Annotated in this window: 55 protein-coding genes, 3 tRNA genes and 1 pseudogene (1 of these 59 running past the window's edge); 40 read left to right on the forward strand and 19 right to left on the reverse strand. The window is 64.8% G+C overall.

Annotated features, from left to right (window positions below):
* The first annotated feature begins 202 nt into the window (after positions 1–202).
* Positions 203–288: transfer RNA gene (locus tag J6500_RS16805), tRNA-Tyr, on the forward strand.
* 152 nt (positions 289–440) lie between these two features.
* On the opposite strand, the pseudogene J6500_RS16810 reads toward J6500_RS16805, so the two are convergent.
* From J6500_RS16810 to J6500_RS16835, 6 genes and pseudogenes are all read right to left on the reverse strand, one after another.
* Positions 441–733 (reverse strand): annotated as a pseudogene (locus J6500_RS16810) (ATP-binding protein); the annotation flags it as partial.
* A gap of 82 nt (positions 734–815) precedes the next feature.
* Complete coding sequence (locus J6500_RS16815) at positions 816–1,796, reverse strand: hypothetical protein (RefSeq protein ID WP_225713816.1); 981 nt, start codon at positions 1,794–1,796, stop codon at positions 816–818.
* Entirely contained in the window at positions 1,793–2,662 is an 870-nt protein-coding gene (locus J6500_RS16820; protein ID WP_225713817.1) for a hypothetical protein, read from the reverse strand. Before J6500_RS16820 ends, J6500_RS16815 begins: the two co-directional genes overlap by 4 nt.
* A gap of 89 nt (positions 2,663–2,751) precedes the next feature.
* The gene (locus J6500_RS16825; protein ID WP_225713818.1) at positions 2,752–3,810 is read right to left on the reverse strand and encodes an acyltransferase family protein; all 1,059 of its coding nucleotides are present in this window, start codon (positions 3,808–3,810) and stop codon (positions 2,752–2,754) included.
* Positions 3,811–3,994: 184 nt separating this feature from the next.
* On the reverse strand, positions 3,995–5,494 hold the full coding sequence (locus J6500_RS16830; RefSeq protein ID WP_225713819.1) for a helicase HerA domain-containing protein: 1,500 nt from the start codon (positions 5,492–5,494) through the stop codon (positions 3,995–3,997).
* 116 nt (positions 5,495–5,610) lie between these two features.
* Positions 5,611–5,958 carry a hypothetical protein gene (locus J6500_RS16835; RefSeq protein ID WP_225713820.1) on the reverse strand — a complete coding sequence of 116 codons (348 nt, stop codon included), beginning with the start codon at positions 5,956–5,958 and terminating at the stop codon, positions 5,611–5,613.
* A gap of 209 nt (positions 5,959–6,167) precedes the next feature.
* On the opposite strand from J6500_RS16835, the gene J6500_RS16840 reads away from it, so the two are divergent.
* Together J6500_RS16840 and J6500_RS16845 are read left to right on the forward strand one after the other, a co-directional pair.
* Entirely contained in the window at positions 6,168–6,605 is a 438-nt protein-coding gene (locus tag J6500_RS16840; RefSeq protein ID WP_225713821.1) for a hypothetical protein, read from the forward strand.
* 73 nt (positions 6,606–6,678) lie between these two features.
* Positions 6,679–7,719, forward strand: coding sequence for a type I restriction enzyme HsdR N-terminal domain-containing protein (locus J6500_RS16845; RefSeq protein ID WP_225713822.1), 1,041 nt, complete (start codon positions 6,679–6,681; stop codon positions 7,717–7,719).
* Positions 7,720–7,736: 17 nt separating this feature from the next.
* Here the strand turns inward: J6500_RS16845 and J6500_RS16850 are convergent, their stop codons facing one another.
* Positions 7,737–8,654, reverse strand: a complete 918-nt coding sequence (locus tag J6500_RS16850) for a LysR family transcriptional regulator (RefSeq protein ID WP_225713823.1) — start codon at positions 8,652–8,654, stop codon at positions 7,737–7,739.
* A gap of 121 nt (positions 8,655–8,775) precedes the next feature.
* On the opposite strand from J6500_RS16850, the gene J6500_RS16855 reads away from it, so the two are divergent.
* Both J6500_RS16855 and J6500_RS16860 read left to right on the forward strand, forming a co-directional pair.
* On the forward strand, positions 8,776–10,134 hold the full coding sequence (locus tag J6500_RS16855) for an MFS transporter (protein WP_225713824.1): 1,359 nt from the start codon (positions 8,776–8,778) through the stop codon (positions 10,132–10,134).
* A gap of 13 nt (positions 10,135–10,147) precedes the next feature.
* Positions 10,148–11,392, forward strand: a complete 1,245-nt coding sequence (locus tag J6500_RS16860) for a metal-dependent hydrolase family protein (RefSeq protein ID WP_225713825.1) — start codon at positions 10,148–10,150, stop codon at positions 11,390–11,392.
* 162 nt (positions 11,393–11,554) lie between these two features.
* Here J6500_RS16860 and J6500_RS16865 read toward each other — a convergent pair whose 3' ends face one another.
* On the reverse strand, positions 11,555–11,821 hold the full coding sequence (locus tag J6500_RS16865; protein WP_225713826.1) for a hypothetical protein: 267 nt from the start codon (positions 11,819–11,821) through the stop codon (positions 11,555–11,557).
* 247 nt (positions 11,822–12,068) lie between these two features.
* Between J6500_RS16865 and J6500_RS16870 the strand changes: the two genes are divergently transcribed.
* Complete coding sequence (locus J6500_RS16870; RefSeq protein WP_225713827.1) at positions 12,069–13,268, forward strand: adenylate/guanylate cyclase domain-containing protein; 1,200 nt, start codon at positions 12,069–12,071, stop codon at positions 13,266–13,268.
* Between the two features lie 121 nt (positions 13,269–13,389).
* On the opposite strand, the gene J6500_RS16875 is transcribed toward J6500_RS16870, so the two are convergent.
* On the reverse strand, positions 13,390–13,599 hold the full coding sequence (locus J6500_RS16875) for a hypothetical protein (RefSeq protein WP_225713828.1): 210 nt from the start codon (positions 13,597–13,599) through the stop codon (positions 13,390–13,392).
* Between the two features lie 362 nt (positions 13,600–13,961).
* Positions 13,962–14,339: an NUDIX hydrolase gene (locus J6500_RS16880; protein ID WP_225713829.1), complete on the reverse strand. Its 378-nt coding sequence runs from the start codon at positions 14,337–14,339 to the stop codon at positions 13,962–13,964.
* A gap of 285 nt (positions 14,340–14,624) precedes the next feature.
* On the opposite strand from J6500_RS16880, the gene J6500_RS16885 reads away from it, so the two are divergent.
* The 3 genes from J6500_RS16885 to J6500_RS16895 all read left to right on the forward strand — a co-directional run bounded on the left by J6500_RS16885 (position 14,625) and on the right by J6500_RS16895 (position 16,493).
* Complete coding sequence (locus J6500_RS16885) at positions 14,625–14,921, forward strand: hypothetical protein (protein ID WP_225713830.1); 297 nt, start codon at positions 14,625–14,627, stop codon at positions 14,919–14,921.
* A 276-nt stretch (positions 14,922–15,197) separates the two neighbouring features.
* The gene (locus J6500_RS16890; RefSeq protein ID WP_376707820.1) at positions 15,198–15,947 is read left to right on the forward strand and encodes a lytic murein transglycosylase; all 750 of its coding nucleotides are present in this window, start codon (positions 15,198–15,200) and stop codon (positions 15,945–15,947) included.
* Positions 15,948–16,085: 138 nt separating this feature from the next.
* On the forward strand, positions 16,086–16,493 hold the full coding sequence (locus J6500_RS16895; protein ID WP_225713832.1) for a hypothetical protein: 408 nt from the start codon (positions 16,086–16,088) through the stop codon (positions 16,491–16,493).
* Positions 16,494–16,499: 6 nt separating this feature from the next.
* Here the strand turns inward: J6500_RS16895 and J6500_RS16900 are convergent, their stop codons facing one another.
* Positions 16,500–16,886, reverse strand: a complete 387-nt coding sequence (locus tag J6500_RS16900; RefSeq protein WP_225713833.1) for a YciI family protein — start codon at positions 16,884–16,886, stop codon at positions 16,500–16,502.
* Positions 16,887–17,353: 467 nt separating this feature from the next.
* Here J6500_RS16900 and J6500_RS16905 point away from each other — a divergent pair.
* The 9 genes from J6500_RS16905 to J6500_RS16945 all read left to right on the forward strand — a co-directional run bounded on the left by J6500_RS16905 (position 17,354) and on the right by J6500_RS16945 (position 23,166).
* A tRNA-Gly gene (locus tag J6500_RS16905) sits at positions 17,354–17,427 on the forward strand.
* Positions 17,428–17,498: 71 nt separating this feature from the next.
* Entirely contained in the window at positions 17,499–17,963 is a 465-nt protein-coding gene (locus tag J6500_RS16910) for a DUF6314 family protein (RefSeq protein WP_225713834.1), read from the forward strand.
* Positions 17,960–18,481, forward strand: a complete 522-nt coding sequence (locus tag J6500_RS16915; protein ID WP_225713835.1) for a GNAT family N-acetyltransferase — start codon at positions 17,960–17,962, stop codon at positions 18,479–18,481. The genes J6500_RS16910 and J6500_RS16915 overlap by 4 nt, the downstream gene beginning before the upstream one ends.
* Positions 18,463–18,918, forward strand: coding sequence for a cupin domain-containing protein (locus J6500_RS16920; protein ID WP_225713836.1), 456 nt, complete (start codon positions 18,463–18,465; stop codon positions 18,916–18,918). Before J6500_RS16915 ends, J6500_RS16920 begins: the two co-directional genes overlap by 19 nt.
* An 88-nt stretch (positions 18,919–19,006) precedes the next feature.
* Positions 19,007–19,189 (forward strand): hypothetical protein, encoded by a 183-nt coding sequence (locus J6500_RS16925; protein WP_225713837.1) that lies wholly within the window; start codon positions 19,007–19,009, stop codon positions 19,187–19,189.
* Between the two features lie 167 nt (positions 19,190–19,356).
* Positions 19,357–20,040, forward strand: coding sequence for a copper chaperone PCu(A)C (locus J6500_RS16930; protein WP_225713838.1), 684 nt, complete (start codon positions 19,357–19,359; stop codon positions 20,038–20,040).
* A 114-nt stretch (positions 20,041–20,154) separates the two neighbouring features.
* Entirely contained in the window at positions 20,155–21,927 is a 1,773-nt protein-coding gene (locus J6500_RS16935) for a PQQ-dependent dehydrogenase, methanol/ethanol family (protein WP_376707818.1), read from the forward strand.
* A 115-nt stretch (positions 21,928–22,042) separates the two neighbouring features.
* The gene (locus tag J6500_RS16940) at positions 22,043–22,543 is read left to right on the forward strand and encodes a c-type cytochrome (protein WP_376707821.1); all 501 of its coding nucleotides are present in this window, start codon (positions 22,043–22,045) and stop codon (positions 22,541–22,543) included.
* 65 nt (positions 22,544–22,608) lie between these two features.
* Entirely contained in the window at positions 22,609–23,166 is a 558-nt protein-coding gene (locus J6500_RS16945) for a hypothetical protein (protein WP_225713840.1), read from the forward strand.
* A gap of 244 nt (positions 23,167–23,410) precedes the next feature.
* Here the strand turns inward: J6500_RS16945 and J6500_RS16950 are convergent, their stop codons facing one another.
* Positions 23,411–25,126: a bifunctional protein-serine/threonine kinase/phosphatase gene (locus J6500_RS16950; protein WP_225713841.1), complete on the reverse strand. Its 1,716-nt coding sequence runs from the start codon at positions 25,124–25,126 to the stop codon at positions 23,411–23,413.
* 59 nt (positions 25,127–25,185) lie between these two features.
* Positions 25,186–26,445 (reverse strand): MFS transporter, encoded by a 1,260-nt coding sequence (locus tag J6500_RS16955; RefSeq protein ID WP_225713842.1) that lies wholly within the window; start codon positions 26,443–26,445, stop codon positions 25,186–25,188.
* Positions 26,446–27,072: 627 nt separating this feature from the next.
* On the opposite strand from J6500_RS16955, the gene nirB reads away from it, so the two are divergent.
* The 5 genes from nirB to J6500_RS16980 all read left to right on the forward strand — a co-directional run bounded on the left by nirB (position 27,073) and on the right by J6500_RS16980 (position 34,531).
* Positions 27,073–29,532: a nitrite reductase large subunit NirB gene (gene nirB / locus J6500_RS16960; RefSeq protein ID WP_225713843.1), complete on the forward strand. Its 2,460-nt coding sequence runs from the start codon at positions 27,073–27,075 to the stop codon at positions 29,530–29,532.
* Positions 29,529–29,858, forward strand: coding sequence for a nitrite reductase small subunit NirD (nirD, locus tag J6500_RS16965; protein ID WP_225713844.1), 330 nt, complete (start codon positions 29,529–29,531; stop codon positions 29,856–29,858). Before nirB ends, nirD begins: the two co-directional genes overlap by 4 nt.
* A 10-nt stretch (positions 29,859–29,868) precedes the next feature.
* Complete coding sequence (locus tag J6500_RS16970) at positions 29,869–32,535, forward strand: nitrate reductase (protein WP_225713845.1); 2,667 nt, start codon at positions 29,869–29,871, stop codon at positions 32,533–32,535.
* Positions 32,536–32,743: 208 nt separating this feature from the next.
* A complete protein-coding gene (locus tag J6500_RS16975; RefSeq protein ID WP_225713846.1) occupies positions 32,744–33,970 on the forward strand; it encodes a CaiB/BaiF CoA transferase family protein in 1,227 nt (408 codons plus the stop codon).
* 165 nt (positions 33,971–34,135) lie between these two features.
* Positions 34,136–34,531 carry a RidA family protein gene (locus tag J6500_RS16980; RefSeq protein WP_225713847.1) on the forward strand — a complete coding sequence of 132 codons (396 nt, stop codon included), beginning with the start codon at positions 34,136–34,138 and terminating at the stop codon, positions 34,529–34,531.
* A 211-nt stretch (positions 34,532–34,742) separates the two neighbouring features.
* Here J6500_RS16980 and J6500_RS16985 read toward each other — a convergent pair whose 3' ends face one another.
* Positions 34,743–35,435 (reverse strand): TetR/AcrR family transcriptional regulator, encoded by a 693-nt coding sequence (locus J6500_RS16985; protein WP_225713848.1) that lies wholly within the window; start codon positions 35,433–35,435, stop codon positions 34,743–34,745.
* 296 nt (positions 35,436–35,731) lie between these two features.
* On the opposite strand from J6500_RS16985, the gene J6500_RS16990 reads away from it, so the two are divergent.
* The 3 genes from J6500_RS16990 (at position 35,732) to J6500_RS17000 (ending at position 39,360) form a co-directional block, all read left to right on the forward strand.
* Positions 35,732–36,964 (forward strand): acyl-CoA dehydrogenase family protein, encoded by a 1,233-nt coding sequence (locus J6500_RS16990; RefSeq protein ID WP_225713849.1) that lies wholly within the window; start codon positions 35,732–35,734, stop codon positions 36,962–36,964.
* 270 nt (positions 36,965–37,234) lie between these two features.
* Positions 37,235–38,293 (forward strand): phosphotransferase family protein, encoded by a 1,059-nt coding sequence (locus tag J6500_RS16995; protein WP_225713850.1) that lies wholly within the window; start codon positions 37,235–37,237, stop codon positions 38,291–38,293.
* Between the two features lie 152 nt (positions 38,294–38,445).
* Complete coding sequence (locus J6500_RS17000; RefSeq protein ID WP_225713851.1) at positions 38,446–39,360, forward strand: DMT family transporter; 915 nt, start codon at positions 38,446–38,448, stop codon at positions 39,358–39,360.
* Positions 39,361–39,438: 78 nt separating this feature from the next.
* Here the strand turns inward: J6500_RS17000 and argE are convergent, their stop codons facing one another.
* On the reverse strand, positions 39,439–40,617 hold the full coding sequence (gene argE, locus J6500_RS17005; protein WP_225713852.1) for an acetylornithine deacetylase: 1,179 nt from the start codon (positions 40,615–40,617) through the stop codon (positions 39,439–39,441).
* A 253-nt stretch (positions 40,618–40,870) separates the two neighbouring features.
* Entirely contained in the window at positions 40,871–41,656 is a 786-nt protein-coding gene (locus J6500_RS17010) for an SDR family NAD(P)-dependent oxidoreductase (protein WP_225713853.1), read from the reverse strand.
* Positions 41,657–41,793: 137 nt separating this feature from the next.
* Between J6500_RS17010 and J6500_RS17015 the strand changes: the two genes are divergently transcribed.
* Both J6500_RS17015 and J6500_RS17020 read left to right on the forward strand, forming a co-directional pair.
* Positions 41,794–42,501 carry a histidine phosphatase family protein gene (locus J6500_RS17015; protein ID WP_225713854.1) on the forward strand — a complete coding sequence of 236 codons (708 nt, stop codon included), beginning with the start codon at positions 41,794–41,796 and terminating at the stop codon, positions 42,499–42,501.
* Positions 42,502–42,575: 74 nt separating this feature from the next.
* Positions 42,576–43,343, forward strand: coding sequence for an SDR family NAD(P)-dependent oxidoreductase (locus J6500_RS17020; RefSeq protein ID WP_225713855.1), 768 nt, complete (start codon positions 42,576–42,578; stop codon positions 43,341–43,343).
* Positions 43,344–43,402: 59 nt separating this feature from the next.
* Here the strand turns inward: J6500_RS17020 and J6500_RS17025 are convergent, their stop codons facing one another.
* A complete protein-coding gene (locus J6500_RS17025) occupies positions 43,403–44,626 on the reverse strand; it encodes a serine hydrolase domain-containing protein (protein ID WP_225713856.1) in 1,224 nt (407 codons plus the stop codon).
* 160 nt (positions 44,627–44,786) lie between these two features.
* On the opposite strand from J6500_RS17025, the gene J6500_RS17030 reads away from it, so the two are divergent.
* Both J6500_RS17030 and J6500_RS17035 read left to right on the forward strand, forming a co-directional pair.
* Positions 44,787–45,461: a hypothetical protein gene (locus tag J6500_RS17030; protein ID WP_225713857.1), complete on the forward strand. Its 675-nt coding sequence runs from the start codon at positions 44,787–44,789 to the stop codon at positions 45,459–45,461.
* Between the two features lie 91 nt (positions 45,462–45,552).
* A tRNA-Trp gene (locus J6500_RS17035) sits at positions 45,553–45,628 on the forward strand.
* Positions 45,629–45,690: 62 nt separating this feature from the next.
* Here J6500_RS17035 and J6500_RS17040 read toward each other — a convergent pair.
* On the reverse strand, positions 45,691–46,896 hold the full coding sequence (locus J6500_RS17040) for an ABC transporter substrate-binding protein (protein ID WP_225713858.1): 1,206 nt from the start codon (positions 46,894–46,896) through the stop codon (positions 45,691–45,693).
* A gap of 181 nt (positions 46,897–47,077) precedes the next feature.
* Here J6500_RS17040 and J6500_RS17045 point away from each other — a divergent pair, with 181 nt between their 5' ends.
* Both J6500_RS17045 and J6500_RS17050 read left to right on the forward strand, forming a co-directional pair.
* A complete protein-coding gene (locus J6500_RS17045; protein ID WP_225713859.1) occupies positions 47,078–47,842 on the forward strand; it encodes a FadR/GntR family transcriptional regulator in 765 nt (254 codons plus the stop codon).
* Between the two features lie 55 nt (positions 47,843–47,897).
* Positions 47,898–49,511, forward strand: a complete 1,614-nt coding sequence (locus J6500_RS17050) for an acyl-CoA synthetase (protein ID WP_225713860.1) — start codon at positions 47,898–47,900, stop codon at positions 49,509–49,511.
* 7 nt (positions 49,512–49,518) lie between these two features.
* Here the strand turns inward: J6500_RS17050 and J6500_RS17055 are convergent, their stop codons facing one another.
* Positions 49,519–50,430, reverse strand: coding sequence for a DUF3313 domain-containing protein (locus tag J6500_RS17055; RefSeq protein WP_225713908.1), 912 nt, complete (start codon positions 50,428–50,430; stop codon positions 49,519–49,521).
* Positions 50,431–50,636: 206 nt separating this feature from the next.
* Between J6500_RS17055 and J6500_RS17060 the strand changes: the two genes are divergently transcribed.
* The 8 genes from J6500_RS17060 to J6500_RS17090 form a co-directional block, all read left to right on the forward strand.
* Positions 50,637–51,383, forward strand: coding sequence for a response regulator (locus J6500_RS17060; protein ID WP_225713861.1), 747 nt, complete (start codon positions 50,637–50,639; stop codon positions 51,381–51,383).
* A gap of 83 nt (positions 51,384–51,466) precedes the next feature.
* Complete coding sequence (locus J6500_RS17065; RefSeq protein WP_225713862.1) at positions 51,467–52,660, forward strand: ATP-binding protein; 1,194 nt, start codon at positions 51,467–51,469, stop codon at positions 52,658–52,660.
* Positions 52,603–52,725, forward strand: a complete 123-nt coding sequence (locus tag J6500_RS32230; RefSeq protein WP_376707819.1) for a hypothetical protein — start codon at positions 52,603–52,605, stop codon at positions 52,723–52,725. Before J6500_RS17065 ends, J6500_RS32230 begins: the two co-directional genes overlap by 58 nt.
* Before the next feature lie 339 nt (positions 52,726–53,064).
* On the forward strand, positions 53,065–53,256 hold the full coding sequence (gene secE, locus J6500_RS17070) for a preprotein translocase subunit SecE (protein WP_225713863.1): 192 nt from the start codon (positions 53,065–53,067) through the stop codon (positions 53,254–53,256).
* A 20-nt stretch (positions 53,257–53,276) separates the two neighbouring features.
* A complete protein-coding gene (gene nusG, locus J6500_RS17075; RefSeq protein ID WP_016840553.1) occupies positions 53,277–53,810 on the forward strand; it encodes a transcription termination/antitermination protein NusG in 534 nt (177 codons plus the stop codon).
* A gap of 130 nt (positions 53,811–53,940) precedes the next feature.
* Positions 53,941–54,369, forward strand: coding sequence for a 50S ribosomal protein L11 (rplK, locus tag J6500_RS17080; RefSeq protein ID WP_011088164.1), 429 nt, complete (start codon positions 53,941–53,943; stop codon positions 54,367–54,369).
* 6 nt (positions 54,370–54,375) lie between these two features.
* On the forward strand, positions 54,376–55,068 hold the full coding sequence (gene rplA / locus J6500_RS17085; RefSeq protein ID WP_225713864.1) for a 50S ribosomal protein L1: 693 nt from the start codon (positions 54,376–54,378) through the stop codon (positions 55,066–55,068).
* 97 nt (positions 55,069–55,165) lie between these two features.
* Positions 55,166–55,868 carry the 5' portion of a 2-hydroxyacid dehydrogenase gene (locus J6500_RS17090; RefSeq protein WP_225713865.1) on the forward strand. 251 nt of this gene lie beyond the right edge of the window, so the window shows 703 of its 954 coding nt (coding positions 1–703); its start codon is at positions 55,166–55,168; the stop codon falls past the right edge of the window.

Consider the following 55,868-nt stretch of genomic DNA (forward strand, 5'->3'; position numbering starts at 1 on the left):
GCTCATGCGAGGCTTGTGTCACTGTTGTCGCGGAATGGCAATTTAACCGGCAAATAAGGAGCCCGCTTGGTTGACTTTGGGGACCGCCTTCCCCCATAAACGCGCCCGACCGCGCCCCCGCTTCGGGACCGCCGCGGTTATCAGCGTCATTTCGATGACCCGGTCCGCCGCCACTCGCGCGGCCGGTCTGATGCTGTTGGACGGGGGAGTGTCCCGAGTGGCAAAGGGAGCTGACTGTAAATCAGCCGCCTCATGGCTTCGCAGGTTCGAGTCCTGCCTCCCCCACCAGCCTTCGCTCGCTTCGCGAGCTACGGCTCGGCAAGCCAGCAAAACTCCATCGTAGCGAAGTGAGCGAAGGCTGCCACGCCGAAGCCCGAAGGGCGTAGGCGGGCTGTGTCCGCGAGCTTGGCTTAAAGATTTACAACCGGCACGCTGCTGGATCATGACGATGGGGTGCTGCACGCCGTCGCCGCCGATGCATCGTCGGCATTCGGATCGGCGGCCGCGGTGGCCCAGGCCAGTTCGACCAGCGTCACGATGCGGCGGCCGGCGCCGTCGAGCTGGCAGACGATGAGGCCTTGCTCCTCGATATAGCTCAGCAAATGGCGTGCGCGGCGCAGCGAGTGCGTGCCGTAGGCGCGGGCGATCGCGGCATCGCTCGGGCAGGGCCAGCCCTCTTGGCGGCAGGCGCGATCATCATGAAGACGCCCTGCATGTCGTCGGGCAGGATGGTCAGCTCTGGCCAGCGTCCGCGGTCAAGCGCTCATGGACGAGATCAGCGCGGCGCTCGGCGTTAGAGGCTCGTGATCAAGTCTCTATTCGGCGGGCTGCTCGACGCCGATAGCCTGGCTGCGGCGTTGGTGCGAACGTAGTCGCGCGACGATTGCTGTGTAGGGCAGCAGCATAAGGTCGGCACCTGTATTCGTCCAATAGCCGTATCCGAGTGATAGATAGATGCTGACGTGCATCGCTGCGAAGAAGATCAGAAACGCCGGGCTCCATCGCGGCAGGAAAAGACAGAAGGGCGCGAGCAGTTCGAGAGCGAATATCAGCAGCGCCGCCATGCCGGCGAGCCACTTGATCGACAAAATGCTGTTAAACCAGAGGCTAGTTGAAAAGCTGGAGACGAAAAGCGAGTTCTCAATCGCGGCTTTCGACCACAATTCGGTGTGAGCTGCCAGCACCCATCCGATGCCGACGTCGGCAATCTTGTTGAAGCCCGAAAAGAAATAGTAGCTGTCCATAAACAGCAGCAGGATAAAGACGGGGCCGTGAAATCTGGTGCTCAACGCCATAGGCTCCGCGCTAATCCCGAGCTGGTAATATGCGCCGCGCGGGAACAGGGCGACAACGAACAGCAGGAACAGCAGGACGGTCGTCGAGGCATCCATCGTGTCGCCGCCAATCAGAAACATTCCGATCAGGTGAGCGCCAAGCATGAGGGCAACCCAGGCCGCCAGCCGTGGGAGTATGCCGAACAGGCCGCACCAGAGCGCGACGATAGTCGCTATTTGCATCGTTTGGAGAACGACGATGGTCGGGCGCGGGATAATCTCATAGATGAACTGGAGTGTGGTCCAGTAGAACCATGGCGTCGTCCAATACTGAAACAGCAGGTCCCTCGCTGGGCGGGCAAAGGCCTCCGGCGGCATTAACGCCAGTCCAGAAAAGTCCCATGACATGAATAGGTACGCAGCCAGTGCGAAAGTGCCGGCTTGGATGATATAGCAGTGCAGCCCGAGGACTGGTCGCGGGCGACCGTAGAAATCGACCGGTCCGAGTAGCGTCCTGATCATCCCTTTACCTGCGCGATCTCGGTTGCGCCGACCACATCGACCGTCTTGGCTTGATTGTCGACGTGTACCGTCAGCGTCCAGATCGATGCTCCAACAATATCGCCAGCAGGTGGATATTTAGTGTAGTCGATCGGTTGGTAATTCAGGTGCCGAGGATACGCGATCGCAGACGGCAGCAACATCGAACGGCCAGCGCGGCGGCTGGCGAAGTAGTGTTTGATCACGGCCAAGAATTCGGCCTCGTGCAGCATGTGCCCGTTGACGAGGCCGAACGTGGATTTCGGCCAGCTGACCATCGCCAACTCGTAGTTCGCCGGTCGCATCGTGCCGTCCTTAAAGTGCAGGAACATGACTTCGTTGGTGGCGTAGCCGCTGCGTTCGACGTAGGGGAGCACCCACGGTCGTAATGCCGCCTTGAACAACGCTGGGTCAATATCTGCTGGCATCTCAAGGTGCGCTGGTGCCTCCGGCAGAATGACGTCCGGAACGTCTGCATATACCCAGCCCGGCACCCCGCGATGGATAATCCCGATGTGTAACTGCCAGCAATAAGATGTGAAGATGAGCAGACAGCAACCGACAATAATCCAGCGATTTCGATCTCCGGGAGAGAGCCAAGCTGCGACTTCAGCGCAAGTCCGCCGGATCGACCGTTGAAAAATGATGAAACCAGCAGCGAGCAGGGACGCCCAGGGCAGCAGCGAGCGACCGTAATCGCTTAGCCAGGGAATTTTGCCAATGATGCCGTCGTGCTCGAGGAGGCCAAGCACCGGCAGTGCAAGCGCGATCGCGACGACAAAGGCAAGGTAGGCCACCAAAGCGGACGAGAGATACTTGGCTCGATCTGGAGCACCTGTGCCGTTCATCGGGAACCCTTATTCACCGTAGCCGAGGGTGTAACGACTGCAACCTACGACTGCAAGAGGTAAGGAATCCGCCTCCGAGCGGCTTTTGATTAGGCGGAACGAAGCCTGCTAAAAGGTCCAATCACCCAAGCTGCAAAATCGTGCGACCACTTTATGGCGGGATCGTTGACCATCTTCTTGAATGCGATCGCAGCGACGAAAGCACCAGCGATCACCAGCAGATCGATTGAGATTTTCCAGGCCAGATTGCTCGAAATGCGCATCAACGGCTCGCCAAAAATATTGTTGACTGGTCCGTGGATCAGATAGAGCGGAAAGGAAAGGCCGCCGAGCTGACGCGAAATATTGCTTTCGAGAAACTTCCGCACCGTCGGGTGCGCGATGCATCCGACGACGAACGGTACCGCGCCAATGGTCAGGGCGTTCTCCATGCTCAAGGGCAGGCACACGGAAAGGACTCCAAACGCTATAAGCGCGAAGGCCAAGCGGTCCGGCAGGCGCAGGAGCCAGCCTCGATTATTGCAGTCCGCCAGGACGGCTCCGATCATGAACATTGCGAGATAGGCGCATAGTTCAGAGGCTACCGCGAACAAGGCTACCGTAACGGCGCAGAACAACACAATGCGCAGCGGCATCGCCCTGAAGGCCACGACACAGCCGAACACCAGGTATGAACCGAGCAACTCTGGCCGCATCGTCCAGAGCGGTCCGATATAGCTTTCGGCCGGACGGTAGTCGAAGAAGACATCGAATAGCGAGAACTTCAATAAGTGTGCGGTCGTCGGATCGAACGTCAAAAACGACGCAAACTTTGACAGCCGATCGCCTGAAAACCAGCCGACTAACATCGCGCCGTGCATCACACTGCAGGCCACCAATATGGGGACAGCCAGCCGGATATATCGACCGGTGGCCATCAGTGCCAGCTTTTCATGGTTGCCGTCGAGAAGGTAACGGAATGAGAGCGCGAAGCCGGATAGGAGGAAGAAGACCTGGACGGCAAAGAAGCCGTTCAGTGGCACAAAGTAACGCAACTGCTCGAATGCGGTTGCCGGCGCGAGACCGCTGCAGAAGGCATGGTAGACAACCACGCTGACAGCGGCCCAGCCACGCAGCCCATCGAGAAAGCCTAGCCGCCCGCCGACCATCTGTCATTCATCTCCATGTCCATTAGAGGCGGAACTTAACCTTGCCGGGCCACCGCGGGCAAGCTGAGAGGCTATAGGCGGCCTTAGCTGGCGCATTGGTCTTGGCAGAACCGGCGGCCCATCGCCTATGCGCTACAACCAGTCCTTGGCGACATCCGCTGCTGGATCATGACGGCGGAATGGATCACGCCGTCGCCGCCGATGCATCGGCGGCATTCGGATCGGCGGGCGCGGTGGCCCAGGCCAGTTCGACCAGCGTCACAATGCGGCGGCCGGTGCCGTCGAGCTGGCAGACGATGAGGCCTTGCTCCTCGATATAGCTCAGCAAATGCCGTGCGCGGCGCAACGAGTGTGTGCCATAGGCGCGGGCGATCGCGGCATCGCTCGGGCAGGGCCAGCCTTCCTTGGCGGCGCGGGCGATCATCATGAAGACGCCCTGCATGTCGTCGGGCAGGATCGCGGTGCGCAGCAGCACGTCCTGCCAGGCGTCGTCCTCCGCCATCTCGGCGCCGAGCCCGGCGCGAGCCCGCGTCAGCATGCGGCGGAAATCGGCGAGTTCGGGCACGACGGCGCCGAGGCCCTCGATCCGGCAGCGGACCACGAATTCCTGATAGAGTACGCCGATGGCGCGGAAGCCCGCATCGGGCTCGGCCAGGATGGCGCGCAGGATGCGATCCAGCCGCTCGCGCCGCTCCGCCAGTTGCTCGGCGCCGAGCGGCTGCTCCGCGGCTTCGCCTTGCGCCTCCGCGGCGGGTTGCTTCGCCGCCGCCATCAGCTGGTTGAGCAGGTCCGGCGACGGCGGCCGGCGCTGCGGCCGGACCGCCTCGGGCGGCGGCGCCGCCAGGATGATGGCACGCGCGTCCTCCAGCGCCGCTTCCGGCAGCGGCATCAACCGCGGCGCCGCGTTGCGCGGCTGGGTATCGGTCGGACCGATGCGCAGGCCCAGCGGGCGGCGCGACAGAGCAGGTCCCAGCGCCATGAACTGTCCGCGTTCCAGATCGCGGAACGCTTCCGCCTGCCGCCGCTCCATGCCGAGCAGGTCGGCGGCGCGCGCCATGTCGATGTCGAGGAAGGTGCGGCCCATCAGGAAATTGGACGCCTCGGCCGCGACGTTCTTGGCGAGCTTCGCCAGCCGCTGCGTGGCGATAATGCCGGCCAGCCCACGCTTGCGGCCGCGGCACATCAAATTCGTCATCGCGCCGAGCGAGAGCTTGCGCGCCTCGTCTGACACTTCGCCCGCGATCGCCGGCGCGAACAGCTGCGCCTCGTCCACCACCACCAGCATCGGATACCAGTGGTCGCGCGCGACTTCGAACATCCCGGCGAGAAACGCCGCGGCGCGGCGCATCTGGTTCTCGGCGTCGAGCCCCTCGAGATTGAGCACGGTGGACACGCGGTGGATGCGCACGCGCTCGCCGGCTGCCTGCAGGCTGCGCTCGGTATGGTCCTCGGCATCGATCACGAGTTGGCCGAAGCGCTCGGCGAGCGTGACGAAGTCGCCTTCGGGGTCGATGATGGTCTGCTGCACCCAGCGGGCGCTCTGTTCCAGGAGCCGGCGCAGCAGATGGGATTTGCCGGAACCGGAATTGCCCTGCACCAAGAGGCGGGTGGCGAGCAGCTCCTCGAGGTCGATGGCCGCCGGGGCGCCCGCCGTCGTCTGCCCCATCTCGATCGCGACCGTCATGTCCTCGACTCAAACTGCCTTTGCGGAGAGGCGGCTTAACAAGACGATCGCGCGCCGTCGAGCGAGCCGCAGCGTCATCCCCAGGCAGGTCCGCCGCCTCGGCCGTGAGCGCCTCCTCACTCCATGCGCGCGAACAAGTCCACCAGCGTCTCGCGCAGCCAGCGTTGCGCGGGGACGGTGTCGTTGCGCTGGTGCCAGAACAGGCTGCCCCTGTTCGCGAACATCGTCAATTCGCGGAGTTTGCGAGTGATCGCTCCAAACCCGGCTCTGCAGATTGAGGCGGTCGAGCTAGGATGATCAGCAGGCTTGAAAGGCCAAGATGGCCTCGTGTAATCGTTCTTCGCCTGTTCCATTGACATGATTCGGTGCAAGGGTGCCTCCCAGTGCGCGTCATCGATCAAGACACCGGAAAATTCTACTCCCTCGACGTCGCGGATGAGTTGCAAGCTGAGCTCGCCGATCATTCGCGCTCATACTGCGTACATCGCGAAAGTGAGATTAGGAGACGAAAGAATAAAGCCGGAGCACTTCAGCTCTACCGTCAATGCACCACGTGCGGATCACCCGTGGGTTCGGCAATTAGGAAGACGCCCCAACTGATCGGTTCACCAGGTTGGTACGACGGACAACTCGATCATTATAACGCAGCTCACCGAGCCGGACGCGATGTGATGTGATCATCCAAAAATACGTTTGCAAGCAAAAGCACGGTGACGAAGGCTTCAAGCGAAAGTATGACCTTTATTTAGCTGGTCCAGTTTGGGCGGCCAAACGCGCTAAAGTTTTAGATCGAGCAGGAGGGATGTGCGAAGGATGCCGTGAACGTAGCACAACTCAAGTTCACCACATCACCTATCTGCACATATACAAGGAATTTCTGTTCCAGCTCATTGCGGTCTGCAACGAGTGTCACGAGCGCCTACACAAAGACAAGAACACTGGCGATGAAACCGGCGTGGGCAGCGGAAACGTTTCGGAGTGGAAGTGCACTATCCATCCGATGGGTGCAGATACCAATCCGAAGAAAAAGGTCGACGTTGGTGCTTCAGACTGGATCGATATGCCTCAGATGCCCTTGCTCCTGGTGGAGATTGCGGTCCGAAGCATTTGAGTTTGGAGCCTGTCAAGGTGCCGGAACTGCTAGGTGGCACGGCGAACCGTGCCTGTCGTTTTGAGTAGGTGCGATGATTGAACTACTTTTTGAGACATTCAACGTTTCAGCCATGAATGAAACCGATGTGCGGGAGGCAATAGTTCGGCCGCTACTTAAGGCCCTAGGTTATAGCCATGGAACGGCAGCAAACATCCGTACCGAGTATACGCTTCAGTACGATCGCGCTTTTCTTGGCAGGAAGGACCGGGATAAAGATCCTAAACTTCGAGGGCGTGCTGATTATATTTGTGAAGTGATCCCATATGGTCGCTGGATTGTTGAAGTTAAATCGCCGGCTCACGAGCTAACATTGGACGATGCTCAACAAGCCCGCACTTACGCAGCTCATCCCGAAATTGCGGCGAGATTTTATCTCCTAACGAACGGTCGGGAATTCAAAATCTACCAAACGAGTTCACCTGCAAGCCCATTGGTTTCGTGGCGGCTAGAACAAACGAATTGCAACTTTCAGACGGTAGTGAATCTGCTTGGACCCGAAGCCATAAAGAGATCGGGACAAATCGTTCTTGATCGAGGCCGTTCATTGGCTCCGGGCCTTGGATCATCGGCGCGCATAACAGGCGGTTCGATGACCTATTCCGACAGCTGGTCAAATAATGAAACCTTAATAGCGGCGATGGGATCGCTCAAAGGGTTGAGGAATGCAGCCCGTGGGCATGAGATTAGCCGAACTGCGGACGGCCTGATTGAGGCGCGTATCGAACTTGAGCCCGCATTTAGCGCGTTTGATGAGCTTAATCGGACACTCGGATTCATTCCAATTTCTTTTAAATGCCCAGATGAAGTGCTTTCTATTGATCGATCACGACCATCTATTTTTACAAATGTGCTCCGGTTGACTCTTCCTAGAGGCACCGTCCTGCCGACGAGCCCAGTATCCCCCGGCGGGATACTACAGATCGATTGTAGTATCGTTTACTATAACAACGCCGCTGGATGGCTTGAAGGTACAAAGCTGTCTGGGACTTTCACCTCGGAGCAAGACTTTCAGGTGCACGGATCAGTTCAGTCTGTCCGACATTGGGGGCGCTTTGAGCTTATTGTCTCATAGCGCTACCGAATAGCCTCTCACTCCATGCGCGCGAACAAGTCCACCAGCGTCTCGCGCAGCCAGCGTTGCGCGGGGACGGTGTCGTTGCGCTGGTGCCAGAACAGGCTGACGATGCGCGGCGGCGCCTCTAGCGGCACCGGCATCGCGTGCAGCAACGGCGCGTGGCGGGACTGGCCGCGGAGATCGCGCGGCAGCACGCCGATCAAATCGGACTGGCGCACGATCTCGTAGGCCGCGCCGTAGTGATTGACGATGGCGACGACATTGCGCGACAGCCCGCGCGAGGCGAGGAACTGGTCGTAGGTCGCAAGCGTCCGGCCGGCCAGGCTGACATCGACATGCCCGGCGTTGAGGAAGCTGCGGACGCTGAGCCGCTTGCGGGCCGCGAGCGGATGGCCGCGGCGCATGAAGCAGGCATAGTCGACGGTCCACAGCGAGCGCGAGCGGATCAGCGCCGGATGCTGCGCCTCGTTAACATAGACCGAGAGCACGCAATCGACGCGATTGTCCTCGAGCTGGTCGGCGATGCCGATGATGGTGTTGGGCACGGTGCGGATGCGCGCGTTGGGCGCCACCTCGGCGAACTGGTTCACCAGGCGCGGCATCACCAGCGCGGCGACGTAGTCCGACATCGACAGGCTGAACTCGGTCTGCGCGCGGCGGGAATCGAACACCTCCTCGTCGAGCGCGCCGCGCACGCGCTCCAGCGCCTCGCCGATCGGATCCCACAGCGTCACCGCGCGTTGGGTGGGGCGGATCCCGGTGCCCGATCGGACGAACAGCGGATCGCCGAGCGCATCGCGCAGCCGTGCCAGCGCGTTGCTGACCGCCGGCTGCGTCATCGTCAGCGCGCTCGCGGCCCGCGTGACGCTGCCCTCGGTCATCAGCGCCTCGAACACTTTCAGCAGGTTGAGGTCGAGCGTGCGGAACGACATCTGCGATATTCACATTGGTGATATATTAGATCATGATTATAAATTATTGGGATAATTGCGGTTTGTCTATCATCCCCGGATCACACGGCGCGCCGGGGCCGTGCGGCGAGGGGGGATTCTCATGTCAGTGATATCGGCGCGCATCGAGCGCCTGCCATATGCGCGCTTTCACACGCATCTGCTGCTGATGGGCGGTTTCGGCTACATGTTCGACGCGATGGACGCGGCCGTGCTCGCCTTCATCCTGCCGGTGGTGCGCACCGCCTGGAAGCTGTCCGCCGTCGAGACCGGCGTGCTCGGCAGCAGCACCTTCGTCGGCTTCCTGTTCGGCGCCTTGCTGGCGGGGACGCTCGGCGACCTGATCGGTCGTCGCGCGGTGATGATGTCGGCGCTCGCGCTGTACTGCGCGGCCTCGCTGGTCAGCGCCGCCGTGGATAGCTGGCCGTCGTTCTTCGCCGCCCGCGTGGTGGCGGGGATGGGCACCGGCGCCGAGAGCGCGATCATCGCGCCGTACCTCGCGGAATTCGTGGCGCGGCGTTACCGCGGCGCCTTCACCGGCGCGCTGGCCGGCTTCTTCTCGTTCGGCTTCGTCGCCGCGGCCCTGCTCGGCTATTTCATCGTCCCGGCCTATGACAACGGCTGGCGCATCGTGCTTGTCATCACCGCGGTGCCCGTCGTGATGCTGCTATGGTGGCGCCGCTCGCTGCCGGAATCGCCGCGCTGGCTGGAAAGCCGCGGCAGGACGGCGGAAGCCGAGGCGGTGCTCGACAGGATCGAGGCGGGTTTCGCGCGCGCTGGCGTCGCGCTGCCGGCGCCGGTCGCCGAGCCGACCGCGCCGCCGGCTGCTGCCGGCACGCTGCTGGGCAATCTCGCGGCGCTGCTGGCCGGACGGCAGGCCCGCATCACCACCATGACGTGGATCATGTGGCTGTCGATCACCTTCAGCTACTATTCGTTCTTCGTCTGGATTCCCGGCCTTTTGGTGCAGAACGGCATGAGCATCACCAAGAGCTTCGGCTATTCGCTGGCGATGTATTGCGCGCAGGTGCCGGGCTATTTCACCGCTGCCTTTCTCAACGAGCGGATCGGCCGGCAGGCCACCATCGCCACCTACATGTTGTGCGGCGGCATCAGCGCCCTCGGGCTGGCCTTTGCCCAAAGCGACGGGCAGATCATGACCGCGGGCCTGCTGCTGTCGTTCTTCATGAACGGCACCTATGCGGGCGTCTACGCCTACACGGCCGAGGTGTTTCCGACGCCGATCCGAACCACGGGCGCGGGGCTGGCATCGGCGATCGGACGGATCGGCGCGATCGTCTCGCCGATCCTGGTCGGCTACCTCTATCCGAAATTCGGCTTCACCGGCGTGTTCGGCGTCACCACGACCGTGCTGCTGATCGGCGCTCTGACCGTGGTGCTGATGGGCGTGCCGACCCGTGGGCGCTCGCTGGAAGAGATTGCGGCGAGCAAGGCCGCGTGACAGGAGATCATCGATGGCAACAATCCTCTTCAAGAATGCCGCGCTGCTCGATCCGCTGCGGGCCGACCTGCTGGAAGGCCACCACGTGCTGGTCGAGGATCGCCTGATCAAGGAGGTCTCCGACCGGCCGATCGCGACATCAGCGGACCGGGTGATCGACCTCAAGGGCAAGACCCTAATGCCCGGGCTGATCGACCTGCACGTGCATGCGGTCGCGGTCGAGCTCGATCTGTCGGCGCAGGCGCGGATGGCCAATGTGCTGGTGACGCTGCGCTCGACCATGCTGCTGCGCGGCATGCTGAAGCGCGGCTTCACCACGGTGCGCGATGCCGGCGGCGCCGGCTATGCGCTGAAGCAGGCGATCGACACCGGGCTGACCGACGGCCCGCGGCTGTTCGTCTCCGGGCGCGCGCTCAGCCAGACCGGCGGGCATGGCGACGGCCGCGCCCGCTCGGACTATCTGAGCGATCCGACCTGCTCCTGCTGCGTGCGGGTCGGCGCCATCGCGCGCGTCGTCGACGGCGTCGATGCCTGCCGCAAGGCGGTGCGCGAGGAGCTGCAAATGGGCGCCGACCAGATCAAGATCATGGCGTCCGGCGGCGTTGCCTCGCCGACCGATCCGATCGGCGCCTACGGCTATTCCGAGGACGAGATCCGCGCCATCGTCGCCGAGGCGCGCGCGCGCCACACCTATGTGCTGGCCCACGCCTATACGGCCGAAGCGATCGAGCGCGCGGTGCGCTGCGGGGTGCGGACCATTGAGCACGGTAATCTGGTCGATCTTCCGACGGCGCGGCTGATGGCGGAGCAGGGCGCCTATGCGGTGCCGACGCTCGTCACCTACGAGGCCCTCGCGAGCGAGGGCGCGCAATATGGCCTGCCTGCGGCGAGCGTGGCCAAGATCGCCGACGTGCGCGACGCCGGCCTGCGTTCGCTTGCGATCTATCGCGAAGCCGGCGTCAAGATGGGCTACGGCTCCGATCTGCTCGGACCGTCGCAGCGGCTGCAGAGCGACGAGTTCCGGATCCGCGCCGAGCTGTTCGGCCCGCAGGCGGTGATCCAGAGCGCGACCATCATTGGCGCCGAGGTGCTCGGCATGGACGGCAAGCTTGGCCGCATCGCGCCGGAGGCCTTCGCCGATCTCCTGGTGGTCGAGGGCAACCCGCTGCGCGATGTGGCGTGCCTGCTCGGCCAGGGCGAGCGCATCCCGCTGGTGATGAAGGCTGGCAAGGCCGAGGTCGACAGGCTGGGCGCGTGAGCCGGGCTATTGCTTGGTTCGCTTGGTGTTTCGCGGAGCGGGCGCGGGTTGCGGTGCCGGGCTTTCAGCCCTTGCCGATTCCAGTGAGTTGACCCGCGCGCTGAGCGAACCCAGCTGGTCGGACAGCAGCTTCTGGTCGCCCTGCTGCGCAGCAATCCTCTGCTAAATGTCGCTGACTTGCGTGGCCAGCTTCTGCTGGTCGGACTGGCTCCCTTGCACCGCCTGTTGCAGCGACGCCAGGCTCTGCTTGAGCTGCTCGATCGCAGGATCCGGAGCAGGCGCGACCGCCTGTTGCTGCGTGGCCGGTTTGGTTCCGTTGCCATAGCTCATCCATAGGGCACCGCCGGCAACGATGAGGGCGAGCAGCGCCACAAGCAATGAGAGCGCCGATCGCGGCCGTGCATCGGCGGGCATTGAAGGATCAGTCATGAGAATTTCCCCGTTGGCGGACGACGGGATCAACGATCAGGACGCAGGCTGGTTCCGCACGACATCCCGGCGAAGGGCTGTCGCGGCATTGCGGGATGGCAAGCTTGTGCCGTATGCCGGCGCGGTTCGGTTACGTCGTCTCGCACCGGACAACCAAAATTTGTGCTGATACGGCGGACCGACGCTGTCGAGCCGAAGCCCGACATATCCTATATCGTCGGATACACGCGCCGCCCTGGAGCAGGATATGACCACGCCGTCCAACCTCGATTCCGCCACCGCCTATGCCGCCCGCGACGTCGTGCGCTGGCTGACCAACGAGACCCGCGACGAGCGCTTCATCGACAACATCTTCGCCGAGATGTGCCGGCGCCTGCAGCAGGCCGGCATTCCGGTCAAGCGGGCGACGCTCAATCTGTTGATCCACCATCCGCAATGGCTCGGCGCCCGCATCAACTGGTCCAACGGGATGCGGGAGGCGGCGATCACGCGGGTGGACTACGATGTCCAGCAGCGCTCGGAATATCTCGGCAGCCCGGTCTACGAAATCCATCAGGGCGCGACCGAGGTTCGCGAGCGGCTCGATCGGGATCCATCACAGGGCCGCCAGCACGCCCTCTATGACGAGATGCGCGCGCTGGGCCTGACCGATTATGTGGCGTGGCCGCTGTATCACACGCTCGGCAAGCGGCATGTCGTGACTTTCGCCACCGACCGCGCCGGCGGCTTCGAGGACGCGCATGTCGCGGCGCTGTCGAGCCTGCTGCCGGTGCTGGCGCTGGTCAGCGAGATCCGGATGAAGAACCGGCTGGCGCGGACGCTGCTGGAAACCTATGTCGGTGCCCATGCCGGCGAACTGATCCTGGCCGGCGCCACGCGGCGCGGCAGCGGCACCACGGTGCGCGCCGCGATCATGATCTGCGATCTGCGCGACTTCACGAAGATCTCCGACAACTGGCCGCGCGACGACGTGATCGATCTGCTCAACGACTATTTCGACGCGATGTCGGAGCCGATCGCGCGGCATGGCGGCGAGATCCTGAAGTTCATCGGCGACGGCCTGCTCGCGATCTTCCCGCTCAGCGATCCCAACGCCTGCGCAAACCTGCTCAAGGCGGTGTCGGAAGCGCGGGACGCGATGGCGGCGCTGAGCGAGAAGAACAGCATGATGGGGCGTGCGCCGATGAATTACGGCATCGGTGTCCATGTCGGCGACGTCATGTATGGCAATATCGGCTCGCGCAGCCGGCTCGACTTCACCGTGATCGGCCCCGCCGTGAACATGGCCTCGCGCCTCGAAGCGCTGACCAAGCAGCTGAAGCGAAACGTGCTGCTGTCGCGCGCCTTTGCCGATTTCGTCGAGGGCGAGTTCAAGCTCGAGCATGTCGGCGAACATCCGGTGCGCGGCTTCAGCGAGCCGATCGAGCTGTTCGCGTTCAACGGCTGAGGGATTCTTGCCTGACGCCGTAGCCCGGATGAGCGAAGCGATATCCGGGGCCGCTCTTGCGATACGGCAAGGCCATCTCGCATGTCGCTGGCGGCCGCGTTTGCGGATATACGCGTTCGCCTCAGGCGGCTTGCAGCGGCCGGGTCATCTCGTCCATCGTCGGCACCAGCGACGGCGCGTCGCAGTCCAGCTCGGCCAGCCGGCTCATGAGCTCGCGCAGTCGTGGCGGGAAATTCGCGTAATCGTCGCGCAGCGCGAAGCGCAGCCGCTCGCCGATCTCATCGCAGATGGCGCGCGCGTGCTCGGAGGCGATCGGATGGTGCTCAATCATCGGTCTGCACCGTCGTTGATGACGGCGATCCGTCGAACTGCATCTCCGCAACAGCGGATCCGGCATACGCGCAGGCGATCAGGACGAGGATCCGAACAATGCTGAACACAGGCCGCTCTCCCAATTTTTTCTTCCGTCCTGGATAGCAGCAGGACGTTGCCAGGCGCTTAGGGAAACTGGTTCTCAGCGGCTTTAGATGCGTGGTAAATGCGAGGTGCAGGGCGCGTTCAGGAATTGGCAACGATGTTGGCCGCAGCCGTAGCCCGGATGAGCGAAGCGATATCCGGGGAGCGCGCCGTCCGCGCGGCCAGACCGTTCCCGCATGTCGCTAACGCTCATGCGGGCTACGGCCCGGGGCGGGGTTACCGCGGAAACAGGCGGTCGCGGATGTAGCGCGAGGTCGGCGTCAGGCGGAGGCCGCGCGGCTTCTGCCAGGCGGCGCGGTCGATCTCCTTCTTGTCGCCGATCGCGAGCCGGCCCTTGGCCTGCTTGGCGATGAAGATCGCGTCGCTCATCCGGCGGCCGGACCGCTTGTTCTTCGCCGTCACTTCCTTCCAGAGGCTGAGCCTGCCGAGCTTGAGCTTCGGCAGCTCCTCCTTGATCTCGCGCCGCAGACAGTCCTTACCGGACTCACGTGAGCGCCGGCGGCCGCCCGGGAACATCCACAGGCCGTCGGAGCGGCGTCGGACCAGAAGGACCTTGCCGCGTTTCGCGGCAACCAATTTGGAAGACTTGGTCATTGCTGCAGTACATCTAAACAGAATCGGATGACATTTTAAATTGTCTACTTGGGTAGACAAGTTCAATGCGGCGCTATCCACGTTGTTCCGCAGTCATGACTAACGCCAGAAGATCGCCGCCGGCTGCGCGAGAGAAACCATACGCGTTCGCCTGCGGCCGCGTGTTCGACCTCTGATTGATATTGATCGGTCGACCTGGTCGATTGACTTGATCGGTCGACTTGATCGATTGACTTTTGTTCCTGATTTGTTCTAATATCCCTCACCGTCACAAGGAGGACCGCCATGGATAACCGCATCAGCGAAATTCGCAGGCAGATCAGGGCACTGAGGGTCAGCATGCTCGAAGCCGAGCGGATCATGCGCGAGCAGATCAAGCGCGATGAGGACTGTGGCTTCGTCGCCGGGGACCTGCTGAAGATGCGGACCGTGATGAGCCGCCTCATCGCGGAGCGGGCCGTGCTGGGCGATACCGCGCCGATCGTCACAGGCGCCCCTGTCGCTCCGCGCCGCCTCGCGGCATCGGTTTTCATCCGTCCGACGCGGCGTCACCTGGTTGCCGCCGAACAGCGCGCGCGATGACGCCACTGAACACCTGCTGTTGCGCAAGCTGGAAGGTCTGATTCGGCGGCGGACCGCCACCGCTGCTGCGTCCGGCAAAATGCCTCGGGCCGTCCCGTGCCGACCGGGGTGGTCAATCCGGCCGCCTCGACATATCGTGACACCGATCGTTCATCGCCCGGTCATCTGCCTGCGGCCATCGTCACTCCGTGCCGCGAGCGGTCGGAAGCAATGCGCAGGAGGTTTCGGATGTTGAGGGGCAGGCAGCTTGTGACATCGGTGCTCGCCGCCATCGCGATGATGGCCGCGCCGGGGACGCAGGCGGACGCCGCACAATGCGGCAACGGCCCGGGCGGGTTCGAGACCTGGAAGCGGGAGTTTGCCGCGGAGGCGCAGGGCAAGGGCATCGGCGCGACCGCGCTCGGTGCGCTGATGCAGACCAACTACGCCAGCGCGACGATCGCCGCCGACCGCGGCCAGCACAGTTTCCGCCTGTCGCTCGAGGCGTTCATGGCCAAGCGCGGCGCGACCACCATCGTGGCGCGCGGCCGCTCGTTGAAGCAGTCGCAGGCCGCGCTGTTCTCCTCGATCCAGCAGCGCTACGGCGTGCCGCCAGGGCCGCTGATCGCGATCTGGGGCATGGAGACCGGCTTCGGCAGCCAGCGCGGCAATCAGAACATGCTGTCGTCGATCGCGACGCTGGCCTATGACTGCCGCCGTCCGGAGTTCTTCACCGACCAGCTCTATGCCGCGCTGAAGCTGATCGACCGCGGCTCGCTCTCGCCCAGCCAGCGCGGCTCGATGCATGGCGAGGTCGGCCAGACCCAGTTCATGCCGAAGAACATCCTCGCCTACGGCACCGGCAATCTGGACGTCGCGGCCAACGCGCTGACCTCGACGGCGGCGTTCCTGCGCGCCCATGGCTGGCGCGCCGGCGCCGGCTACCAGCCCGGGGAGCCCAACTTCGCAGCGATCGAGGCATGGAACGCGGCGCAGGTCTATCAGAAGGCGATCGCCATCATGGGACGGCAGATCGACGGCCAGTGAGCTCTTTGCTGAAGCATGATCCATTCGGAAGACCGCTTCACGCTTTTCCGGATCATGCTGTCGGGTTGCTTCACCCGGTATTAACGCAACGGTGCCCAGATCAATTGCTCGTGCAGCGGAGCGCGAGGGAGCGGGCCCATGCTCAAGAACGGCACCTATGCGGCGTGGTTCAGGACGTCGCTCGCAGACGGCACAGGCACCGTGCATGTTGCCGACGGCAGGCTATGGGGCAGCGACGCCATCATGCATTACGACGGCACCGTCGCGTATGATGGCGATCGCTTTTCCGCCGTCGTCATCGCCACGCGGCACACCGAGGGACACGGCACCGTGTTCGGCACCGATGATCTCGTGGTGCGGCTGTCCTGCATCGCGAACGGCGCGATCATCACGGCGACGGGGCGCGCCGATTCGGTGCCCGATCTCGCCTTCGAGGTGACGCTGATTCCGAGCCGGGACGTGCCGGCCGAGCCGGAGCCGCAAGGGCCGGCGCCGAAATTCGACGCGAGCAAGCTGCCGAAGCTGCCGGCCCGTTCCAGCCGCTAAGCGAATCTAGAGATCGCTCGCGCCGGTCATCTCCTCGAACGGCGCACCCGGAATATAGCGCCGGATCGCGCGGATCTCGTAGACCGCCGACGGATTGACGCTGCGCAAATCGCGCGCCGCGGCGATCGCCTCGTCCTCGTTGGCGCAGTCGATCATGTAGAGCCCGAGCAGTTGTTCCTTGGTCTCGGCGAACGGTCCGTCGATCACGGTGCCGCGGCCGGGCCCGCGCAGCGTGCGCGCCTTCTGGGTGTCGCCCAGCCGTGCGGTCGGACCGAGCCGTCCTTTCAGCCGTTCATGGACCCCGAGCAGGCCAGCCATGACGGTGGCGTCTTCCTCCGCGGTCCACGACTTGACGTCGGCTTCGACATGGTAAGCCAGAATGGCGTAAAGCATCGATTGCGCTCCTCGTTCTTGATGCGGCGGCCCGAGGACGTTCTCGCACCCCCCAAGCCGACATTTGGTGTTGCGGCAAATCGGCCGTGGGGCAGGGCGACCGCCGGTCGCAGCCCCGGGCAATGCAAGGTCCCGACAGCAAAAGGCGCGGCGGGATTGCTCCCGCCGCGCCCCGGTTTTGTTGTCTCGCTGGTCCAGGGCTGAGAGCGCCCCGATGCCAGGCTCATGGCAAGCCTAGCGGGCGATCCCAGCGAGGTGACAGCGCTTGAGACAAGACACTGGATCACCTCCTTTCGGTCGTTGATGGGACACATAACATAGGCGCCCGGCCGGACGTTGTTAAGCCCACCCGTCGCCTGGCCGGCAGGGCCGCGCCGAATCGCTTGAAAATCAAGACGGTGACGGCGAATGGAACGCCGCCGGGACAGTTGAGGCGGCCGCCCGGCCGTGTTAGGGGAACGGGCGATGCGGGTGTAGCTCAATGGTAGAGCAGCAGCCTTCCAAGCTGAATACGAGGGTTCGATTCCCTTCACCCGCTCCAGCGCTCCCGGTCATTAGGCCGAACGGCAGATGCCTTTCCTGCCTGCGAATAGGTTGTCTGGGACCGGACCTATGAACCGAAACGCCGCCGATCATTGGGGTGATGCGTCGCTGGTCGCGACGCGACTGGCCGGATCCTGGTCGTTCGACCGCGTCATCGAAGGTCAAGCCACGATGCAGGGACGCGCGACCTTCACGCCGCTGGACGATGCGAGCCTGGCCTATTGCGAGCAGGGCACGCTGAGGCTGCCGAACGGAACCGAGTTGCAAGCACAGCGCGAGTACATCTTCCGGACATGCGCTGGAGGTTTCGACGTCTTCTTCAAGGAGGCGCCGCCGCGGCTGTTCCATCGGATCGCACTGCACGGCGCAGTTGAGCTGACAGGCGACGCCAGCCATCTGTGCAATCTCGACACCTACCGGTCGACCTACAGCTTCCGGCCGGACGGACAATTCACGATCCGCCACGTGGTGTCCGGGCCGCGCAAGGATTACACGATGACGACGGTCTACTCCCGCTCTGGATCGGTCGCATGACGTCACCCCCGATCGAGATCCGGCGCCTGACGCCTGCCGACGCCGCGCTCTACCGCGAGATCCGTCTCGAGGCGCTGCGCACGAGCCCCGAGGCGTTTGCCAGCGCGTTCGAGACCGAGAGCGTCCATCCGGTCGAATGGTTCGCGCAGCGGCTCGAAGGCGGCGTGGTGATCATCGGCGCATTTCGCCAAGGCCAGCTCGTCGGGATCGTCGGATTTGTGCAGGGCCATGGCCCGAAGCAGCAGCACAAGGGCGCGCTGGTCAGCATGTATGTCCGGCCGACGGCGCGGCGCGCCGGCGTCGGCCACCGGCTGGTCGAGGCCGCGCTCGATCTCGCCGCGCAATCGGTCGAGCTGGTTCAGCTCGGCGTGACCGCGGGCAACGAGCCGGCCTATCGGCTGTATATGAGCCTGGGCTTCGTCGAATACGGCGTGGAGCGGCATGCGCTGAAGATCGACGGCCGTTATTTCGACGAGATCCTGATGGCGAAGGATTTACCATGCCCAAGATCGACCTGACAAAAGTGCCGGAGCGCAGGGGTAGCGGCTATCCGGCCGAGTTCGCCGCGCAATGTGCCGAGCGCGTCCGGCAGCGTCTCGGCGACGCCGGCGGACTGGGCGATTTCGGCGTCAATCTGATGCGGCTGCCGCCGGGCAACTGGTCGAGCCAGCGGCACTGGCATTCGCACGAGGACGAGTTCGTCTATGTGCTCGCGGGCGAAGTGGTGCTGGTCGAGGACGGCGGCGAGAGCGTGCTGCGCGCCGGCGACTGCGCGGCGTTTCCGAAAAACTCCGGCAACGGCCATCATCTGATCAACCGCTCGCAGATGACCGCGATCTATCTCGAGGTCGGCTCGCGCTCGCGCGACGACATCATCACCTGCTCCGATATCGACATGATGAGCCCGAGCTCCGACGGCCGCTTCCTGCACAAGGACGGCAGGCCGTACGAATAGAAGCCGGACGCCCCGCGGCTGAATCAGGCGTTGCGGATGGGCCGGCGAAGCACCAGATTTGCCGGATGTGTTGTCGCGGACGCGTCGCATGACCGAGTGGTATTTCGTTTGGATCGATGGCCCGCGCGGGCCCGAGCCGCAGAAGTGGTCGTCGGACGGGCTGTGGGGACAGCTCGGACGGCAGGACGTGATCGTCCGCTTTCCCCTCAACGAGGCCGAAGCCGAGCTGCCGCTCGACCAGTTGGCGCGGCTGCATCCAATTCCGCGCTAAAGCGCGATTTATCGCGCCTTAGCTGATCGTTTGTGCATGATCTCCGCGCAAACGCTTCGCGGTTGTCGCGAGGGAAACCCCTTCGCACTTTTCCGGCTGGTGCTGAACGCTGCATCGATCCGGTACAGACGCGCAGCGGTGGAGCCACCCGCGACCGGCGTAACGGCATGGATTTGTGCAACACCAAGCACGTCGCGGAGCGCGCCGTGCGCAGCTTCGCGCTGCACAAGCGGCAATGTATCGAGATCGCTCATGCACGAAAAGCCAGCATGGCGGTTGCGCGAAGCGAAATTCCGCGTCATTGCAATGAAAACGAAAGTCTGGCCGGGGCTCGCCTGGGTCGTGGTCCGGATCAGAAAATCACAAAGGGAGAAAGCCTGATGTCGTTAAAGCGGGGGTTGCATTGCGTTCTTGCATGCCGAACATGGACCGCGCTGCCATTATTCTGCCTGATCAGCGCGTTCGGAGTGATGCACGGCGCCGCCGCGAACGAGGCTTTGCAGATCACGGACGCGCGCGTGCCGCCGGCCGACAAAGAAGGTGGGGACCTTCCGTTGACGATGACGATCAGGAACGAGGCCGAGAGTGCCGATGCGCTGCTGCGTGTCCGCTGTCCGGTCGCGAACTTCTCCGAGCGTCACATCGTAGATCGCGGCGAAGGCGCACCAGCCATGCGTTCAATTCCGAACATTCCGATTCCCGCCAAGGGTACGTTCACATTGAAGCGCGACGGGTATCACGTCATGCTGCTGCAGATGCGTCAGCCGCTGGCGGCGGGCGAGACGTTCAAATGCGCGATCGTGTTTCAGAAGGCAGGCACAATCGAGACGGAGGTGCAGGTCCAGAAGTGACCATGGAATGCGGCGGATCGCGATCCGCCGGGGATTACAAGGCTCTCAATCGAACGCCCGTATGTGACGGGCAATTCGGCTCAAAGAAGATGCTCGATCCGGAGGAAACAAGACATGCCAAGGTTTCATTGGTCCAAGACCCACATGCTCGCCGCGTTGGTAGCCGCGGCCGGCACCATCGGGGGCTCATTCGCCTTCGCCGAGGACATCAGCCAGGACCGTCTGCTCAATGCAGACAAGGAAGCGGGTAACTGGCTGCACCATCACAAGAACTATTCCGCAACCCGTTTCTCCAGCCTGAAGGACATCAACAAGGACACGGTGAAGAACCTGAAGGTCGCCTGGACCATGCATCTGGGCGGCGTCGAGGGCGGCGGAATCTGGTCGCATGGCGGTCTCGAAGGCACGCCGATCGTCGAGAACGGCTTCATGTACGTCACCGACGGCTGGGGCTCGGTCTACAAGATCGATGCTCACGGCGGGAAGGGCGTGCTGGTCTGGAAGATGGATCCCAAGACCGATCACGACTGGGCCGGCGCGGTCGCCTGCTGCGGCGTCGACAATCGCGGCGTTGCGCTGTGGGGCAACCTGGTGGTCTCGCACACGCTGGATGGCCGCCTGATCGCAACCAACAAGGAGACCGGGCAGGTCGCCTGGCAGCGCCAGGTCGCCGACCCCGATAAGGGCGAGGTGATCACCGGCGCGCCGCTGATCGTCAAGGACATGGCGATCACGGGTGTTGCCGGCGCCGAATACGGCATTCGCGGCTGGATCGCGGCGACCGACCTGAAGAACCAGAAGGAAGTCTGGCGCACCCACACCATCCCGGGCAAGGACGAGCCCGGCCACGAAACCTGGAAGGACGACAAGAACGCCAAGGCCAGCGGCGGCGGCTCGACCTGGGTCACCGGCAGCTACGATCCCGCGACCAACACGATCGTCTGGGGCGTCGGCAATCCCGGTCCGGACTGGGATAATGAATACCGGCCCGGCGACAACCTCTACACTGACTCCTCGCTTGCGCTCGATGCCGACACCGGCAAGATCAAGTGGCACTACCAGCACACGCCGAACGACCCTTATGACTATGACAGCGTGGCGGAGAACGTCCTGGTCGACGTCCCCGGCCCGAACAACACGACGCTGAAGCTCGCGCTCGAGGCCGACCGCAACGGCTTTGCCTATGCGATCGACCGCACCAACGGCAAGTTCATCTGGGGCCTGCCGTTCGTGAAGAAGGTGACCTGGACCAAGGGTCTCGATCCCGAATCCGGCAAGCCGGTGGAGTATGATCCGAAGCAAAGCGTGCAGCGCTACAACGCATCGGTGACGCCGAGCCGCACCAACAAGGTGACGGACATCTGCCCGGGCAACATGGGCGGCAAGAACTGGCCGCCGACCGCGTACAATCCGGACCTCAAGCTCTGGTACATCCCCGTGATCGAGAGCTGCAACCGGATCACGCTCGAGGAATCGGATCCCGCCAAGCTCAAACCGCGTGAGTTCTGGACCGGCGGCGGACCGAGCCAGCCGTTCAAGATCACCGGCAGCGTCACCGCGATCGACGTCACCACCGGCAAGGTGGCGGGCAAGGCCGAGACCGACTTCCCGAACCTCGGCGGCATCCTGGCGACGCCCGATCTGGTGTTCTCCGGACAGCCCTCCGGCGAGGTCATCGCCTATGACGCGAAGTCACTGGCCAAGCTGTGGGAGTTCAACACCGGCGGCGGCGTCAACGCACCGCCGATGACCTTCTCGGTCGACGGCAAGCAGTATGTCGCGATCCTGGTCGGCCTCGGCGGAGCCTGGGACAAGTGGTTCATCGATGCCACGCCCGAGCTGAAGCGGATGCAGCCGGGATCGATGCTCTACGTGTTCGCCCTTTGATGTCGCAAGCGCGGGAGGCTGGCTCGTCCGGCCTCCCGCGTTGGTTTGGCCAAGAGAAACAAGACAAATGAAGCAAAGATGGCTGATTGGCGCGTGGCTCGGCTGCGCGCTGGTGATGGGATTCATGGGCGCCGCGCAGGCGCAGTCCGCGGCGGCGAGCGATCCGACCGATGCCGGCAAGGCAGTGTTCAAGCGCGGCAACTGCGTCGGCTGCCACAAATGGCACGGCAATGGCGGCGGCGGCTACGGCGGCGACGCGCTGTCGCTGCGCAAGACCGAGCTGACGCGCGAGCAGATCATCGAGACCGTGACATGCGGTCGGCCCGGCACCGGCATGCCGTTCTTCGTCCGCGGTTCCTACGACACCACGAAATGCCACGGCATGACCCGGCAGGAGGCCGGCGATCAGATGCCGCCCGAAGCCAACGTGTTCCTGCGGCCGAACGAGATCGAGGCGGTAGCGGATTACGTGCTGGCCCATGTCAAGGGCAAAGGCGAGCCGACCTACGCCGAGTGCACTGCGTTTTTCGGCGACGGCTCGCGGGTCTGCAACATCTACAAGGAGGCCGGTCACGCGGCCGCGCCGTCAGATCCAGCCGACAAGGCCAAACCATGACCCAGCAACGATCAGCAATCCGAGGCTTCGTCTTCGCCGTCTCATTGGTAGCGGCGGTGCCGGCGATGGCGACCGCGGCAGACCTCCGCGACATCAATGTCGGCATGGCGATCACTGACGTTCCCGATGCGGGCTACATCAACCTGACCTGCGCCGGCGACAAGACGCACCGGCTGGCCGAGTGGGCGCAGTGGCCGACCTGTCCGGCCGGGCCGGACAAGCTGACCGGCATCCGCTTCGACTACGATCGCGCGACCGCGCGGGAAGGCACCATGGTGGCGGGCCATCCCGCGGTGTTGACCGTCATGATCGACAAGGATGCCAGGATTGCGGCGCTGACGATCGAGACCGATCCGAAGGCGCGGCTCTATCTGAAGAAGAAAGCCTTCCTGCTCGGCCAGCAGGCCAAGTCGCGCTACGGCGAGGACGGCTGGAACTGTACGCAAGCGCAGCCGAGCGGCGACAAGCAGGAGGTCGGCGGCGTCTTCGTCGACGAGCGCTGCACCAAGACGACCGACGGCCGCGCGATCGAGATCGAGCGGCGCCTCTACCGCGAGCTGAACAAGGACATCAAGGAGTTCACCGACGAGACCCGGATCACGATCCGCCGCGTTGGATCTTAAGCGACGACGGCGTTCGTCCCGCGCGTCGCACGAGACGTAGTGGTACTGCGCAGTATGAGTTTGCTCTGAAATCGGAAGGCGAACTCGGCCTCACCTCGCCCCGCGTGCGGGGAGAGGTCGGAACGCATCGTCAGATGCGTTCCGGGTGAGGGGGAGTCTCCACGGACTCCACTATCGCTGTCGATGCGGAGGCGGCCTCTCACCCCAACCCTCTCCCCGTAAGAACGGGGAGAGGGAGCGCAAGCTAATGCCGCGCCAGAAGAACCACGATGATCAGCGCCAGGATGGCGCACAGCACCTTCCAGAACATCACGGGATCGCGGTCGTGCAGCGATTTGCGCGCGATGACGGCGGGGCCGGCCCAGCTCGCGCCGTTCTCCAGTTCGTGCGCGAACTCGATGGCATCGCCGTAGCGCTGCTCCGGCTCGACGCTGAGCGCCTTGCCGATCACGGCATCGAGCCAGGCCGGCAGGTCCGGCCGGTAGCGCGACAGCGGCGCCGGCTTGCCGAAGCGCGGCCGCGAGAACGGCTCGATCTCGCCGAACGGATAGTTCTTGGTGAACATGCGGTACACGGTGACGCCGAGCGCGAACAGGTCGGAGGCTTCATCGCCGGCCTTGCCGCCGAACAGTTCGGGCGCCATGTAGCTCGCCGTGCCCGGAATATCCTCGGCGGGAAAATCCTCCAGCAGCGGAACGCGCGCGACGCCGAGATCGACGAGCCGCAGGCCGCCGTCCTTGAGCAGGATCACGTTGTCGGGCTTGATGTCGCGATGGATGATGCCGGCGCGGTGCAGCGCCGTCACCGCGCGCACCAGCTTGGTCGCGATCGCGATGCCTTCGCCGAGCGACAGCCGCGGCGCGCGGGTCAGCCGCTGCTCCAGCGTCTCGCCCTCATAGAGCGGCATCGCCGAATAGAGCCTGGTCTGCCGCTCCGCGGGCACCTCGATGATCTCGCCGATCCACAGGCTGCGCACCCGCGCGGCGACCCACGCCTCGCGGACGAAGGCGAGGCGATAGGAGCCTTCGCTGGCGACCCGCGGATGCGGAAACTTCAACACCACCTCGCGGCCGACGCGCTTGTCGACCGCCCTGAACAGGCGGCTGTAGCGTCCGTCGGACAGCACATCGCCGAGGCCGAAATCATCGACTATCTCGCCAGTGTTGGGCAGATCGAGGATCGGCAGCGTCGCGATCGCATGGGTGAGCTCGTCGCGATCCGCCGGCGGCAGGTCGACGACATCGAGCACCAGCGCGGTGCTGTTGTCGTGGCTGCCCGCTGAGAGCGCGGCCTCGACGATGCTGCGCGCGGCATCGTCAGGCGGCGTGCGCTGCTCCAGCAATTGCTTGAGACTATGATCGCCGAGCGTGCCATGAACGCCGTCGCTGCAGATCAGCAGTCGGTCATGCTGCCGCAGCCCGACGCTGGCGTAGTCGAAGCGGGCGAACTCCTCGAAGCCGATCGCGCGATTGAGCAGATGGGCGAGGTCGCCGCGGCCGGCGATGTGGTCCTGCGTCAGCCGTTCCAGCCGTCCGTCACTGAGGCGGTAGGCGCGGGTGTCGCCGATATGGATCACATGGCATTGCCGCCGCGACAGGATGACCGAGGAGAAGGCGCACGCCATGCCGCTGCGCGCGGCGTCGACCCGGCCCTGGCTGTAGATCCAGCCGTTGACGGCCTCGAGCGCCCGCGCGGCGCGGCGGCGGACGCCGAGCGTCTCGGGCAGCGAGTAATAGGCGTCGATGAAGCTGCGGACGGCGACCTCGGCGGCCTCGCGTCCGCCCTTGTGGCCGCCGACGCCGTCGGCAACTGCGGCCACGACGTCGCGATGCACCAGGCCCGGCCGGCCGAGGCAGGCCGCGACATAGTCCTCATTGGCGGCGCGCTTGCCGGTCTCGCTGGCGAAACCGACGCGGACGCCGAGGTCGCGCTGCCAGTCCTTCTGCAAGCTTCGCTGCATGTCGCGTTGCGCACCGTTCGCCACGTCCGGGCCCCGTCATCTCGCAGGGCGCGGGTCCGTTAGACGCGCGCTCCCGACACCGCGCCCCAGGTGGTGCGCCAGCGGATCTTGACCATGGCAAGTCCGATGAAGCCAAGCAACGCCAGCACGCCGAAGAACAGGAAGCCGGCGCCGAAGCCGCCGGTCATGCCCTTGGCGAAGCCCAGCGTCTGGGCGAGGAAGAAGCCGCCGATGCCGCCGGCGCAGCCGACGAGGCCGGTCATCAGCCCGATCTCGTGGCGGAAGCGTAGCGGGATCAGCTGGAACACCGCGCCGTTGCCCATGCCGAGCGCCAGCACGCCGATCGAGAACAAGAGCACCGAGATCCAGGCGATGCGCGGCATCTCGGTCAGCGACCAGCCGGCCGGCGCCGGTGCGGCCGGACCCTCCGGCATGAAGGCGATGACGACATAGGCGGCGACCACGATGCCGAACAGGATCGACAGCGAGCGGATGCCGCCGATGCGGTCGGCGATCAGGCCGCCGACCGGGCGGAAGCCGGAGCCGAACGCGACGATCAGCGCCACCAGGAGACCTGCCGCCACGCCGGAGACGTGGTACTGCACCGTGAAATACAGCGGCAGCGCATTGGCGAGGCCGACGAAGCCGCCGAAGGTGATGAAGTAGAAGAACATGAACCAGCGGCTGTCGGAATCCTTTAGCAACGTGCCATAGGCCTTCAGCGACACCGGCTTGCGCTTTCCCGGCGCGTCCTTGGCCGCGACGATGTAATAGGCAAGCACCATGAGCATCGGGATCAACAAACAGCCGAACACGGCCTGCCAGCCCCAATGCTCGGCGATCGAGGGCGCCAGCAGCGTGTCGAGCACGACGCCCATATTGCCGGCGCCGGCGATCCCCATCACGAGGCCCTGATATTGCGGCGGATACCAGCGGCTCGCCTGCGGCAGCGCCACCGCGAACGAGGCGCCGCCGACGCCGAGCGCTAGCCCGAACAGCTCGATCGAAAGCTTGCTGGGCAGTCCGAAATGCCAGACCGTGGCGGTCGCCGCGATCACGACGAGCTGAGCAATGATGCCGGTGCGCTTGGCGCCGATGATGTCGGCAAGCAGGCCCATCGGCACGCGCAGCAGCGCGCCGGCCAGCACGGGTATCGCGACCAGCGTGAACTTCTCGTTCACGGCGAGATTCATGTCGCGTGCGATGTAGACGATCAGGGGCCCGAGTGCGACCCACGCCATGAAACTGATGTCGAAGTACAGGAACGCGGCGAGCAGGGTCGGCCAGTGACCTGCCTTCTTGAACTCGGCTAGCTTCATCGCGGGCGTCTCGCGTTGATGCGGCGGAGGCAGCCGCACTCACGCGACCGTCTCAGACGCAGATAACAATGTGGGTGAAAGGGGAGTGCACTCGCCGTTGAGACGCACTCGATCAATCCGAGACTTCAGCAATTCCCGTGCCATCGAATCGATCGCGGCGCTTTGCCATGCAGTCGCAAGGCGTTGCCGCCGGATGCTGAACGACATGCGCGGCGCGCGATTGCCGTGGCTGCAGCAAGCTCCGCCGCGCAAACGCGCATGCTGGTGCTTTTTTGAGCGACGCACTTTGCGCGCGCGATGAGGCGTCAACCTTGAACTCACGATTGCCATCCGCGAGCTGATGCTGTGCTGCACAAGAGATCAGCGGCGTGGCTAAAAAATCGGCCAGCCGTTCGCGTGTTTCGCTATCCGACCGGTTCCGGGGCGGTCAGTAACGCATTGGTTTTTCGAGTAAATTTCTTCGTCGTGGTTTGGCATGCGTTTTGAATAACAGGCAGCGGAACATCGACCGTCATTGAGGACGGTCTGCGCCCGCGGCTGGGCTTCCTACAAATCCAACCTTTATCGGTGTCGATCAACGACGCATGCGCGTCGCTGGGCAGCGCCGTCGGAATTGAGAGGCAGACCATGCTCGACAAGGTGATCAAGCAAAAGCTGGTGGTGATCGGCAACGGAATGGCCGGCATCCGCACGGTGGAGGCGCTGCTCGAACGCGCGCCCGATCTCTACGACATCACGGTGTTCGGTTCCGAACCCTACGGCAATTACAACCGCATCCTGCTGTCGCCGGTGCTCGCCGGCGAGAAGACCGTCGACGACATCATGCTCAACACCGTCGAGTGGTACGAGGACAACAACATCACGCTGCGGAAGGGCGAGACGATCACGATGATCGATCGCCGCACCTGCGAGGTGGTGACGGAGGCCGGCGATCGCGTTCCCTACGACCGCCTGCTGATCGCGACCGGCTCCAACCCGATCATGCTGCCGCTGCCGGGCAAGGACTTGCCGGGCGTGATCGGCTTCCGCGACATCCATGATGTCGATCGCATGATCAAGGCCTCGACCGACTATCGCAACGCCGTCGTGATCGGCGGTGGTCTGCTCGGCCTCGAAGCCGCCAACGGCCTGATGAAGCGCGGCATGAACGTCACCGTCGTGCATCTGCTCGACACGCTGATGGAGCGCCAGCTCGATCCGGTGGCCGGCGGCCTCTTGCGCAAGTCGCTGGAAGAGCGCGGCATGGTGTTCAAGATGCCGGCGCAGACCCAGGCGATTCTCGGCGAGGACCGCGTCACCGGCGTCCGCTTCGGCGACGGCACCGAGCTCGCGGCCGATCTCGTCGTAATGGCGGTCGGCATCCGGCCGAATTTCGAGCTCGCCAAGAAGGCGGGACTGCATTGCGAGCGCGGCATCGTCGTCTCGGACACCATGCAGACCTATGATGGCCGCATCTATGCGGTCGGCGAATGCGTGCAGCACCGCCGCCAGGTCTACGGGCTGGTCGCGCCGCTGTTCGAGCAGGCCAAGGTCTGCGCCAACCACCTCGCGATGAAGGGCTTTGCCACCTATGACGGCTCGGTCACCTCGACCAAGCTGAAGGTCACCGGCATCGACCTGTTCTCAGCCGGCGACTTCGCGCCCGGGCCGGACAAGGAGGAGATCGTGCTGCAGGACGCCAATCGCGGCGTCTACAAGCGCATCATCCTGAAGGACAAGAAGATCGTCGGCGCCGTGCTCTACGGCGACACCATCGATGGCCCCTGGTACTTCCAGCATCTGCGCGACGGCACCGACGTGTCGCATATGCGCGAGCGGCTGGTGTTCGGCGCCGCCAATCTCGGCGACGGCGGCGTCAGCGGCCAGAACTCGGTCGCCGCGATGAGCGACGAGACCGAGATCTGCGGCTGCAACGGCGTCTGCAAGGGCGCGATCGTCAAGGCGATCAGCGAGAAGAAGCTGTTCACGCTCGACGACGTCCGCGCCCATACCAAGGCATCGTCGTCCTGCGGCTCCTGCACCGGCCTCGTCGAGCAGGTGCTGGCGTTCACGCTCGGCGGCGATTATTCGGCGGCGCCGAAGGTCAAGCCGCTGTGCAAATGCACCGACCACAGCCACGACGACGTCCGCCGCGTCATCGTCGAACAGCAGCTCAAGACCATTCCGGCCGTCATGCGCTTCATGGAATGGAAGACGTTGAACGGCTGCCATTCCTGCCGCCCGGCGCTGAACTATTACCTGCTCGCGACCTGGCCCGGCGAATATCGCGACGACCAGCAGTCCCGGTTCATCAACGAGCGCGTCCACGCCAACATCCAGAAGGACGGCACCTATTCGGTGGTGCCGCGGATGTGGGGCGGCGTCACCACGCCGCGCGAGCTGCGCGCCATCGCCGACGTCGCCGAGAAGTTCAACATTCCAACCGTGAAGGTCACCGGCGGCCAGCGCGTCGACCTGCTCGGGGTCAAGAAGGAGGATCTGCCGGCGGTGTGGGCCGACCTCAACGACGCCGGCATGGTGTCGGGGCACGCCTATGCCAAGGGCCTGCGCACGGTGAAGACCTGCGTCGGCTCGGAATGGTGCCGCTTCGGCACCCAGGATTCGACCGGCCTCGGCATCAAGCTCGAGAAGTTCATGTGGGGCTCGTGGACGCCGGCCAAGGTCAAGCTCGCGGTGTCGGGCTGTCCGCGCAACTGCGCGGAGGCGACCTGCAAGGACGTCGGTGTGGTCTGCGTCGATTCCGGCTACGAGATCCATTTCGCCGGCGCCGCCGGCCTGCACATCAAGGGCACCGAGTTCCTGACCAAGGTCGAGAGCGAGGACGAGGCGCTCGAGGTGATCGTGGCGCTGACCCAGCTGTACCGCGAGGAGGGCTGGTACCTCGAGCGCATGTACAAATGGTGCGACCGCGTCGGCCTCGAGCAGATCAGGAAGCGCGTCGTCGACGACGTCAAGAACCGCAAGGCGCTGTTCGAGCGCTTCGCCTATTCGCAGCAATTCTCGCAGAGCGATCCGTGGGCCGAACGCGCCAGCCGCGGCGTCGACCGCAACGAATTCGCCCCGCTTGCCGAATTGGAGCTCGCATGACCCAGTGGATCGAAATCGGCGCGCTGGACGAGATTCCGCGGCTCGGCTCGCGCGTGGTGCGCACGCCCGGCGGCAACATCGCGGTGTTCCGCACCGAAAGCGATGAGGTGTTCGCGCTCGACGACCGCTGCCCGCACAAGGGCGGGCCGCTATCGCAGGGCATCGTGCACAACAAGCGCGTGACCTGTCCGCTGCATAATTTCGTCATCGAGCTGGCGAGCGGGCAGGCGGTCGCGCCCGACGAGGGCTGCACGCACACCCATCCGGCCAAGGTCGAGAATGGCACCGTGTGGCTGGCGCTACGGCAGGCCGCGGCAGTGAGCTGAGTGGCGCGCAATGGCGGCGGTCAAGACCACGTGTCCCTATTGCGGCGTCGGCTGTGGCGTGATCGCCAGGAGGGACGCCGCCGGCGCCGTCCGCGTCGAGGGTGACCGGCAGCATCCGGCCAATTTCGGCCGGCTCTGCAGCAAGGGCTCGGCGCTGGCGGAGACGATCGATCTCGACGGGCGGCTGCTCGAACCGGTCGTCGACGGCCGGGCGGCGACGTGGGACGACGCACTCGCCCATGTCGCTGATGGCTTCAGCCGGGTGATCCGTGAGCACGGACCCGACGCGGTGGCGTTCTATGTCTCCGGCCAGTTGCTGACCGAGGACTATTACGTCATCAACAAGCTCGCCAAGGGTTTTGTCGGCACAGCCAATATCGATACCAATTCGCGGCTCTGCATGGCCTCCAGCGTCGCCGGCCACAAGCGCGCCTTCGGCAGCGACACCGTGCCGGGCTGCTATGAGGACCTCGAGCAGGCGGATCTCTTGGTGCTGGTCGGCTCCAACGCCGCCTGGTGCCATCCGATCCTGCACCAGCGCATGCTCGCGGCAAAGGAGAAGAACCCGGCCTGCAAGATCGTGGTGATCGATCCGCGCCGCACGGCGACCTGCGAGGGCGCCGATCTGCATCTGCCGCTGCGCTCCGGCAGCGACGCGGTGCTGTTCAACGGGCTGTTCGCGTTCCTTGCCGGCAGCAACGCGGTCGATCGCAACTTTGTCGGCAATTGCACCACCGGGGTCGTGGAGGCGCTCAAGCAGGTCGCCGGCCAGAGCGTGGCGCAGACCGCGGCGACCTGCGGCGTCAGCGAAGGCGCGGTAGGCCTGTTCTTCGACTGGTTCGCGCGGACCGAGCGCGTCGTCACGCTGTATTCGCAAGGCATCAACCAGTCGAGCAGCGGCGTCGACAAGGTCAACGCGATCATCAATTGCCATCTCCTGACGGGGCGGATCGGGCGTCCCGGCATGGGGCCGTTCTCGCTGACCGGCCAGCCCAATGCGATGGGCGGCCGCGAGGTTGGCGGGCTGGCCAATCAGCTCGCCGCTCATATGGAGCTCGAGAACCCCGCGCATCGCGAATTGGTGCAGCGGTTCTGGCGTGCGCCCGTGATCGCGGAGAAGGGCGGATTGAAGGCGGTCGACATGTTCGACGCCATCGCCGACGGCCGCATTAAGGCGGTCTGGATCATGTCGACCAATCCGGTGGTGAGCCTGCCGGACGCCGACCGGGCCCGTGCCGCGCTCGACAAGTGCGAGCTCGTCGTCGTGTCCGACTGCGTGCGCGACACCGACACCACGCGCCATGCCGACGTGCTGTTGCCGGCGCTGGCGTGGGGCGAGAAGGACGGCACCGTCACCAATTCGGAGCGCCGGATTTCGCGGCAGCGCCGGTTCCTCGACGCGCCGGGCGAAGCGCGCGCCGACTGGCGCATCATCTGCGACGTCGCAAGCCGCATGGGCTATCCGGGTTTCGACTATCGCTCGGTCGCCGAGGTGTTCCGCGAGCACGCCGAGCTGTCGGGCTTCGAGAACAACGGCGCGCGCGATTTCGACATCTCGGGGCTGTCGAGGCTCGACGATGCCGCCTATGAGGCGCTGGCGCCGGTGCAATGGCCGGTGACGTCAGGCGATCCGGCGGGCACGGCGCGGATGTTCGGCAGTCAGAAATTCTTTACGCCCGATCGCAAGGCGCGCTTCATTCCGATCGCACCGCGTGCGCCGCGGAATGCGACCAGCCGCGAGCATCCGCTGGTGCTCAACACCGGCCGTATCCGGGACCAGTGGCACACCATGACGCGGACCGGGAAGACCGGCCGGCTGCTGTCGCATGTGTTCGAGCCCTATGCCGAATTCCATCCCGAGGATGCGCGGCTGGCCGGCTTGCAAAACGACGGACTGGCGCGGCTGACCAGCCCGTGGGGCGAGATGATCGCGCGCGTCGTGGTCTCGTCCGACCAGCGCCGCGGCTGCGTGTTCGTGCCGATGCACTGGAACGAGGAGTTCGCCGGCGAGGGGCGCGTCAACGCGCTGGTCAATCCGGCCACCGACCCGCTGTCGGGCCAGCCGGAGTCGAAGCACACGCCGGTGAAGGCCGATCCCTATGCGCCGAAATGGCACGCCTTCATCCTGAGCCGCAAGCCGATCCGGCGTCCCGACGCCGGCTACTGGGTGCACGGCAAGGCCGGTGACTGCTGGCGGCTGGAGCTTGCGCTCGACGCCCGCCCGGAGAGCTGGCGCGACTGGGCGCGCGCGCAGCTCGGCCTCGAAGCTGTCGAGATCGAGTGGATCGCCTATCGCGATCCCGGCGCGGGCCGCTTCCGTTATGCCGCGGTGCGCGACGGCCGGCTGGTCGGCTGCGTGTTCATCGCGCCCGATCACGCGCTGCCGTCGCGGGCGTGGCTGACCGGGCTGTTCGCGGAACAGCAGCTATCGGCGAATGCGCGGATGTCGCTGCTGGCGGGGCGGCCGTTCGGGGCAGGCGAGGACAGCGGCCCGATCGTCTGTTCCTGCTTCAATGTCGGACGGCACCAGATCACCGCCGAGATCGCCAAGGGCGCGGACAGCGTCGAGGCGATCGGCCGCCGCCTGAAGGCCGGCACCAATTGCGGCGGCTGCCGGCCGGAGCTCAGCAAGCTGGTCGGCGCCCGCGTCCAGCCGCGGCACGCGGTCGCGTCCTAGCGGCCGCCGGCAATTTCGCGCGGCGGCAATCGTCCCAGCTCCGTAAGCCGGTTCCGGCGGATGCACGACCGCGCCGCACATAGGCCGCAGGCGGATGGTGTCATGCCGTCAGTGCAGGGCTCGCGGCACCAAAATGGTGTATCCGCAAGCCGTGCAGCGGGCGGAGACGGTCCCGCGCCGGATAATCATCATATCGGAGGAAGCTTTCATGTCGGCTCTGCCACTCTCGGGCATCAAGATTCTCGACCTGACGCGGGTGCTCGCGGGCCCGCTGTCGGCCCAGATGCTGGGAGATCTCGGCGCCGAGGTGATCAAGATCGAGCGCCCCGGCAGCGGCGACGACGCCCGCGCCTTCGGCCCGCCCTATCTCACCGATCCCGAGGGCAAGGCGAACAACAACAACTCGTTCTATCTCTGCGCCAACCGCAACAAGAAGTCGGTCACCGTCAACATCGCCAAGCCCGAGGGGCAGGCGATCATCCGCGAGTTGGCGAAGACCGCCGACGTGATGATGGAGAACTACAAGGTCGGCGACCTCAAGCGCTACGGCCTCGACTATGAGAGCATCAAGCAGCTCAACCCGGGCATCATCTATTGCTCGGTCACCGGCTTCGGCCAGACCGGCCCCTATGCGCCGCGCGCCGGCTATGACGCGATCCTGCAGGCGATGGGCGGGCTGATGAGCGTCACCGGCCATATCGACGGCGAGCCGGGCGAAGGCCCGATGAAGGTCGGCCCCTCGATCGTCGACTACATGACCGGCATGAACACCTCGATCGGCATCCTCTCAGCGCTCTACCATCGCGATGCCAACAACGGGGAGGGGCAGCACATCGATGTCTGCCTGTTCGACACCGTGATCGCCTCGCTGTCGCATTGGCTGCAGATCTACCTCGTCAACGGCAAGATGCCGCCGCGCCGCGGCACCTGGGGCAATGGCGGCATGCCGGCCGGCGTGTTCCGCTGTACCGACGGCGAATTGATGCTGGTGGTCGGCAATGACGGCCAGTTCCAGCGCACCTGCGCCGTGCTCGGCGAACCCGAGCTCGCCAACGACAAGCGCTTCATCAAGAACAACGACCGCGTCGTGCACGGCAAGGAGATCATGGCGATCTTCGCCGGCCTGTTCCTGAAGCAGCCGGTCGCCTACTGGCTGGAGAAGCTCGAGGAGGCCGGCGTGCCGTCGGGCCCGATCAACAATTTCGAGCAGGTGTTCTCCGATCCGCACGTCCAGTCGCGCGGCATGCGCATCAAGGTCGACCATCCCTTCGAACCCGATTTGTCGCTGATCCGCAACGCGCTGACCTTCTCCGGCACCCCCATCACCGACTACCGCGCCCCGCCGCTGCTCGGCGCCGACACCAAGGACGTGCTGGCGTCGATCGGCTACGACGAGGCGAAGGTCGAGCAGTTGAAGGCCGCAGGGATCGTATAGGCCTCTCGGCACGGCGCCGCGTGCCGCGGCCTTTCCCCGTCATCCTCTGAAGATGACGGTCTGAGAGTGGCGGGCTCCGCGCCGCAACACTTCGGTCTGTATCGAAACATGATTGACGCGATCGCGCTATTCTGGCGCGATCGATCCCTCTGCAAGGTGTCAATCATGAAACGAGAAGTCGTCCGCGTCGAACCGATCTCGACCTGGCTGGAGCGCTGGAAGGCACCGGCGTCGGTCGTCACCTGCGCCGGCAACATGGTGTTCGTGTCAGGCCTGCCGCCGTTCGACCCCTCGACCGGCGAGATTGCCGCCGGTGCGCCGATCGAGCGGCAGAGCGAACTGGTGATGGAGCAACTGAAACTCTGCCTCGCGACCACCGGCGCCTCGCTCGACAACGTGATGAAGTGCAACGTGTTCTGCACTTCGGCAAAACACTTCGCGGCGTTCAACGCGGTCTACGCGCGATACTTCCCGAACGACCCACCGGCGCGCATCTTCGTCTGCATCCCGGAATGGACCGGGCCGTTCGACGTCGAGATCGACTGCATCGCGATGGTGTGAGGGCAGGGTGACTTCGACCGATCGGCTCTGCTTCACCTCGCCCCGCGTGCGGGGGGAGGTCGGATCGCATCGCCAGATGCGATCCGGGTGAGGGGGGTCTCCGCGTACGCATCTGTCGCCGTCTACGAGCAGAGAGCCCCTCACCCCAACCCTCTCCCCGCAAGGCGGGCGAGGGGGCGCAGCACCGTCGGAGCTGCTCTTCGCGCCTGTTTCACAAATCCTGCCGCGTCAGCCGTCCGTGCACCAGCGTCGGCCGCGCGGGCGGCTTGCTGGCTGCCATCTCGCCCATCGTCAGCGCCATCACGGTGACCGTGACGACGCGGTCGATGATCCCTGCGACATCGTCGAGATCGCACTTGCCTTCGGAGAGTCGCAGCAGCCGCTCCTTCTCGCGGATGGTGTGGTGCGCCATCGCCAGCGCAAAGTGCAGGCCCCAATACAGCTCGGTGTCGCTGCGGCCGGGCATCGCGCGGCGCATCGCGGCGGCGAATTTGCGCAGGTGATCGACCTCGCGGTTCTTGATGCGGCGGATCGGCGGCACCGATTCGATCGAGGCGCGGATCATGAAGCGCGCGGCGGTGGAGCCTTCGCGGTCGGGGCCGAGGCAGCCGCGCAGGGTGGGGCCGACGAGGGCGCGCATGATGTCCTCGATCGCGGCGCGGCCGCCGCCGCGCTCCTCCGCCGCCTTCAATTCGTTGAGGCGCTCGCGGTTGGTCTGGATGCTGCGGGTGACGAACAGCTCCGCGATCAGTTCGTCCTTGGAGCCGAAGTGATAGTTCACCGCGGCGAGGTTGACGTTGGCCTCCGCGACGATGTCGCGCAGCGTGACATCGCCGAAGCCGCGGTCGGCATAGAGCCGTTCGGCGGCTGCGAGGATGGCGGATCGGGTCTGATCGCTCGCCATGGCTTCAAACCTCCTGTCATCCGGAGCGATGCGCCGCATCGAACCGGCAATCTCGCGCCGACCTCTGGATTCCGGGTTCGGCGCCGGCGCGTCGCCTCGGAACGATCCGAGGCGAACGGCAGTTGCTTTTCAAACGTATGTATGAAACTATCGTTTGAAGAGCCGGAAATGTCAATCCGCATCGAAGCGGGCGGCATTCTGGCACACCACCGCCGCCGATCCCGCGAAGTCCTTGCAGGCCGCGGGCGCGAGGTGGACAGTGCGGCCCAAAGTCTAGGAAAAAAGAGGAGCGTCCCATGGATTTCACGATGTCGCCGAAGCAGAAGGAATGGCTCGAGCGCGTCCAGGCCTTCATGACCACGCATGTCCGCCCCGCCGTGCCGATTTATGAGAAGCAGGATGCCGAGGGCCCGCGCTGGAAGGTGATCCCGATCCTCGAGGAACTGAAGAAGAAGGCAAAGGCCGAAGGCCTCTGGAACATGTTCATGCCGCCGTCCTCGCATGAGGACGACGAATTCCACGGCGCGGGATTGACCAATCTCGAATACGCGCTGCTGTCGGAAGAGATGGGGCGCATCTCCTGGGCCTCCGAAGTGTTCAACTGCTCGGCGCCCGATACCGGCAACATGGAGGTGTTCATCCGCTACGGCACCAAGGAGCAGAAGCGCAAATGGCTGCGGCCGCTGATGGACGGCGAGATCCGCTCTGCGTTCCTGATGACCGAGCCGGCGGTCGCGTCCTCAGACGCCACCAACATCGAGACGAGGATCGAGAAGGACGGCGATCACTACGTGATCAACGGCCGCAAATGGTGGTCGTCCGGCGTCGGCGATCCCCGCTGCAAGATCGCGATCCTGATGGGCAAGACCGATTTCAACGCCGCCAAGCATCAGCAGCAGTCGCAGATCCTGGTGCCGCTCGATACGCCCGGCATCAAGGTCGAGAAGATGCTGCCGGTGTTCGGCTTCGACGATGCGCCGCACGGCCACGCCCAGGTGCTGCTCGAGAATGTCCGCGTGCCGAAGGAGAATATCCTGCTCGGCGAGGGCCGCGGCTTCGAGATCGCGCAGGGCCGGCTCGGTCCGGGCCGCATCCACCACTGCATGCGCACCATCGGCCAGGCCGAGGAGGCGCTGGAGAAGATGGTGAAGCGGCTCGCCTCGCGCACCGCGTTCGGCAAGAAGATCATCGAACATTCGGTGTGGGAGCAGCGCATCGGCGAGGCCCGCACCGATATCGAGATGAACCGCCTGCTGTGCCTGAAGGCCGCCGACATGATGGACAAGGTCGGCAACAAGACCGCGCAGGCCGAGATCGCGATGATCAAGGTCGCAGCTCCAAACATGGCGCTGAAGATCATCGACCAGGCGATCCAGGCCTTTGGTGGCGGCGGCGTCTCCGACGATGCCGGGCTGGCGCGCGCCTATGCCCACATCCGCACGCTGCGTCTCGCCGACGGTCCGGACGAGGTGCACAACCGCGCCATTGCCAGACTTGAACTTCGGAAGTATGCAAACACGTCGCACTAACGCGAGACGATGTTTGGTTGAACTGGCTTCTCCGCGGACTCGCTTCACCTCTCCCGCTTGCGGGGGAGGTCGCAGCGCATCGAAGATGCGCTGCGGGTGGGGGCTCTCTCCACAGTGGGACTTGCGGTGCTACCCCCACCCCGACCCTCCCCCGCAAGCGGGAGAGGGGGCGCAGTTCCTTCGCGGCTGCCATTCGGCTAAAACCTCGTGTCGCATCAACGGGAGCGTGCTAACGACGCTCTCCAAGAATTAGATTGAGGGAGCGTCATCGTGGCGGAGAGCGTCAGGAAAGACGAGGAATTTTCCGGCACAAGGGAAGTCGAGGAGCGGCATCGCATCAATGAGGCCAATCTCGACGCCTGGCTGCGGGAACATGTCGAGGGCTATCAGGGCCCGCTGAAAGTCCTGCAATTCAAGGGCGGTCAGTCCAATCCGACCTACAAGCTGGAGACGCCCGGCCGCGCCTATGTGATGCGCCGCAAGCCGTTCGGTAAATTGTTGCCGTCGGCGCATGCGGTCGACCGCGAGTTTCGCGTCATCGCCGCGCTCGGCAAGCAAAACTTTCCGGTCGCGAAAGCCTATGCGCTATGCACCGACGATGCCGTGATCGGCTCCGCCTTCTACATCATGTCGATGGAAGAGGGGCGGGTGTTTTGGGATCCGACGCTGCCGAGCCAGGAGCCCGACGCGCGCCGAAAAATTTTCACCAGCAAGATCGAAACGCTGGCCAATCTCCACGTCTTCAATCCCGAAGCCATCGGGCTCGGCGATTTCGGCAAGCCCGGCAATTATTTTGCGCGGCAGATCGACCGCTGGACCAAGCAGTACCGCGCCTCCGAGACGCAGCACATCGAGGAGTTCGAGAAGGTTGCGGAGTGGCTGCCGCGGACGGTGCCGGAGCAGAAGCGCATCTCGATCGTCCATGGCGATTACCGCCTCGACAACATGATCTTCCACGCCACCGAGCCCCGCGTGCAGGCGGTGCTGGATTGGGAACTGTCGACGCTCGGCGATCCCATGGCCGACTTCACCTACCTCTTGATGCAGTGGACCATGCCGGGTCTCGCCGGCGCCGACCTCAAGGCGCTGAACATTCCGAGCGTGGAGGAGGCGGCGCGAATCTACTGCGACGTCACCAACATGGAAGTGCCCGACCTCAACTGGTACTTCGCCTACAACACGTTCCGCCTCGCCGGCATCACGCAGGGTATCGCGGGCCGGATCCGCGACGGCACCGCCGCCAACGCCAAGGCCATCGAGTCGGCCAAGCGCACCGTGCCGCTGTCGCAGGCGGCCTGGGCCTACGCGCAGAAGGCCGGCGCGGTTTGAGGAGATCAGCGGCGCGATCCATCCCGGATCGCGCCGTTTCTGTGTGGCTACTATGTCCGGATTGTAGCCATCTGTGACTTGAGTTCGCGCCGTTGCTTTGGCAAAGCCAGACCGGTCAATGCTTCCGCCCGGTCCTGCTCGGACACATCATCTTGAACCTCTCGTCGAACCTTCTCGGCAGCCTGCTGATGGCCGCGGCCATGGCCAGCTTCACGGTGAACGACGCCATCACCAAGGCGGTGTCGGCGGAGCTCAACATCGGCGAGATCCTCATCGTCCGCGGCGGCTTTGCCATCGTGCTGGTCGCGGCGCTCGCCGCCTATCGCGACGCACTGCGCAGCCTGCGCACGCTCCTGATCTGGCCGGTGGCCCTGCGCGTGATCGGCGAGATCGGCGGCACGCTGACCTACCTTTCCGCGATCTCGCAGATCCCGCTCGCCAATGCATCGGCGATCTTCCAGGCCCTGCCGCTGGTGATCACGCTCGGCGCGGCGCTGGTGTTCGGCGAGCCGGTCGGCTGGCGGCGCTGGCTTGCGATCGCGGCCGGCTTCATCGGCGTGCTCATCATCGTCCGGCCGGGCGCGGAAGGCTTCAGCCAGGCCGCGCTGCTGGCGCTGGCCTCGGTCGGCTTCTGCACGGTGCGCGACCTGGCCACCCGTCGAATCCCGAAGGAATTGCCGACGCTGTTCATCACGCTGCTGACCACGGTGACGGTGTCGACGGCCGGGGCCGCGGTGCTGGGGCCGCTCGGCGGCTGGCGGCCGCCGTCCGGTCACGCGCTCGGCCTGCTCGCGGTCGCCGCGATCCTGATCCTGATCGGCTACCAATGCATCATCGCAGCGCTGCGGACAGGCGACATCTCGGCGATCGCGCCGTTCCGCTATTCCGCGCTGCTGTGGGCGATGCTTGCAGGCTATCTCGCCTTCGGCCACAAGCCTGACGCTCCAATGCTGATCGGCGCCGCGATCATCGTCGCCTCTGGCCTCTACGCCTTCTACCGCGAGCGCCTCCGCGACAAGCTCCGCCCCGCCGCCAGCGGTCCCGGCCTGCCGCCGGATGGATTGTGAGCCCGTTGCCCGGGTGAGCGTAGCGATACCCGGGGCAAGCGTTCCCGCATATCGCTTCGCTCATGCGGGCTACGAAGCCTAGGCCACACCCTTCGCGCAATGCGCGATCAGCCGCGCGACGAAATCAGCGCAGGCCAACAGCTGCGACATCTCGACGAACTCATCCGGCGTATGGGCCTGTGCGATCGAGCCGGTGCCGATCACCACCGACGGCACGCCGGCCAGGCTGTCGAACAAGCCGGCTTCGGTGCCGAACGCGACCTTGGCGTCGTCGTTGCGGCCGGCAAATTGCTTGGCAAGCGTGACGATGGCGTGGTCCGCCTTGGTGTCGAGCGCGGGATAATCGAGGATCTCCTCGAAATCGACGCCACAGTCCGGATAGCGTTCGCGCATCCTCGGCTCGATCTCGGCTCTGGCCCAGGCGATGACCGCGTCGGTGACCTGGCGCGATTCGGTGATGCCGATGCCGCGGCATTCGAATTCCACCACGCAGGTATCGGGCACGATGTTCAGCGCCGCGCCGCCGTGCACGATGCTGGTGAGCAGCGTGGAGTGGGGCACGTCGTAAAGGCTGTCGCGCTCGGGTTTCGCTGCGAGCAGTTCAGCGCGGCGCCTGATCTCGACGATGAGCTCGGCGGCATATTCGATCGCGTTGATGCCGTCGGGCGCGATCGAGGAGTGGCGTGCGAGGCCGCGGAAGGTGGCGCGCACGCCGTGCTTGCCCTTGTGGCCGATGATCACCTGCATCTGCGTCGGTTCGCCGATGAAGGCGCCGAGCGGCTTGATGCCCTGGCGGACGATCTCGCGCAGCATCGGTCGCACGCCGACGCAGCCGATCTCCTCGTCATAGGAAATCGCCAAATGGATCGGCGTCGTCAGATCGGCCGCGATCATGTCCGGCACCATTGCGAGGCAGACTGCGACAAAACCCTTCATGTCGGTGGTGCCGCGGCCGTAGAGCTTGCCGTCACGCTCGACCAGCTCGAACGGATTATGGGTCCAGTCCTGTCCCGCGACCGGCACGACGTCGGTATGCCCCGACAGCACCAGGCCCGCTTTGTCCTTGGGACCGATCGTCACCCACAGCGCGGCCTTCTGTCCGGTCTCGTCGACGATCCGTTGTCCGCTGACGCCATGCGACGCAAGGTATTTTTCGACATGGTCGATCAGCGGCAGGTTGCTGCGGTCGCTGACGGTATCGAAGGCGACGAGGTCCGCGAGCAGCTTGCGGATGCGGTCGGGACGTTGGCTTGGCATGGTCCGGCTCATTTGCAGGATCGAGGCTGGCGGTGACACGGCGTTGTTTGGCAGGGCTGCGAAACCAAACTTGGTGTCGTCCCTGCGAAAGCAGGGACCCATAGCCGCCGATGGTTGTCGTTGCGCACCGCCGGAATGACGAGTCCCACCTACAACATCCGCCGCTGAGTATGGGTCCCTGCTTTCGCAGGGACGACAGCTGTGAATGTGGCGTTATCCCGGCCTCCGCCGCGACGACGGTAGCGTCGCCCCGCTAAATCGGCTTCCCGGTATACGGCATCGACGCCGTCAGACCGCCGTCGACCGGGATGGCCTGGCCGTTGACGTAGGACGCTTCATCGCTCGCCAGAAACAATCCCATTGCTGCGAGCTCGTGCGGCTGGCCGGCGCGTTTCAAGGGATTGAGCTGGCCGATCTTGTCGGCGGTGCCGCGTTCCCTCGCGCGGTCGAACACCGGCTTGGTCATGCCGGTCTCGATCAGGCCCGGGCAGATCGCGTTGATGCGGACGCCGGTGCCGGAGAGCGAGTAGGCGGTGGTCTGCACCAGGCTGATGACGCCGGCCTTGCTCGCGCCGTAGGGATGCCCGCTGGCGCCGGACTTCAGGCCCGCGACCGAGGCGGTGCAGACGATCGAGCCGAAACCTTGCTTGGTCATGTAGGGGATCGAATGCTTGATGGCGAGGAACGGGCCGATCAGGTTGACGCGCAGCACCTCCTGCCAGTGCTCGACGGTCTGATCGGCGAGCGGCACCAGGCCGCCGCTGACGCCGGCATTGGCCCAGATCGCATCGAGCTTGCCGTAGGTTGCAACCGCCTTGTCGATGAAGGCCTTCACGTCGCTCTCGGAGCCGGCGTCGGCCGTGACGGCCTCGACGGTGCCGCCGGCATCGCGCACCAGCTTCGCCGTCTCGTTGACGCCGTCGCTGCGATCGACCGCGATCAGTTTTGCGCCTTCCCTGGTGAATAGCAGCGAGGCGGCGCGGCCGATACCGCTGCCTGCGCCGGTGATGACGACGGATTTGCCTTCGAGGCGGCCCATGCTTTTCTCCCTGATTACATGCTCCGCCGCGCCTGCCGCGCGACGGAATTCAAACAGAATTTCAAACGTCGGAAGCACTTGAGACGATGTATGCTCTGACGTACAGCGACGGTGGACAGTATGGAAGGGCGTTCGCGATGTCCAATGCAGACCAACCAAAGGTGATCGTGACGCGCTGGTGGTGGGTGCGCCATGCTCCGGTGCGCAGCGATGGCGGCAACATCTACGGCCAGGCCGATATCGAGTGCGACACCGGCGATGTCGAAGTGTTCGAGGCGGTCGCCAAGATGCTGCCGCGTGGTGCGGTGTGGTACTCGAGCCATCTGAAACGCACGCATCAGACCGCGGCGGCGATCTGGGCCGCCGGATTTCCAAGGCCGGATGGCATGACGCAGGAGCGCGACTTCGCCGAGCAGCATCTCGGGCAATGGCAGGGCATGAACCGCGCCACATTTCTCGCCAGCCGCCCGGTCGGCAGCACCTGGTTCGCCGATGTCAACGAGCCGGCGCCCGGCGGCGAGAGCTACATGGACATGTACACCCGGGTCTGCCGCGCGATCGTGCGGATCAACGCTGCCGAGGCGGGCAGGGACATCGTCGCCGTCAGTCATGGCGGCGTGATCAAATGCGCGGTCGGGCTTGCGCTCGGCGGCCAGCCTGACCGCGGGCTGTCCTTTGACATCGACAACGTCTCGGTCACGCGGCTTGATCACGTCGCGGCGCCCAGTCTCTCGACCTGGCGCCTGCCGATGGTCAACCAACAGCCCTGGATCGCCGATCCGCGCCACGCCGCGATGCATCAGCAGGCCGGGCCCGAAGTGAGGTCGGTGACCAAGCTCGCGTGATGTCGCTATCGCACCACCGCAACGATGCTTAAGCTCGACGCAGAATTCAAACACTTCACATCTGGGAGAGAAACATGAGCTTGTTCGACATGAAGGGAAAGGTCGCAGTCATCACCGGCTCGACGCGCGGCATCGGTCTTGCGATCGCCGAGCGGATGGCCGAGCATGGCGCCAAGGTCGTGATCTCCTCGCGCAAGGCCGACGTCTGCGACCAGGTCGCCGCTGACATCAACAGCAAGTTCGGCAAGGGCACCGCGGTCGCGATCGCCGCCAACATCTCGTCGAAGGAAAACCTGCAGAACCTCGTCGACGAAAGCAACCGCGCCTTCGGCAAGATCGACGTGCTGGTCTGCAACGCGGCGTCGAATCCGTATTACGGGCCGCTCGCCGGCATCTCCGACGACCAGTTCAGGAAAATCCTCGACAACAACATCGTCGCCAACAACTGGCTGATCTCGATGGTGGTGCCGCAGATGATCGAGCGCAAGGACGGCTCGATCATCATCGTCTCGTCGATCGGCGGCCTGAAGGGTTCGACCATCCTCGGCGCTTACGCGATCTCCAAGGCCGCGGACATGCAGCTCGCGCGCAACCTCGCCTGTGAATACGGCAAGCACAACATCCGCGTGAACTGCATCGCGCCGGGCCTGATCAAGACCGACTTCGCCAAGGCGCTGTGGGATAATCCGGAGAATTTGAAGGCCTCGACCTCGCGCTCGCCGCTGCTGCGGATCGGCGTGCCGGACGAGATCGCGGGCGCCGCCGTCTTCCTCGGCTCGCGCGCCGGCGACTTCATGACCGGCCAGACCATGGTGATCGACGGCGGCGCGACGATCAGCTGACGCGAAGCGTCATCCCGGGGCGCGCGTCAGCGCGAACCCGGGATCTCGAGCCGCAATGGTCACTCCACCGCCGCATAGACGCCGTTGCGGAGCAGCGAACGGATGTATTCGCGCTGGCCGGGACCCTGCATCATGAAGACCGCGATCAGGTCTTCGCTGGGATCGACCCAGAAGAACGTGCCGGCCATGCCGCTCCAGAAGAACTGGCCGACCGAGCCGGAGAACGGCGCGATGCCCTGCTGGGTGCGCACGGCGAAGCCGAGGCCGAAGCCGTGGCCGGGCGGCACCAAGGTGCCCTGGATCCTGACATCGGCGGCGAGATGATCGGCGGCCATGAGCTGCAGCGTCTTGCGGCCGATGATCCTGGTGCCGTCGAGCGTGCCGCCATTGAGCAGCATCTGGGCGAAGCGCGCATAGTCCATCGTGGTCGAGACCAGGCCGCCGCCGCCGGATTCCATCGCCGGCTTCTCCAGCATGTTGAACAGCTGCACCTTCTCGCGGCTCCACGGGTCGGTCGTGAACGCCTCGGCCAGCCGGCCGGCATTCTGCTCGCCGGTGTGGAAGGCGGTCTCTGCCATGCCGAGCGGCGCGAGGATGCGCTCGTGCAGGAATGCGCCGAGCGTCTGGCCGCTGACCACTTCGATGATGCGGCCGAGGATGTCCGTCGAGCGGCTGTAGTTCCATTCGGCGCCCGGCTGGCAGATCAATGGCATGGTGGCGAGCATGGTGGCGTGCTCGGCATTGGTGATCTTGCGGCTGCGCAGCCGCGACTGCTGGTAGAGCCGCTGCACGAGGCCGTTGCCGGTGTGGTCATAGGTCAGTCCCGAGGTGTGGCGGAGCAGATCCTGAATGGTCATCTGCCGCTTGGCCGGCACCAGCTCGAGCGTGCCGTTGCGCTCGACGCCGACCTTGGTCTCGGCAAATTCCGGGATGTATTTCGCGACGGGATCGTTGAGCAGGAATTGGCCGTCCTCCAGCAACATCATGATGCCGACCGAGACGATCGGCTTGGTCATCGAGAAGATGCGGAAGATGCTGTCATGCGCCATCGGTGCGGCAGCCAGCGGGCTTTGCCGGCCGATCGCATCGAACCAGCCGATCTGGCCGCGGCGGGCCACCAGCACCGTCGCGCCGGGCAGAGTTCCCCTGTCGACCTCGCGCTTGAACGTGTCGGACAGCGCCTGCAGCCGCACGCGCGACAGGCCGATCGCCTCCGGCTTGGCTTCGGGCAGGGATGGGGTTTTCGAGCCGGCAGCGGGCCTGGCAGCGGTGTGAACGTTCATGGTCTCTCCCTGTGCTCTTCTCGTTGGCCGATGATCGCGAGTGTCGCGCACCAGCCGCGCAATGAACAGATACCCCGGCGCATGCAGCACCGGCGTCATCGCAGGGCAAGCCCGCAGGCCCACCGCGCCGCAATACAATTAAAGGTAGACAAACGTCGCCATGGCCTCCTATTGCTACCTGCGGGGCGAACGATTGGGTATGGGGGCTTTCTTGAGGCAATGGCCGGGGTTGGCGCGCGTCGTCGCGCTGGGAATGATGCTCGCGCTTGCGGGCTGCGTGACCGTGGAAAATTCGCTGTCGCAAAACGATCTCGCCAGCCTGAAGCTGACGGCGGTTGCCGTCAGCTTTGCGCCGGACGCGCAGGTTGTGTGGGAGGAGGGAATCCGCGCCTACGCAAATGCGAAGACGATCAGCGACGATCAGATCACGGCGGCGGCCAACACGCCGGAGGCGAGGGCCTATGTGCAGGGTCTGCTGGCGCCGCGAATCAAGTCCGGCGTCGAGCAGGCGATGGCCGGCCAGCTCGCGGGCACCCGGCCGGTGCGGCTCGATATCGTGGTCAAGAGCTTCGCGCTGCCGTCGGCGGTGCAGCGGGTTGTGCTCGGTGGCCACCGCGGCATGATCGCGGACGCGACTCTGGTCGATGCGCGAACCGGTGCTGTCATAATCGCCTATCCGAATCTGACCGCATTTCTCTACACCGGCCAGGGCATCGCCGGCGCGATCGTACAGGCGGCGATCGACGACTCCGACAAGCAAAGCCCGGCCGACAAGGTGGCCACGCGTTACGGCGAAACCTATAGGCTTTGGCTGCTCAACAACAATAAAACCTAGCGGACGTCGCGCAGCATTCGCTTCGCCCTTGCATTCGGGGCACGGCTTATGCTTGAAACGGCGCGAACCGGCGGCGACGCGGGTTCCCTGCAGGAGTGTAGCTCAATTGGTAGAGCACCGGTCTCCAAAACCGGGGGTCGCAGGTTCGAGCCCTGCCACTCCTGCCAGCTTTTAGCGAACAAATTCAAGATGTTGGCCGAGGCGCAGCCCCGGCCATTTTTCATTTCGACTACTTGATCAGCGGGCAGCCGCCGTCCTTCAGCGGCCGGAATGCCTGGTCGCCGGGGACCTCGGCGAGCACCTTGTAGTAATCCCACGGCGCCTTCGATTCCTCGGGCTTCTTGACCTCGAACAGGAACATCGAGTGCACCATGCGGCCGTCCTCGCGGACGACGCCGTTGTCGGTGAAGGCGTCGCGGACCGGGGTCTCGCGCATTTTCGCCAGCACCGGCTTGGTCTCCTTGGTGCCGGCGGCCTTCACCGCGTTGAGGTAGTGCAGCGTGGCGCTGTAGGTCGCGGCCTGGTTCATCGTCGGCATCCGCTTCATGCGCTCGAAGAAGCGCTTGCCGAAGGCGCGGGTGCGATCGTTGAGATCCCAGTAATAGGCCTCGGTGATGATCAGGCCCTGGGCGAGCTTCAGGCCGAGGCTGTGGATGTCCGAGATGAACATCACGATGCCGGCGAGGTTCTGGCCGCCCGCGACGATGCCGAACTCGGCCGCCTGCTTGATGGTATTGATGGTATCGCCGCCGCCATTGGCCATGCCGATGATCTTGGCCTTCGAGGCCTGGGCCTGCAGCAGGAAGGACGAGAAATCCGGTGTGTTGAGCGGATGCCGGGCGCTGCCGATCACCTTGCCGCCGGCGGCGCGGACCACGTCGCCGGTGTCGCGCTCGATCGAATGGCCGAACAGATAGTCGGCGGTGATGAAGAACCAGGTGTCGCCGCCGTTCTTGACGATCGCGCTGCCGACGGTGTGGGCGTTGGCATAGGTGTCGTAGGTCCAGTGCAGCGTGTAGGGCGAGCAGGATTTACCGGTGATGTCGGAGCTCGCCGCATCGGTCACGATCATGATCTTCTCGAACTGCTTCGACATCTCCATGCCGGCCAGCGCGGTCGCCGAGGTCGGCATGTCGATGATCATGTCGACGCCTTCGGCCTCGTACCATTTGCGGGTGATGGTGGCGGCGACGTCGGCCTTGCTCATGGGGTCGGCGGTGACCACCTCGATCGGCTTGCCGAACATGGTGCCGCCGACATCCTCGATCGCCATCTTGGTGGCCTCGACGTTGCCCTGGCCGCCGATGTCCGAATAGACCGACTGGAAATCGGTGAGCACGCCGATCTTGAGCGGCGTCTGCTGCGCGAGCGCGGGTCCTGCCAGCGCCGCGGCGAGCAGGCCGGCGGCGGACAGAATCGTGGCGATGGATTTCATGATGATGCCTCCCCAATCCCCAATTGTTCTTATCAGTTTGTCGGACAAAGCTAGATTTGACCGTTCCGGGAGTCAATTCGGGGCCGCGCGGCCGCGACATTTGGCCCGAGAACGCCTGGTTTGACGCTCCTAACGCCTTCGCTTATCCTTTGTCGGACAATCAACAATCGGGAGCCGGCGGGTGGCCTCTACGCCGTTGTTCCGGCGCATCGATGTCGCGCCGGCCTATCAGAAGGTCGCGGACGCGATCGAGCGCGAGATCATCAACGGCCGGATCAAGCCGGGCGAGCCGATCGGCACCGAGCAGCAGCTCGTCGAGCAGTTCGGCGTCAACCGCTCGACGGTGCGCGAGGGCATCCGCGTGCTGGAGGAGGGCGGCCTGATCCGCCGCGACTCCAGCCGCCGGCTGCAGGCCTGCTTGCCGCGCTACAACAAGCTCGCCACCCGTTTGTCGCGCGCGCTGATCCTGCACGAGGTCACGTTCCGCGAATTGTTCGAGGCGTCGATGACGCTGGAGGTGGCGAGCGTCGAGGGCGCGGTGGAGCGGGCGACCGAGGAGAACATCAGGGAGCTCGCCGACAATCTCGCGCGCAGCGCCGAGGTGGTGGAGCGGCCGGCGGCGCTCGCCGAGCTCGATGCGGAATTTCATGTGCTGATGGCGAAAGCCTCGCAGAACCGGGTGCTGCAGCTCGCCCGCGAGCCGGCCGCGCAGCTGTTCTTTCCGACCACCGAGATGATCGTCGGCAGCGTACCAGAGGGCGGCGCGCGCCTCGTCGAGGCGCATCGCCATCTGCTCGATGCAATCAGGCGGCGCGACAAGGCGGCCGGCGTGCTGTGGACGCGCCGTCACCTGCAGGACTGGCGGCGCGGCTTCGAGAAGATCGCCTCGCTCGATCGCTCGGTCGAGCACACCTACATGGAGCACGCCTATGCCGCCCGGCAATAGCGCGGCTGGCAGCTCCGATCAGAACAACGACAACAAGCACATTCGGGAGGGACATATGAGCGACGATATCGCAACCACCATCCAGCGCGCCCGCGAGCACAGCATCGGCGATCTGCTGCGCCGCTCCGCGCGGCGCTATCCGGCCAAGACCGCGCTGATCTGCGGCGAGGTGAACTGGACGTTCGCGGAGATGGACGCGATCTGCAACCGGCTGGCGCGTGGACTGCTTGGCCTCGGCGTCGCCAAGGGCGATCGTGTCGCGGTGCTGTCGCGCAACTCGCATGCCTTCGCCGCGCTGCGCTTCGCGGTGGCGCGGATCGGCGCCATCCTGGTGCCGATCAACTTCATGCTGAACCCGGACGAGATCAATTTCATCCTCGCCAACTCGGGCGCCAAGCTGCTCGCAGCTGGGCCCGACTTCGTCGACACCGCGCGCGCCGCGGCCGCCAAGGGCTCCGCGGTCGAGGGGCTGGTTTGGCTGCCGGGCGAGGATCCGGCCACGGCGCCCGAGGGCATCAGGACGTTCGAGAGCCTGCTGCACAGCGACGCCTCGGTGCCCGCGGCGTCCGTCGACAGCCGTGATCCCGCGCAGATCATCTACACCAGCGGCACCGAGTCGCTGCCGAAGGGCGCGATCCTGACCCATGAAGCCGTGATGTGGCAGTATGTCAGCTGCATCATCGACGGCGGCATGACGACCGACGACACCGTGCTGCACGCGCTGCCGCTCTATCACTGCGCGCAGCTCGACGTCTTCCTCGGGCCCGCGATCTATCTCGGCGCCACCAGCCTGATCACCGGAAAGCCGATCGCCGACAACATCCTGGCGCTGATTGCAGCCCACAAGATCAACGCGTTCTTCGCGCCGCCGACGATCTGGATCGCAATGCTGCGCGCGCCGGCGTTCGACCGCACCGATCTGTCGACATTGCGCAAGGGCTATTACGGCGCCTCGATCATGCCGGTCGAGGTGCTGCTCGAATTGCAGCGCCGGCTGCCCGATGTGAAATTCTGGAATTTCTACGGCCAGACCGAGATCGCGCCGCTCGCGACCGTCCTGAACCCGGAGGATCAGCTGCCGAAGGCGGGCTCGGCCGGGAAGCCCGCGATCAATGTCGAGACGCGGGTCGTCTATCCCGACATGACCGACGTGAAGCTCGGTGAAGTCGGCGAGATCGTGCACCGCTCGCCGCATTTGTTGTCTGGCTACTACAATGATCCGGTGAAGACCGCCGCGGCGTTCGCCGGCGGCTGGTTTCATTCCGGCGATCTCGCGACCGTCGATGCCGACGGCTATATCACCGTGGTCGACCGCGTGAAGGACATGATCAAGAGCGGCGGCGAGAATGTCGCGAGCCGCGAGGTCGAGGAAATGATCTACCGCTTGCCTGAAGTCTCCGAGGTCGCGGTGGTTGGGTTGCCCGATCCGCGCTGGATCGAGGCGGTGACCGCGATCGTCGTGGTCAAGGCCGGCCAGAATCTCGACGCCGATGCCGTCATCAAGCATTGCGCGGCGTCGATGGCGCATTTCAAGGTGCCGAAGCAGGTCATCTTCGTTGACAGCCTGCCGAAGAACCCGAGCGGCAAGCTGCTCAAGCGCGAGCTGCGCCAGCGCTATGTCGGTGGTGCGACGCTCGACCAGGCGGTGCAGAAGCGCTTTGCAGGGTAGGCGACCGCTATTGGCTGGCTGTCACCGGCGTCTTGTCCGACCACTCCGGTGGTAAGCCAAGCTTCCCGGCCGCCATGCCGATCAGCCCGGGATTGCGGCCGTACACCTCGCAAGCCGCATCTTTCGGCTTGCCGCCGAGCGAGACACCGATCTGGTCGAACGAAGGCAGCGTCGGCGGTTTTCCGAACGGCGTCGCGCCGGTCACGACGAGCTTGCTGAAGTCGTCGCTGAAGGAGGCGGCGAGGTCGTAGGCGTCGGCGGCGGTCGAAACCCTCGGCGAGTTGGTGAATGAATTCGCGCCGCGGGCCCAGACCATCGCTGCCTGCTGGCGGCTGGCCGGATCGCGCACCTCGGCTTCGACGGTCAGGCTGCCGAGACCGATCGGCAACCGCGGCACCGGTACGGGCACGCCCGCGCCGAGCGCGGTCGGTAGGAAGCCGACCACCTTGGAAGCGCCGGCGGCAACCTCGTCCGTGGGGGCGGCCTGGGTGACGAGCGCGTGCGCGGTCAGATCCGCAGGTTGGTCTGGACCGACAACCTGAAGCCGCTCGCTCAGGCCGACGCACAGCGAGCGATTGATCGCATTGGCGACGAGGTGCCGCTGCTCCTGCGACAGCGTCGGCGAGGCGGTCTGCGCGAACGTGGTCGGAACGATCCGGACCGTCTTCGCGGCAAGGACCTCGTCCTTGTTGACCCGCACCAGCGATTTCGCCAGCAGCCCGTCAGACGGCGTCAGGTTGTCATAGGAAGCCAGTGATCCGCCTCTGGTCATCGGCGCGCTGGCGCAGCCCGATAACAGCGCGGCCGCGACCGCAGCTCCGGCAAGCGCAGGCGGCCAATAGTACCGGCCATCATGCCACCCCGGTCCCGCGCCCTGCGTAACATCAGCCGCAGCGCCCGGTCCAAACTCGACTTTCATGTGATCCCTCAACGACCGCTCACCCCACGAACGATCGCGGATCACGATAAAGCAGGCCCCGCCCCAGTCAGGATTAAGAGATATTAAGTCAGTTGTAGGCTGCGAAACCGCGCGGCCTATTTGGGCCACATTTGGAAGCGCATGCTTAACAAAACGCTATATTTGCGTGGCTGCGCATCTGCTGCAGACGTCTCTAGAATGTCGCGATGCAAGTGCTGGAATACGACCTCGTGACTTTCCCCGTCACCAACGCGCGCATTCTCTGCGTCGAGGACGACGCCGACATCGCGCGGATGCTGGCCGAGATAATTGAGGATAGCGGCTTCAGGCCGGTGCTGGTCGGTTCGGGCGGCGAGATGGATGCGCTGCTCAAGCGCGAGAGTTTTGATCTCATCGTGCTCGACGTGATGCTGCCGGGCGAGGATGGCCTCAGCATCTGCCGCCGCCTGCGCACCTCGTCCTCGATACCGATCATCATGGTGACGGCGCGCAGCGAGGACATCGACCGCATTCTCGGCCTCGAGCTCGGCGCCGACGACTATGTGACCAAGCCGTTCAATTCGCGCGAGCTGGTGGCCCGTATCCGCGCGCTGCTGCGCCGGGTCGAAAGCGGCTCCTCGGCGCGCTCCCGGCCGCGTCCGCTGAGCTTCGCCGGGTGGCGCATCAATCCCACGACGCGCGAGCTGCATGATCCCTCAGGCGTCCGGATCACGCTGACCGGAGCCGAGTTCGATCTGCTGCTGGCATTCTGCCGCAACCCGGGGCAGGTACTGTCGCGCGAGCAATTGATCGAGCACGCCTTCGGCGGGCTGATCGCGTCGGTCGAGCGCAGCGTCGACGTCCATATCAGCCGCATCAGGCAGAAGATCGAGCCGGACCCGAAGGACCGCTCGATGATCAAGACCGTGCGGCTCGGCGGCTACCTGTTCACGCCGGTTGTCGAGCAGATCTGATGGGATGGGCGCAGCGGCTCCTGCCGCGCAGCATCGCGGCGCAGATCATGAGTCTCGTCGCGCTCTCGGAGCTGATCGGCATCATGCTCGCGGCGGCGACCGTGATCTTTCTGTTCGATTCTCATTCACCTTCGGCCAACGACACACAGAAGTTTCTCGCCGGGCGGGTCGTGGAGGTCGCGCAGCTGCTGCGTTCCACGGACACGCCGACTGAAGCGGACCGGCTGCTGGACGCGGCCAGGCGCGGCGGGCTCGACGTCAGGCGCGTCGCGTTGGACGAACTCGTGCCGCGAACGGCCGCCGATGCGCGGCCGTTTTCCATGAGAGCATTCCGGAAACTGGCGGCCGAGCCTGGAGTTGAGTTGCTCGAGGAACTGCGCCATCCGACGGGCTCGTCGTCACAGGTGATCGTGAGGCTTGACGACGGCCACGCCTTGATGGCGGACATCGCGGTCGAACGCGGCTTTCTGTCCTTTCTGCTCCGCCCGGCCGCCGCGATGGCGATCGTCGTGCTGATCTCGATGCTGCTGCTGTCGATCTACGCGGTGCGCTGGGTGATCGCGCCGCTCGCGGAGGTCGCCCGCGCCGCAACCTCGTTCGGCCGCTCGCCCGGAGCGCCCGGTGTGCTGCGGCGGCGCGGCCCGCTCGAGATCGCCCAGGTCGCCGACGCGCTGAACGACATGCGCACCCGGATCCGTGCGCTGCTCGACGACCGCACGCGAATGCTGGCTGCCATCAGTCACGACCTACGGACGCCGCTGACGCGGCTCAGGTTGCGCTCCGAGCGGGTACGCGAGGATACCCTGCGCACGGCGATGCTCGGCGACATCGGCAAGATGACGCGGATGATCAACGAGACGCTGGAATACCTTCGCGAGGACGCGCGCCTGGAGGCGGAATCGTGCATTGATCTGCCGAGTTTTTTGCAGACCATTTGTTCGGACTTCGCCGACATGGGCCACTCGGTGTCCTATGCCGGGCCCGCCCGTCTGCCCTATGTCTGCCGTCCCCGTGCGCTGTCGCGCGCCGTCACCAACGTCGTGGAGAATGCGGTCAAGCACGCCAGCACGGTCGCGGTGGCGCTCCGCCTCACGGAGGCCGACCACATCGAGATCGAGGTGGCCGACGATGGTCCCGGCATCCCGCCGGCGCTGCGCGATAAGGTGTTCGAGCCCTTCTCAAGGCGGACAGCGCGCGGCAGGGCAGCGGCGGCTTCGGATTGGGGCTGTCGATCGCGCAGGATATCGCCAAGCGTCATGGCGGCAGCATCGCATTGAAGCCGCGCCAGCCGAGCGGATTGCTGGTATCGATGCTGCTGCCGCCGAAGCCCGTCGTGACGTAAGCGGGGAGACTGCCGACGCTGATCTGGGCCGGCAGCCAGGACAGGGCTTGGGATCGCAGGCTAAGTCATTGATTTAGAATGGCTAATGGTTGGTCGGCCGGGGGCCGGTCGAGGCTGGGTGCGGTCCCTGCGGACCTTGACCTTTGGCCGGTCCCGCAGTAGATACGCGGCACTCGCTGCCGGCCCGCTTAAATGACGGATATCCGGCGCGGCTTAAATCCCCCGAACAATCGAGCTCGTTACCGGCTCAACCTTCCAAACGAGGGCTGGGTCCGCAAGGTCGGCTGTTCGGATTCCTTGAAACTTTGCAAATGTCCGGTGACGGACGCGGATCCAACGATGGCTTTCAGCCCGTTTAAATTCCTGCAGGAAGTGCGTTCGGAGACCGCGAAGGTCACCTGGCCGACGCGCCGCGAAGTGACGATCACGACCATCATGGTGTTCGTGATGGTGGCGCTGGCCTCGATCTTCTTTTTCGCAGCGGATCAGGTCATCCGCTATCTGGTTACCCTGATCCTGGGCATCCACTGATGAGCACCGGAACCCAATTGATGGACAAGCGCTGGTACATCGTCCACGCCTACTCGAATTTCGAGAAGAAGGTCGCGGAATCGATCCGCGAGCAGGCCAAGCAGCGCGGGCTGGAAGAACTGTTCGAGCAGGTCCTGGTCCCGACCGAGAAGGTCACCGAGGTCCGCCGTGGCCGCAAGATCGATGCCGAGCGCAAGTTCTTCCCGGGCTATGTGCTGGTGAAGATGAAGCTGACCGACGAGGCGTTCCATCTGATCAAGAACACCCCGAAGGTGACCGGTTTCCTAGGCGCGGAAAACAAGCCGATGCCGATCTCCGAGGCCGAGGCGATGCGCATCCTGCATCAGGTGCAGGAGGGCGTGGAGCGACCCAAGGCGTCGGTGTCGTTCGAGATCGGCGAGAATGTGCGCGTGGCCGACGGCCCGTTCGCCTCGTTCTCCGGCGTGGTGGAAGAAATCGACGAGGCGCGCTCGCGCGTGAAGGTCGCGGTGTCGATCTTCGGCCGCGCCACCCCGGTCGAACTGGAATTCGGTCAGGTCGAAAAGGTGGTCTGACCGGACGGCGTGGGGTATACCGCCTCGCGTTACCAAAGGCCGTGGGAGGGAGGAGGCGGGTTGCCAGCCGCCTCGACCGGACCACGGAACCTGAAACCGCCGGCACCGTCCGGCATAACAGGAGTATCAAATGGCAAAGAAAGTGACCGGATACCTGAAGCTTCAGGTCCCGGCCGGTGCGGCGAATCCTTCGCCCCCGATCGGCCCCGCGCTTGGTCAGCGCGGCCTCAACATCATGGAGTTCTGCAAGGCGTTCAACGCCCAGACCCAGAAGGAAGAGAAGAACACCCCGATCCCGGTGATCATCACCATCTATGCGGACCGGTCCTTCACCTTCGAGATGAAGACCCCTCCGATGTCCTACTTCCTCAAGCAGGCCGCCAAGATCCAGTCCGGTTCGAAGGCGCCGGGCCGCGACAAGGCCGGCAAGGTGACCAAGGCGCAGGTGCGCGAGATCGCCGAGAAGAAGATGAAGGACCTGAATTGCGACACCATCGAGTCGGCCATGAAGATGGTCGAGGGCTCGGCCCGCTCGATGGGTCTGGAAGTTGCGGGGTAAAGCGCCATGTCGATCGGAAAGCGTTTGAAGAAAGCCCGCGAAGGCATTGATCGCGAGAAGCTTTACCCGCTCACGGACGCCATCAAGATGGTCAAGGAGCGTGCTACCTCGAAGTTCGACGAGACGATCGAGATTGCGATCAATCTCGGTGTCGACCCGCGCCACGCCGACCAGATGGTCCGCGGCGTCGTCGTCCTGCCGAACGGAACCGGCCGCACGCTGCGCGTCGGCGTGTTCGCGCGTGGCGCCAAGGCTGAGGAAGCCAAGGCCGCCGGTGCCGACGTCGTCGGCGCCGAGGACCTGGTCGAGAAGGTGCAGGGCGGCGCGATCGATTTCGACCGCTGCATCGCCACCCCCGACATGATGCCGCTGGTCGGCCGCCTCGGTAAGGTGCTCGGTCCGCGCGGCATGATGCCGAACCCGAAGATCGGCACCGTGACCATGGACGTCACCTCGGCCGTGAAGGGCGCCAAGGGCGGCTCGGTCGAATTCCGCGTCGAGAAGGCCGGCATCGTGCAGGCCGGTATCGGCAAGGCCTCGTTCACCGAGGAGAAGCTGGTCGAGAACGTCAAGGCGCTCGCCGACGCGGTCTCCAAGGCGAAGCCCGCCGGTTCCAAGGGTACCTACATCCAGCGCGTGGCGGTTTCCTCCACCATGGGCCCGGGCGTGAAGGTCGAGCCGGGCACGATCCTCGGCTGAGGTCTTTGAGCGTGACAGGATAAAGAGGGGCGGGATCGGATGGCCGGTTCCGCCCCTTTGTTTTGGTGCGTGAGGCGCCTCGCAGGAAACAACAACAATGCCGGACAAGGTCCTGGTCTACTCGCGCTTTCCCAAGACCCAGCTCACCCGCTTCGGCGAGTGCTACGAATTGCTCAACGCGGCCGGTCAGCGGCCGGACGAAGCCTTCGCACCGGAAGATATTGCTGACGTTCGCGCGATGATCGCCGCCGGCGGCTCGCCGCTCGGCGCCGATGTCATGGACATGCTGCCGAAGCTCGGCGCGATCGTCTGCTACGGCACCGGCTATGACGGCATCGATCTCGCTGCCGCTGCCCAGCGCGGCATCGCCGTGGGCCACAGCCCGGGTGCGAATGCCGCCTCCGTTGCAGACATCGCTGTGACCTTGATGCTGGCGGCGGTGCGGCGTCTGCCGGTGGCCGACAATTATGTCCGCAGCGGCGACTGGGCCGGCCGCAAGCCGTCGCCGATGATGCGGCCGCAGGCCGGGATGCGCGGCCGCAAGGTCGGCATCTACGGCATGGGCGAGATCGGCCGCAAGATCGCCGCGCGCGCCGCGGCCTTTGAGACCGAGATCGGCTATTTCAGCCGCACGAGATACGACCTGCCATATCAGTATTTGCCGAGCCTGGAGGCGCTGGCCGACTGGTGCAGCGTCCTGATGATCGCCGTCCGCGCCGGCGCCGACAACGTCAATGCGGTCAATGCCGACATCCTGCGCCGGCTCGGCAGCAACGGCTTCGTGGTCAACATTTCGCGCG

It is taken from the genome of Bradyrhizobium semiaridum, from assembly GCF_020329505.1.
GTDB lineage: Bacteria > Pseudomonadota > Alphaproteobacteria > Rhizobiales > Xanthobacteraceae > Bradyrhizobium > Bradyrhizobium semiaridum.

Coding starts and splice junctions, on each gene's coding strand:
- J6500_RS17010 (WP_225713853.1), bottom strand. CDS start 41,656: ATGGGCCGCCTCGAAGGCAAATCCGTCGTCATCACCGGCGCAGGCAGC.
- J6500_RS16895 (WP_225713832.1), top strand. CDS start 16,086: ATGCTCAAGAACGGCACCTATGCGGCGTGGTTCAGGACGTCGCTCGCA.
- J6500_RS16870 (WP_225713827.1), top strand. CDS start 12,069: ATGACCACGCCGTCCAACCTCGATTCCGCCACCGCCTATGCCGCCCGC.
- J6500_RS16925 (WP_225713837.1), top strand. CDS start 19,007: ATGACCGAGTGGTATTTCGTTTGGATCGATGGCCCGCGCGGGCCCGAG.
- secE (WP_225713863.1), top strand. CDS start 53,065: ATGGCTTTCAGCCCGTTTAAATTCCTGCAGGAAGTGCGTTCGGAGACC.
- rplK (WP_011088164.1), top strand. CDS start 53,941: ATGGCAAAGAAAGTGACCGGATACCTGAAGCTTCAGGTCCCGGCCGGT.
- J6500_RS16860 (WP_225713825.1), top strand. CDS start 10,148: ATGGCAACAATCCTCTTCAAGAATGCCGCGCTGCTCGATCCGCTGCGG.
- rplA (WP_225713864.1), top strand. CDS start 54,376: ATGTCGATCGGAAAGCGTTTGAAGAAAGCCCGCGAAGGCATTGATCGC.
- J6500_RS16900 (WP_225713833.1), bottom strand. CDS start 16,886: ATGCTTTACGCCATTCTGGCTTACCATGTCGAAGCCGACGTCAAGTCG.
- J6500_RS17015 (WP_225713854.1), top strand. CDS start 41,794: ATGTCCAATGCAGACCAACCAAAGGTGATCGTGACGCGCTGGTGGTGG.
- J6500_RS16975 (WP_225713846.1), top strand. CDS start 32,744: ATGTCGGCTCTGCCACTCTCGGGCATCAAGATTCTCGACCTGACGCGG.
- J6500_RS16850 (WP_225713823.1), bottom strand. CDS start 8,654: ATGTCGTTCCGCACGCTCGACCTCAACCTGCTGAAAGTGTTCGAGGCG.
- J6500_RS16950 (WP_225713841.1), bottom strand. CDS start 25,126: ATGCAGCGAAGCTTGCAGAAGGACTGGCAGCGCGACCTCGGCGTCCGC.
- J6500_RS16915 (WP_225713835.1), top strand. CDS start 17,960: ATGACGTCACCCCCGATCGAGATCCGGCGCCTGACGCCTGCCGACGCC.
- nirB (WP_225713843.1), top strand. CDS start 27,073: ATGCTCGACAAGGTGATCAAGCAAAAGCTGGTGGTGATCGGCAACGGA.
- J6500_RS16820 (WP_225713817.1), bottom strand. CDS start 2,662: ATGAACGGCACAGGTGCTCCAGATCGAGCCAAGTATCTCTCGTCCGCT.
- J6500_RS16930 (WP_225713838.1), top strand. CDS start 19,357: ATGGATTTGTGCAACACCAAGCACGTCGCGGAGCGCGCCGTGCGCAGC.
- argE (WP_225713852.1), bottom strand. CDS start 40,617: ATGCCAAGCCAACGTCCCGACCGCATCCGCAAGCTGCTCGCGGACCTC.
- nusG (WP_016840553.1), top strand. CDS start 53,277: ATGGACAAGCGCTGGTACATCGTCCACGCCTACTCGAATTTCGAGAAG.
- J6500_RS16935 (WP_376707818.1), top strand. CDS start 20,155: ATGCCAAGGTTTCATTGGTCCAAGACCCACATGCTCGCCGCGTTGGTA.
- J6500_RS17020 (WP_225713855.1), top strand. CDS start 42,576: ATGAGCTTGTTCGACATGAAGGGAAAGGTCGCAGTCATCACCGGCTCG.
- J6500_RS16830 (WP_225713819.1), bottom strand. CDS start 5,494: ATGACGGTCGCGATCGAGATGGGGCAGACGACGGCGGGCGCCCCGGCG.
- J6500_RS17040 (WP_225713858.1), bottom strand. CDS start 46,896: ATGAAATCCATCGCCACGATTCTGTCCGCCGCCGGCCTGCTCGCCGCG.
- J6500_RS17060 (WP_225713861.1), top strand. CDS start 50,637: ATGCAAGTGCTGGAATACGACCTCGTGACTTTCCCCGTCACCAACGCG.
- J6500_RS16910 (WP_225713834.1), top strand. CDS start 17,499: ATGAACCGAAACGCCGCCGATCATTGGGGTGATGCGTCGCTGGTCGCG.
- J6500_RS16990 (WP_225713849.1), top strand. CDS start 35,732: ATGGATTTCACGATGTCGCCGAAGCAGAAGGAATGGCTCGAGCGCGTC.
- J6500_RS16835 (WP_225713820.1), bottom strand. CDS start 5,958: ATGATCGGCGAGCTCAGCTTGCAACTCATCCGCGACGTCGAGGGAGTA.
- J6500_RS17050 (WP_225713860.1), top strand. CDS start 47,898: ATGAGCGACGATATCGCAACCACCATCCAGCGCGCCCGCGAGCACAGC.
- J6500_RS16885 (WP_225713830.1), top strand. CDS start 14,625: ATGGATAACCGCATCAGCGAAATTCGCAGGCAGATCAGGGCACTGAGG.
- J6500_RS16955 (WP_225713842.1), bottom strand. CDS start 26,445: ATGAAGCTAGCCGAGTTCAAGAAGGCAGGTCACTGGCCGACCCTGCTC.
- J6500_RS16845 (WP_225713822.1), top strand. CDS start 6,679: ATGATTGAACTACTTTTTGAGACATTCAACGTTTCAGCCATGAATGAA.
- J6500_RS16815 (WP_225713816.1), bottom strand. CDS start 1,796: ATGATCAGGACGCTACTCGGACCGGTCGATTTCTACGGTCGCCCGCGA.
- J6500_RS16940 (WP_376707821.1), top strand. CDS start 22,043: ATGGGATTCATGGGCGCCGCGCAGGCGCAGTCCGCGGCGGCGAGCGAT.
- J6500_RS16825 (WP_225713818.1), bottom strand. CDS start 3,810: ATGGTCGGCGGGCGGCTAGGCTTTCTCGATGGGCTGCGTGGCTGGGCC.
- J6500_RS17030 (WP_225713857.1), top strand. CDS start 44,787: ATGGCCTCCTATTGCTACCTGCGGGGCGAACGATTGGGTATGGGGGCT.
- J6500_RS16875 (WP_225713828.1), bottom strand. CDS start 13,599: ATGATTGAGCACCATCCGATCGCCTCCGAGCACGCGCGCGCCATCTGC.
- J6500_RS16890 (WP_376707820.1), top strand. CDS start 15,198: ATGATGGCCGCGCCGGGGACGCAGGCGGACGCCGCACAATGCGGCAAC.
- J6500_RS16865 (WP_225713826.1), bottom strand. CDS start 11,821: ATGACTGATCCTTCAATGCCCGCCGATGCACGGCCGCGATCGGCGCTC.
- J6500_RS16985 (WP_225713848.1), bottom strand. CDS start 35,435: ATGGCGAGCGATCAGACCCGATCCGCCATCCTCGCAGCCGCCGAACGG.
- J6500_RS16880 (WP_225713829.1), bottom strand. CDS start 14,339: ATGACCAAGTCTTCCAAATTGGTTGCCGCGAAACGCGGCAAGGTCCTT.
- J6500_RS17065 (WP_225713862.1), top strand. CDS start 51,467: ATGCTCGCGGCGGCGACCGTGATCTTTCTGTTCGATTCTCATTCACCT.
- nirD (WP_225713844.1), top strand. CDS start 29,529: ATGACCCAGTGGATCGAAATCGGCGCGCTGGACGAGATTCCGCGGCTC.
- J6500_RS17055 (WP_225713908.1), bottom strand. CDS start 50,430: ATGAAAGTCGAGTTTGGACCGGGCGCTGCGGCTGATGTTACGCAGGGC.
- J6500_RS16945 (WP_225713840.1), top strand. CDS start 22,609: ATGGCGACCGCGGCAGACCTCCGCGACATCAATGTCGGCATGGCGATC.
- J6500_RS16855 (WP_225713824.1), top strand. CDS start 8,776: ATGTCAGTGATATCGGCGCGCATCGAGCGCCTGCCATATGCGCGCTTT.
- J6500_RS16980 (WP_225713847.1), top strand. CDS start 34,136: ATGAAACGAGAAGTCGTCCGCGTCGAACCGATCTCGACCTGGCTGGAG.
- J6500_RS16920 (WP_225713836.1), top strand. CDS start 18,463: ATGCCCAAGATCGACCTGACAAAAGTGCCGGAGCGCAGGGGTAGCGGC.
- J6500_RS16970 (WP_225713845.1), top strand. CDS start 29,869: ATGGCGGCGGTCAAGACCACGTGTCCCTATTGCGGCGTCGGCTGTGGC.
- J6500_RS17025 (WP_225713856.1), bottom strand. CDS start 44,626: ATGAACGTTCACACCGCTGCCAGGCCCGCTGCCGGCTCGAAAACCCCA.